Genomic DNA, 55,642 nt, shown 5'->3' on the forward strand with positions numbered 1-55,642 from the left:
GGCCCTGACCATGCAGCAATTTCACTTCCTGGCCTTTGTCACGCTCCTGCTGGCAAAAGGCGTTTTCCGGGCCACCAGTCCATAACAGGCTCTAGCATGGCCCAGAAAAATACGCGTCCCCAGAGCCGATGCGCCGCCCCACCCTTACGCACAAGTAGCGCCACCGGGGCCACGAAAAAGCCGGTAAAGCCCGCCGCAATATGCAGCCAGCGGTTGAGGTGCAGAAAGGTTTCCATGGGCGAACGAGCTTAGGCAGATGAGGCGCTAAAGCACAGCATTCGGCCGCTTAATTGCACGTATCTGTCACCGAAGCAGCAGATAGGCAGCTTCAACCGGCAGCTGCAGGGGCCGAGCCGGTTTGTGGCATGTGCTGGCTCCTTCGCCAACCGCTACAGCTTCACGCCGAGTCGCCACTCAATCACATCGGCTGCTCCGCGATGCACTTTTAGGTCGATGCCGCCGAAGACACGGGGCGTGAAGTGGTATTTGAGGCCCAGGCGCTCGTAATAGAACTTGTTGGATTTGTAGGGATTGTACACGTAAAAACCCAGGTGCGACACGAAGGCCAACCGGCCAAAAAGCAGCTCGTGGCCCACGTAGGCCCCCGCCTTCTTTACGTCGGTGAGGGGCGCGGAGGTGCGGGCTGAGTCGCGCTGCTGGGCGTTCAGGCTGCGGTCATAAAAGCCTTCGAGACCGACTACGAGGTTGGATTTGCGGTTGACGCGCCGGCCCGCCGCCAGCGTGATGGAGTTCACGAGGTAGCGCCGCGAGTCCGACTGGCTCCACTGCTTCCCCCCAACCGAAGTGCTTATGTTGAAGAAATTCTGGCCCAGGTCGGCGGGTGCCGGCGCCGGGGCCTGATCGAGGGGGCGGAAGGGGCGCTGCTGGTGGTAGTTGAGGCCCACGAGCACGGTGGGCAGGTTGATGCCGAAATTGGGCTTGGTGGTTGCCCCGTTGGAATAGTGGTTCAGGCCCAGGCCCAGCAGCAGTCCCAGGTGCTCGGTCAGGGCCACATCGTACTCCAGCCGGGTTTGGATGGTGGCGTTGAAGCGGGAGCTGACAATGTTGTTCTTTTTATTGGTTTCCGGATCGAACGGCACCGGGAAATAACCCACGCCCGTGCCGATGCGGAAGTTAAGCTCGGTGTGCCGGCTGTGCCAGAACGACTTGTTGAGGTAAAACCCGGCGGCGTAGGAGCGGCCCAGCCGGGGGTTGTGGTAGTCGTAGTAGGTGAGGGCCAGGCCTATTTTGGGGTAGCGGTACCAGGCGTGCCAGGGTTGCTGGCCGTTGGTTTGGCGCTGCACGTTTATTTCGACGCCCGTGGGGTGCGACACGGCCAGATGACGGATAGAGGGCGTGTGCGGGATGATGAAGCTGCCCAGCCCGTAGGCCCCTACTACCAGCGGCCCGGCCGGTTGGCTGGCTGGCTGCTGAGCCCGGGCCGCCGCCGAAGCCAGCGCCGCCAGCCCGCCGGCCAGCCCCAAAACGTACCAATTCATCATAAAAAGCGCACGGGCAGAAAGGGCAAAAGTAATGAAACTGCCCTGAAGCGCGGGCCGGAAACCTGCGCTATTTTTTCTTTCTGCAACCTGCTAACAACGTGTTAATTAGACGGAAACGATTGATTGCCAACGACGTCAGCGGCCCGCTAGGCAACAACCCTGGCTTCCGTTTCTACGATATGAGGCCCTGAAAACCATGAGGGACGTGGCTATGATGGTCGGTGAAGTGGTTTATAACCCGCGTTTTCAATTCCTCACTCGTATGAAAAAAATTGCAGCACTCACGCTGGCGCTTGCTTCGGCAGCCACCGTGGCCCACGCGCAGAGCGCCACCCGTTTCGGCGTGCGTTTCGGTGGTACTTACTCGACCATCGGCGGTAAAAACGCCGATCAGGTGCAGGGCTTCACCGGCTCCAACGATTATAAACTGGGCTATAACGCTGGCATTTCGGCGCAGTTCCCACTCAGCAGCGACGGTTTCTGGACCATTGCTCCCGAACTGATTTACAACCGCAAAGGCTTCGAACGCAGCTACAAACTGTCGGACCGCAACACGCTTACAACCAATGGCTACGCGGCTAATGTAGACAAGGTGAGCTTCGAGAACAAGCGCGTGCTGAGCTACATCGACCTGCCGATTCCGGTGCGGGTAAATACGGCTCCGGGCGGCTCCGGGCTGTACTTCGAACTTGGCCCGCAGGTTGGCTACATGGTTGCCTCCAAGCAGGAAACCACGCTTACCGTAAAGTACAGCGGCAATCAGTCGGATATGGTAACCAAGTCGCCCGAGAACAAAGCCAAAGAAGATCTGGCTAGCTTCGATATAGGTGGCGTGGCCGGTCTGGGCTATCAGACCGAAAGCGGCATTAGCATTGGGGTGCGTTACAACCAAGGCCTCAAAACGCTGTTCGATACCAAGAATGTGTCGGCCAAAAACGAGCCTAAGGCTTTCAACCGTGCCTTCATGGTGCAGGTTGGCTACTTGCTGCCAACCCGCTAAGCCAGCAGTCTGCGTTTTAGCTAAAAGAGCGGCTCCTCTTCGGAAGGGCCGCTCTTTTTTTGCGGCCTTTTAGCCAAATAAAGCCAGCCGGAACAGGAGCCGTAAACTCGTGGCGTTCAGTCTGTGAAAAAGATAGCCGCTAGGTTCGCGATAATATTGCACACTTCTGTTTTTACCATACCTTCGCGGCCTCATATTCACTTCATTTCTTTATGAAAAAACTATTTCTCGTTCTGCTGGCCTCGGCTGGCATCACCTCGGCCGCTCATGCCCAAGGTGCTCGTTTGGGAGTAAAGGCCGGCGCCAGCCTCACCAACTTCGTTGGAGAAGATGCTGATGGCGTAACCAACAAGATTGGGGTACACGGCGGCTTCGTGGCGGAGTTGGGCATTACCGACAATTTTGCCATTCAGCCAGAAGTGCTGTTCTCAATGAAAGGCGCCAAAGTTGAAGATCTCGACAATGTGCGCATCAATCAAAGCTACATTGATGTGCCGGTGTTGCTGAAGGTAAAAGCTGATGGATTGTTCTTCGAAGCCGGGCCGCAGGTAGGCTTGCTTATCGGCTCCAAAACAAAGGATGACGATATATCCTTCAACTCGAAAGACGGCTTTAAAACAGTAGACTTTGGCTACGTAGCTGGTTTGGGCTACGAGTTCAGCAGTGGCCCAATGATTGGCTTGCGCTATAATGGTGGCATTACCAAAGTAGCGAAGGAGGAAGACGGCGCCAATTCCAGCGATATGCCTAACGTTCGCAATAGCGCGTTCCAGCTCTACGTTGGCTTCATGTTCGGCGGCAAGTAGAAGCCAGGTATTACCGGTTAGCTCTACATGAAATGCCTTCCCCACACGGGGAAGGCATTTTTATTGGCTGAAAAATAATCGGATAAGTTGCCGGGTGGGCCTCTGCAAAAGCTTCGGCCAGTTCCGGGCTGCCAACTTTTCGCATAGCTTCGCGCTTGGTTTTACTCTCTTCCTCCCGCAGCCGAAGCGCACGAGCTTCCTGTCTCTCTGCTGACGGCTGGGGCCGCTGCAGGCTACGCTACAACCAGGGCCTCTAACCGCCGATTGATATCAGGATTATAACGGCCAAGGATGAGCCCGAGGCTCTCAGACGTGCTTCCACAGTGTAGGTTGGTTGCGTGCTGCCAATCCGTTAGGGCAGCAGTGTTGAGCAAAACGGATCAGAAAGGTTGTCTTGCTACAGAAAGCCGACCTTTCTGATTGGCGATTAACAAAGAATATAGGCCAAGCGCCGGTTGTTCAGAAGTGAAAGAAAAGCAGGGTGTAAGCACATAGTTTTCAACGCTAAAAAAACAGGCATTGGTACTTTTGCGGTATTGCGCAAGTTGGTTTTTACCATACCTTCGCGCCCTCATATTCACTTCATTTTTCTATGAAAAAACTATTTTTTGTTCTGTTGGCTTCGGCTGGCATCAGTTCGGCGGCCCACGCGCAAGGTGCCCGCTTAGGCCTGAAAATTGGTACTAGTCTCAGCAATTTTGTTGGAGAAGATGCTGATGGCGCGTCTAATAAATTCGGAATAAATGGCGGCTTCGTGGCTGAGCTAGGTATCACTGATAATTTTGCCATTCAGCCGGAAGTTATTTTCTCGATGAAAGGGGCCAAAATCGATGAATTCGATGCGCGCTACAACCAAAACTACGTGGATGTGCCGGTGCTGCTAAAGATAAAAGCCAACGGGCTGTTCTTTCAGGCCGGTCCGCAGGTCGGCCTGCTTATCGATTCCAAAGTAAAAAACGATGCAGTTACTGTCAATTCGGCTGGTGTTTTCAAAACGATAGATTTTGGGTACGTGGCCGGTTTGGGGTATGAACTCAGCAGTGGTCCGATGATTGGCCTGCGCTACAACGGCGGCATCAGCAAAGTGTATAAGAAAGAAGACCAGATGAGGGCCAGCGATTTGCCGGAGGTACGCAACAGCGCCTTCCAGCTCTACGTCGGCTTTATGTTCGGCGGTAAGTAAAAGCCTAGCGGTTTGTTTTATTGCAAAGAGGCCTTTCCCGCGCGGGAAAGGCCTCTTTATTGCTTGAAAACCAGCTGGCTGAGCTGCCACAGGGGCCTCGGCATGGGCCCGCAGCCGTCGGGGCAAGGGCTTCGGCCGGTTCCGGGCTGCCAACTTTCCGCGTAGCTTCGCGCCTGATTTTACTTTCCTGTTTCCGAAGCCAACACGCATGAACAAGCTTTTTATTTCTCTGCTGATGACCGGGGCCACTGCGGGTCTGTCGGGTACAGCCGTTGCCCAGCGTAATGTGTCGCTGGGCCTGAAGGCGGGGGCTTCGCTCTCCAATCTGGTGGGCAAAGATGCCAAGCCCTACCAGGATATTGTGGGTTTTCAGGCCGGTGGCTTTGCCAATATTGGCTTTACCCGTCTGTTCGCCTTCCAGCCCGAAATCATCTACTCGCGCAAAGGTGCCAAGCTCGAAACGCCCGACCTAACCACGCGGCTCGACTACGTGGACGTGCCAATGGCCTTCCATGCCAATGCCGGCGGGCTGTTCTTTGAGGCGGGTCCGCAGGTCGGCTTCCTTATATCGGCCAAAGACAAGCTTGGAAGTGCCACCACCGATGTCAAGGACTTCTATAACACGGTTGATTTCGGCTACCTGTTTGGCCTGGGCTACCAGCGCAAAGCCGGCCCCGGCATTGGGCTGCGCTACAACGGCGGCTTCACCAACGTGCGCGAGGCCCTGACGGTTGGCAGCACCAAGTTTCAGGAGCAGCGCCGCAACAGCGTGTTCCAGCTCTACGCCACGTTCTCGTTTCAGGGCCGGTAAGCCGCCTCCTACGGCCGCTTCCCGAGCGGCCCGACCCTGCGTTTAGGGGCCTGATTGCCAGCTGGCCTGGCGGCACCATTGCCGGGCCGGGTCAAATAAACCGTCCGGATGAGCCGTTATGGCACACTTTTTCGTTAGTTGGTCGTTATACCCTTGCAATTTTCACCAACCAGATTCCCCTTCCTATGAAAAAGTCTCTGCTGGCTGCGGCCGCTCTGCTCGCTACTTTTGCCGTCTCCGAAACCAAGGCCCAGGGCATTCGCCTCGGCCTGAAAGGCGGCGCCAACCTCTCGAACTTGGCCGGTGACTTGGCCAATAAGGACGGTTACGACTACAAAGTCGGCTTCCACGGCGGCCTGATGCTCAACGTTGGCCTGATTGACGACGGCTTCCTCTCGCTGCAGCCCGAAGTGCTGTACTCACAGAAGGGCTACAAGTACGATACCAACCAGGCATTCGGACTTTACAAGCGCGAGGGCGATGTAACCTACAATTACATTGATGTGCCGGTGCTGCTCAAAGTGAAGGCTGGCAACCTGTTCTTCGAGGCCGGCCCCCAGTACAGTTACCTGCTGAAGGTAAAGGACGAGTCGACCCGCTCGCTCAATGGCACCGCAGTTGCCCGCACGGCCGCCGAAAAGGACCTCAGCAACGTCAACCGCAATGAGTTCGGCTACGTGGCCGGCCTGGGCGTGCAAACCGATATGGGCCTGATGCTAGGCGTGCGCTACAACGGCGCCCTCACCGATTTCGCCAAAAACAACAGCTATAACAACGGTGAGCTGACCAACGCCCGCAACCAGGTGTTCCAGGTTTCGCTGGGCTACCTGCTGCCAAACCGGTAAGCACCCACCAGTACGGGGCCACCAGTACGGGGCGCAACTCGATAGCGCTCCATTAATAGAGAAGCCCGCCCAGCAATGTTGCTGGGCGGGCTTCTCTATTAATGGCTCTAATGTCCATTGGCTTACTTCATGGCCGCGGCGTAGTTGCGGTAGAAGTGCGGGATGGTTTCGATGCCTTTCAGGAAGTTGAAAACGCCGTAGTGCTCGTTGGGCGAGTGGATGGCGTCGGAGTCGAGGCCGAAGCCGAGCAGGACGGTATCCAGGCCCAGCTCGCTTTTGAACATGGCCACGATGGGGATGGAGCCGCCGCCACGGGTGGGCACGGGACGCTTGCCGAAGGTCGTTTCCATGGCGTCGGCGGCGGCCTGATAGGCCACCGAGTCGGTGGGCGTTACCACGGGCTCGCCGCCATGGTGGGGCTTCACTTTCACGGTTACGCCGCTGGGGGCGATGCTGGTGAAGTGCTTTTGGAACAGGGCCGTAATTTCTTCGGAGGTCTGGTTGGGCACCAGGCGCATCGAGATTTTGGCGTAGGCCTTGGAGGCAATAACGGTTTTGGCACCCTCGCCGGTGTAGCCGCCCCAGATGCCGTTCACATCCAGCGTGGGCCGGATGCCCACGCGCTCGACGGTGGTGTAGCCCTTTTCGCCGTACACGTCGGGCAGGCCGATGCTCTGCTTGAACTCGTCGTCGGAGTGGGGCACGCGGTTGAGCTCGGCGCGCTCCTCGCTCGTCAGCTCGGTCACGTTCTGGTAGAACTCGGGGATGGTGATGTGGTTGTTTTCGTCGTGCAGCGAGGCAATCATCTTGCAGAGCACGTTGATGGGGTTGGCCACCGCGCCGCCGTAGAGGCCCGAGTGCAGGTCGCGGTTGGGGCCGGTTACCTCCACCTCGTGGTAGCTCAGGCCGCGCAGGCCCACCTCAATGCTGGGCTGGTCGTTGGAGAGCATGCCGGTATCCGACACCAGAATAACGTCGGCCTTGAGCTTCTCCTTATTAGCCCGCACGAAGATGCCCAGGTTGTTAGAGCCGACTTCCTCTTCGCCCTCAATCATGATTTTGATGTTGCAGGGGAATTCGCCCGCCTGCTTCATCACCTCCAGCGCCTTTACGTGCATGTACACCTGGCCCTTGTCGTCGCAGGCCCCGCGGGCGTAAATCTTACCGTCTTTAATCACGGGCTCGAAGGGCGGCGAATCCCACAGTTCGTAGGGGTCGGCGGGCTGCACGTCGTAGTGGCCGTACACGAGCACGGTGGGCAGGTTGGGGTCCACCATTTTCTCGCCGTACACGATGGGGTTGCCGGCCGTGGGGCACAGCTCCACGTTGTCGAGGCCTACTTCTTCGAAGCGAATTTTCAGGTATTCGGCGGCTTTGGTAATGTCGCCCGCAAATTTGGGGTCGGCCGAAACCGATGGAATACGGAGCCAATCAATCAGCTCGGTGAGGAAGCGGTCCTGGTTGTTTTGCAGATAGTTGGTATCCATAAAGGTCGGTTTAAGTGTGAAGGGAAAGACAAGGAGTAGTCCGGGCCGCTGATATGGGGCCTAGCGGGCTGGCCCGCTGTGCTCGCGTAGCCACTCCATAGCCGATTGCTCGTCGCTGAACATACGTACCTCGAAGGCCTTTAGCTGGGCATAAAAGCTTTGGGCCGACTCGTCGGCCAGCGAATCGGGCGTGGTAATCATGGCAAAGTAGCGCAGGCCAGCGGCGGCGGCATTGGGGGCCCACTCGTTGAGCACCCACTCCAGCGAGTGGTCCCAGGGCCCGATAACTTTGCGCGTGTCGTTGAGTACGCACCGGTAGCCCGACTCGGCCAGGGCGGTGGTGTAGGCATGGGCGCCGGCCTTGATGCTATCGGCCGTGAGGTAGCCCACCCAGTCCACCGCAATCCAGCGGTCAACCCCGTTGTCCTCAACCGTAATGTAGGGTCGGCCCAGGGAGCTTTTAAGTTCTTGTTTCATGACGACGACGGCGAAGAGAAGCAGCGGATAGGAAAAAGAGAGAGAATCAGCCGGCAGCGGGCCCGTGCAGGGCCTGGCGCAGCCACTGCTTGGCTTCGGGCAGGGTGCGATGATGCAGTACTTCGATGGCATAAGCATCGGCCGCCTCGGTGTTGGCCGTGTAGTTCTGCACGGCCATCTGCCCAAATACCGTTTCGGGCGATACGAAACCCACGTGCCGGATGCCGGCGGCGTAGGCCCGCGGGTTCCAGTCGGTACGGAGCCAGTGCTGGTCGTCGGTGGTTACGGCGCTTACCTGGCGGGTATCGGCCAGCCAGCCCAGGGGCTGCGTGCGGTGGCTTTCCTGGATGTAAAGGGCCAGGCCCCGATCCATGAGCGAGCGAAACTGCTGGCGGTTGGCAAAAGTATGCCACTGCACAATCAGGCAGGGTACCTCCGGAGCCAGCAGCATACTCCCGTAAGACTCGGTAATAAGGGTACTGTCGGGCACGAGCGAGGGAATGAGTACAATGACCATAACTTACCGGACTCCCGGCCAAGCGGGCCGGCGGCAGTTCACGCGCAAACATACCGAAAGCAGCCCGCATGCCCAAGCTGGGCCTGAACCTGTTGTTGGCAGACGGAGTATGTCGGCGGCTTCGGAAACGATTGGCTACCGCTTATCCCAGGGCATGGGTACACGGCTTTCGGTACCGGCACGCAGGCGTCCGATGTTGGCGCGGTGGGTGTAAACGAGCAGGGCCGCCAGCACGAAACCGAACCAGAGCAGCAGCTGGTTATCGGGCCGGAAGGCGGGCAGCAGCTGTAGCAGCGCGAACGTAGCGCCGGCGCTCATGCTGCTGAGCGACACGTAACGCGAAATCAGCAGCACCGTAATGAACACCAGAATGCAGACGCCCACCGTGGCCGGCGCAATGGCCAGCATCATACCCAGCACCGTGGCCACGCCCTTGCCGCCCCGAAAGCCCGCCCAGATGGGGTAAATGTGCCCCACTACCGCCAGCACCCCGCAGGCCAGCTGAAAGTACAGCAGCTGCTGGGGCAAAATGGCACCCTGGCCCAACATTACGGTAGCCAGCGAGGTAGCGGCCCAGCCCTTGAGCACGTCCACGGCCATCACGAACGAGCCCGGCTTCTTGCCCAGCACCCGAAACGTGTTGGTAGCACCCGAGTTGCCCGAGCCATGCTCGCGAATGTCGAGCCCGAAAAAGGCCCGCCCCACCCACAGGGCCGTCGGGATGGAGCCGACAAGGTAAGCGGCCACCAGCAGGCCCAGCACTAACGGTAGATTCATGCGGAAAGGGGAGAAGAAGGGTAAAGATAAGCCGTAGCGCGAAGCTTATGCTTCGCTGAGCATCGAACGAAACCAGACCAGCGGCTGGAACGCTACGCGAAGTGGAAGATTCGTCGTGCTGCTCTTCGGTGTGCGCTACAGGCAAAAAGACCCGGCAACCAGGCTACCGGGTCTTCCAACACTATTCGGCGAAGGGGTCGTCGCCGGCTTTCTTCTTACGCTTCTTCTCTTTCTTCGAGTCCTCTACCGGCGGCTCATCGGCGGGCGGCGCGGCCTCTACGGCCTCTTTCTTCTTTCTCTTGCCCGAGTCGTCGGTGGGGGCGGTAGTTGGGGCGGCAGCGGGGGCAGGCACATCGGCGGCGGGCTCGTTCTTCTGCTTGCGGCCTTTGCGGCCGGTTTCCTCGGCTGGGGGCGTGTCCTGCATCACGTCGTCAACGGGGTCGTTTTTCTTGCGCTTTTTCTTCTTGCCCGTATCCTCCATGAAGTCGAAATTGCCGGTGCTCTCGGGCTGGGTTACGTCGATCCGGCGCTTGGTGGTTTCGTTGAGGTAGTCTTTGCGGAAGTGGTTGAGGAAGAGCTGCACCTCCTGCTCGTCGCCGAGGTAGAAACCATATTGGGTGGCCGTATTGTAGTCGCCCTTGGCCTTGAGGCCGATGATTTCGTCGAAGGCGCCGTGCTGGGCCTTGGCCAGCAGCACGTTGTTGCTGTACTTGAGGTAGTACCAGGTGCGCGGCTCGGCTTCCAAGTAAATGTCCACGGCGTCGCCGGTGCTTTCCTTCTTGATTTCGATGTAGCCGTCAACCAGGGAGTTGATGTCCTTCTTGCCCACGCTCACGAGTCCGATTTTACCCACCGAGTACCAGGCCCGGCGCTTCTCATCCCAGCGCATATTTACCTGGTTGAGCACCAGCGTGTGCAGGAATTTGGCCGAGAGCTTCTGCAACGACAGCGCCCCGCTCTTGCGGGTGGCGTAGTCGGTGGCCGCCGCGTTGCCGCCTATTTCGCCCACTTTATACAGCTGGCTCCGGCTGGTGTTCAGGGCCTCGGCGTTGCCGCGGGCGCCGGTGGCCAAATCCTGGCCCATGGCCTCCACCGCCTTTTCGGGCAGCACAATATCGAAGGCCATGAACGTGTCGATGTCGTAAATGGCGCTGTCGGGTTTGGCGTAGCCCAGGCCGGCGGCCGTCAGGGTGTAGTCTTTGTTGGAGGTGATGAGGTTAAGCTTACCGCGGAAGTTGAGCGCCCCGGTCGAGTCCTGCAGCGTGAGCACCGCACCCTCGTAGATGTCGGGGTCGGCGTAGTTGTGGCGGCTGATGGCGTACTGGCGGCGGCGCTGGTCGTAGCTGAGTGTGCCGTCCACGGTAAACAGGTTGGCGTCCGTCACGCTGGGCTTGGCGGCCACAAACAGCGGGTACACCTTGCCGGTGCTCTCCGACATAAACAGGCCAGAGAGCATGGGCGTGCCGCTTTCATCCTTGGGCCCGTTGAGCTTGATGCGGATACGCTTCGGGTCGATGGTATCCTGCACGGCAAACCAGTCGGAGGCCGAAGTGGCCTTCACGAAGTTGAGCTTGGCCTGGCCATCGAACGAGAAGCCTTTTTTCTGCGAGTTCATCTTCACCCCGCCCCGGAAACCAATGCGCGGGGCCAGGTTGAACTTGTCGGCCGCCGCAATGGTGGCCACAGCCAGCGTGGGCGGCGAAACCGGCGCATCGCTGGCGTCGGGGCCGCGCTTCAATAGCCCACTGCCCTTTTTGCCGACAGTGTTCATGGCCACGGCCGTTGCCATAGAGTCGACCCGGAAATTGGCAAACTTGATGGCGAATGAGTCGGCCGAGGTTTTGTAGTTGTAGAGGGCGTTACCGCTGAAGGCCGTGCGCGAAAGCACCCGAATCTGCCCCTGGTACAGCTGGTGGTATTTCTGGAGCGTGTCCATGATGATGCTGGCGTTCTTGAACTCGCGCATGCGGGCGTTGGGCAGCACATACACCCGGTTCGAGTCGGGCACAATCCAAGCGTCGGCCGAGGAAATGCGCGGCACGCCGCCGGCCACCAGCTGGTAGCGGCTTAGGTCGTACTGGCCGCTCGAAGCCTGGAACTTAAGGCCCTGCTGCTCGGGCAAAGTGCTGTAGAAGTAGGAGCGCGACGAGTCGGCTCCGGGGGCCAGGCGCAGCTGCACAAGCTTCTTTTTAAAGTCCCACTTGCCACCCGATAGCGTGGTGCGGTAGTCGGAGTAGGGCAGGTCGATGCTCGACTTGTTATCCGACGATTCGCGGGCAAACTCCGTGGTGCCGCCCTTTAAATCGTAGGTGAAGCTGACGTTGTTGGCCGTCAGGGCCGGCTTGTTTACCTCGGCCGATTTGATGTTGAACGTGGCCCGCTGGCCGGTGTATTGCGTGGGCTTGAACTGAAAGGCCGTGGAACGCACGAACGACTGCGGCCCGTCCATCACCCCGTCGCCGCGCAGGCCGCCGGGCGAGTACGTGAGCGTGCCCTTAAAGCCGTAGGCCACGTCGTAGATGCGGAAGGCCTCGCCCTTGGGCTGGCTCGTCAGGTACATCGAATCCTGGCGCACGGCCCACTTCATCTGGTAGCCGGGCAGCAAATCCACCTTCGCAAACTCGGTACCGTTGAGTGGGCCGGGCAGAATGCTGGCCGTCTTGCCCACCGTCACCACCGAGTCTTTATAGAAGATGAACTGGTCGCTGCTGAAGTCGCCGGTCAGGTACTTGATGTTGCCGATGCCCTGCAGGCCCCGGTTGCTCATGCTGACTTTGTTATAAAGCGTACCCTTGGTGCCATAGAGCGGGAAACCGGCCTTGGGCACGTCGTACACGAAGCCCAGCGAACCGTCGTCCTGCATGCTGAGCTTGGTTTTGAATTCGGGCATAATGCCGCCCGACACGAAGGTGCCCTTGAAGCCCACCGCCGCCCGGTTCTTGTTGTTGAGCGAGTCAAGCTTAAAGGGCGGGATGTCGAAGTAAAGCGTGGTATCGTAGGCGCCGCCGAGCACTTCGGGCTTGTTGAAAAACACGTAGGCGCCGGTGCTTGCATCGAACGAGGGGTAGGCCCCCAGCTTTTTGCGGCCCGATTTGTTGTTGGGCGCATTGATGTACAGCCGGCCGGCGGAAGTCTTGCTCTTGTTGGTCAGGGCCCAGTCGAGCTCCTTGCGGGCCTTCATCACCGAGCCCTTCGAGCCCTTGCCCTTCACAATGATGGAGTCAATCTTCACCAGATCGATGTAGAAGCCGTCGTAATCGAACTTGAACTCCTTGCCCTTGAAGATGAAGGCCGAGGCCACCACCGTACCGTTGAACTGGACACCCCGGTTTTTCTGAATCCGCACGATACTCGAATCGGGCTTCACAAACACGGTCACCGAGTCGTCGGAGAAGTTGAAGCGGTCCACGCCCCGCACAATCAAATCGTTGGTGTTCAGATCGAGCGTGGCGTTTTTGCCCGAGGGCGAAAGGCTTTTGAGCGAGAGGTGGTCGTAGTCTTTTTTGCCGCGCGAGGAGTTTACGTAGTGCATCGCCTTGGGCAGCAGCACCACCTGGTCGGTTTGCGGGTACCAGCCCACGTAGCCGTCGCGGGCCAGGCCGGCGGCCACCGAGCGCACATTGTCCACCTTCAGCTTGCGGAATGCGGCCACATCCTGCACCGTAAACAGCCGCTTATTGCCGTTTTCGAGGCTGTAGCCCACCATCATTTGCAGCGGGTGCAGCTTGTTAATGGTCTTGATTTGCTGGTAGCGGGTGTTGGTGTAGAACTCCTTCGACTCGAAGCCGGCGGCTACCTGGTTTTTAGCCGTCAGGATGGAGAAATCGATGTAGGGTGTGCGTACCGGCCAACTCAGCAGCTCGGTCGTAATCTCCATCTGGTGGTAGGAGTCGTAGTAGGCCGTGTTCTTGTAGAGGCCCTGCTCGCGGCTGAGCTGCAGCAGCTGGGTGGATTTGTTGTACTTGAGCTTCACACCCGGGTGCGTGACCGAGTCGTTTTTGCCCTGAAAAATAGTAATGGCCGCGTGCTGCGCCGTCAGCAACGAGTCGCCCAGCAGGTAGGAGCGCGAGGCGGCCCGGAATTTGGGCTGGCCGGCCACATCTACGATAATGCTCGACAGCGAGCCATCGAGCGAGGCCGACAGGGCCTGGGTGCCCGCCAGCGAGAAGCCCCCGAAGTAGCGGATGTTCTGGCCGATGTTCTTGACGCGGGCGTCGTTGGTGGTCGAGATGAAGCGCGGGTAGCCGGTGTCTTTCTGGTCGCCAGCCTTGCGCAGCACGCTTTTAAAGGCCAACCAGCCCTGCACCGGGTTTTCGAGCACGGCCGGATAGGTCAGGGTTACGGGGTTGGCCATGAACTCGGCCTTGCTGATGTCGAAATCGTAGCTGCCGAGCGCGGCTGAGGCGGGGTTGCCGTTCACTACCCAGGCAAACGTGCCCCCGTAGCCCACAAAGCGGTTCTGGCCCGGCACCACCACGCCGCTGGTTTTGGCAATGTACACCGAGTCGGAGGCCGTGGTCAGCAGCAGGTCGGCGTTGTCCACCATGATTACCGCGCCGCGGGTAGTGGGCGTAACGTAGCCGGTGGCGTAGGCTGCGCTGGCGTCGCCCCAGCCCGAATCGGCGGGCTTGGCGCCCTTCTTGGCGGGCGCGTCGTCGGTGGCCCAGGGGTCATCGTCGCCCCAGCCGCTGCTTTTCTTGGCCGATTTGGGGGCCGAACCCGCGGGAGCAGCTGGCGCGGCGGCCACTGGCGGGGCCAGGGGTGGCAGGTCGGCGGCGTTGTAGGCGAAACGGAACTGCCCGCCCACTACGCGCAACGAGCTGTAGCGTGAGCGGTGCAGAAAGCGGGTATCGAGGAAGCGGGCGGCCGTATTGAGAAACTTTTCGGCATCGACGGGCGGCTCTTTTTCCAACACCTTACCCACCGTGTTGAGCAACTGGGTCATCTGGTCGTCACTCAGGTTTTGCACCAGTGCGCCGGCGGCAATGGCCGTAAAAAAGTCCTCGAAATGGGGCCGTGCCCGCAGCTTGCGCGCCAGCATATACTGGCTCAGCGACACAATATAGCGCTGCTGGGTGGCCGTGAGGCGGTTGCTGGCCCACACCTGCTGCAGGCGGGTGCCGGCGGCTTTGGCAGCGGCGTTGTTGGTGGTGGCCATCAGGGCCTGCACATCCACCATAAACTGCTCGGGCTCCGAGCTGAACTTGCCCGCAAATTTGACTGGGGCCGGAGCCGCTACCGGGGCGCCGGGCTTGGCGGCCGGGGCCGGCTTCTGCTGGGCTACTGCCGGAGCCGCTAAGCCCAGGCTAAGCAGCAACATCCCAAGCCATGTGAAAGCAACCTGCTTCATAGTGTGTAGCGTGTTCATCAAATCAACCATACATAAGCCGGGCCGGCCGGCAACCGGCATGGCCTGCTGAAAATTGCACTCTTGCCAGCCAGCTCTGCGCGCGGGCCCAGGCAGGCTTTTGCGCATTAAGTCAGCTAACCGCCTACAATTTCGGCAAAAGCCGGCACTTTCCGAGGGCTTTGGCAGGCTGCCTAGCTACATTCCTACTCTACCCGTTTTTACTTATATTCTGATAGTCACTGGCTTCTCGTCAAAAAAAACGGCCCCGACCAGTTGGTCGGGGCCGCGAGGCGGGCGGGTTAGGCCGGCTGCCGGAAAATGGCCGACACCCAGTGGTTCTGGGTACGGTGGCTTTCGTAGCGGAAGCCGGCCTGCTCGGCGGCGCCCCGGATCTGGGCCAGGTCTTCCTCGTAGAAGCCCGAAAACAGAATGGGGCCGCCGGGTTTCAGGTAGCGGGCGTAGGCCGGCATGTCGTCGAGCAACACGTTGCGGTTGATGTTGGCCAGGATGATATCGAAGGGCTCCTCGCCTTCCAGGGCCGAAATATCACCGAGGCGGGCCTCCACGGTGTGCTGCACGTTGTTTTCAAGGGCGTTGTCGGCGGCGTTTTCGGCCGTCCAGGGCTCCACATCCACGGCTAGTACCTTGGTGGCCCCCAATTGGGCAGCCATTACGGCCAGAATGCCGGTGCCGCAGCCCATGTCGAGCACGCGCTGGCCCTGGTGGTTTACGTCGAGCTGGTTGGTCAGCATCAGGGCCGTGGTGTCGTGGTGGCCGGTGCCGAACGACATGCGGGGCATAATCACGATGTCGTGGGCCAACTCGGGCCGGGCCGGGTGAAAGGGCGCCCGCACCGACACACGGTCGGCAATTACCAGGGGTTCAAAGTTCTTCTCCCACTCGGCGTTCCAGTTCTGGCGGGTAATAATGCGGTGGTCGAACTCAACTTCGCCCTGGCCCTGGTAGCGGGCCATAATTTCGGCCACGGCGTCGGGCGCAAACTGGTCTTCGTCGATGTAGGCGCAGAAGCCCTCGTCGTTATCTTCGAAGGTATTATATCCTACTTCGGCCAGCTCGGCTACCAGTATGTCGGCCAACTCTTGCGGCGCCTGCACGCGCAGTTCAACGTAATCCATGTTCAGGTTGAGAAATTTATGAGTCGGAATATTCCCTGGATGGGATGGCAAAGGTCGGGCAAAAAGGGCGTTTTCCCACGGCTACCAACCGGTAGTCAGCCGCTTGGCATATACATCAATTCAAATATTGCTTTATTTGAGCGCCTAACCATACGTACTCTCCTCATGAAGAACGCCCTGCGCTACCTGCTTTCCGCCGCCCTGCTGGCCCCGCTGCTCACCGGGTGCGGCAGTAAGAACGAGGCCGATGAAACGGCCGCCGACGCAACCACGACCACCGAAACGACGACCGCCGAAGTGCCGGCTGAAACCATGCCTACCGAAACCACCCCGGCTGAAACGGCCACCCCGTCGTCCGACGCAACGTTCGACCTTACTAAAGTGCCGGTTTCCACGGCCAACCTGGGTCGGTTTCCGTACGTGAGCGGGCCCAAAGGCTACAAATTTCCGAACCCCAGCGACAGCGCTTACTATGAGTTCGACCGCTCCTACGTGTACGACGGCAAGCAGCTGGTTCCGGTGGAGGGCAAAGTGCTGCGCCGGCAGTACCGGGTGATTGATGACAACAAGAAAACCTCGGAGCTGATGCAGCAGCGCAACTACGAGAACCTGATCAAGAGCCTGGGCGGCGTGCAGGTCTCATCGGCCGAGCTGCCGCGTGAGGCCATTGAAAAGGTGGGTAACGACACGTATAAAAAGTACGCCGGTAATATTTCCAGCGGGGAGCAGGTGGATACTTACCTCATCCGGCAGAAGGACAAGGAAGTCTGGATCCAGATTCAGCCCGGCGACACCTACATGGACGTGGTCGTAACCGAGCGGGCCGCTATGCCCCAGCAGGTATCCACCATTCCGGCCGACGAGCTAAAAAAAAACTAGATACCGACGGCCGGGTGGCGCTCTACGTGAACTTCGACACGGATGAAGCCACCATCCGGCCCGAGTCGGGGGCCACGGTGGCCGAGGTGGTCACGCTGCTGCGCCAGAACCCCACGTTGCGCCTGGCCGTGCAGGGCCACACCGACAACGCGGGCCCGGCGGCTCACAACCAACAGTTGTCCGAGGCCCGTGCTAAATCGGTCGTGGCCGCCCTCACCGCCGCCAGCATCAGTGCCGACCGCCTGCAGGCCGCCGGCTTCGGCCAGACCCATCCCCTGGCCAGTAATGCCACCGAAGCCGGCCGGGCCCAAAACCGCCGGGTAGAGCTGGTGAAACGCTGATTTGGTGAACGAGTGGAGCGGGCCATAAGTGCGAAGCCAGTTAGGGGCAACCCAGCTTGGCAAAACGACAGTCCCAACGAAGCAAAAAGCCCCTGACAGCCGTGCTGGCGTCAGGGGCTTTTTGCTTGCGACTCGGGGCTATGAGAAGTTTCGGGTACTTCTGCAGTGCCTGAAATTACGCAGTGATGTTGTGAAGTGCTTTCGCTTAAGCGCTACTGCGGCTGCGTAGTAGCAGTTACCCATTTATCGGCTTACCGCTGCCGGCAGCCGGCGTAGTTGCGCACTTTGGTGTACTGAAACGAGAAATCGGCCAGGTTGCGGTTGTCGGTCACGAACAGGGCGTAATCGGCAAAGTCGCGGGCCTCGGTGGAATACCAGAGGCCGGCGCGATCAGCAAACAGCTTATTGGTTTCCGGGTACACCAGCAAATCGGCAAAGGCCTCCTCGGGCTCCAGGTATACCGTAGCGAAGCAGAAGCCACGCCGCCGCGGGTCGCGCTCCAGGTACACCGAGCCATAAATACGGCAAGGGTCGATGGAGCCCACTACGGTCGCCGGACTCATCAGTGGGACCCGCGGCGGCGCGGCAAATGGGTTCAGCGCTAGTAGCCCAGAAAGGAGGAAGGGGAGAAGCATGGTGGTTAGGGCTTAGTTGGTAGCGCTTCGTGCTTGGGCAGGATACAAAAGTGCAGCTTCATAAATGATACCGAATTCGTCCAAACCAAGCACGAAGCTCAATCAACCAGGCACTAAAAACTAAAACGACTTGATAATGTCGGTGAAGTCGCGCGACTTGAGGGCCGCGCCGCCGATGAGGCCGCCGTCCACGTCGGGCTGGCTGAACAACTCGCGGGCGTTCTGGGCGTTGCAGGAGCCGCCGTAGAGGATGCTCGTGGCCATGGCGGCCTTGGCGTCGTAGGCGCGGGCCAGCTGCTCGCGGATGAAAGCGTGTACCTCCTGAGCCTGCTCGCTGGTGGCGGTTTTGCCAGTGCCAATCGCCCAGATGGGCTCGTAGGCCACGGTTACCTTATCGAACTCCTCGTTGGAGAGGTGGAACAGGCCGTCCTGGAGCTGCTTTTCGAGGTGCTTGAACGTGTCGCCTTGCTCGCGGGTCTCCAGGGTTTCGCCCACGCAGAAGATGGGCTTGAGGCCGGCGGCCAGCGCCGCTTTCAGCTTCTGGCTTAGCAGCTCGTCGTCCTCGCGGAAATACTGCCGCCGCTCCGAGTGGCCCAGAATAACGTACTCGCAACCCACCGACTGCAGCATAGCGGCCGACACCTCGCCGGTAAACGCGCCGCTGGCTTTCTGGTGGCAGTTCTGGGCACCCAAATGGAAGGCTCCGCCCTCGGGCAGCAGCTTGCCCACCGGCAGCAGAAATGGAAACGGCGGACACACCACTACCTCCACTTCGGAGCCAGTCGTTTCATCCTGTACCATGTGTACAATCTCGGAAATCAGGGCCTGGGCCTCGGGCAACGTGGTGTTCATCTTCCAGTTGCCGGCCACCATATTCTTGCGCATCGCGGGAGTTTTTAAGGGTGAGAGTTGGAGGTGCAAGTTAGGGCTTGCCTGCTTACCCCACTGTTGGCCCACGCCGGGCCGCCCACACCAGCCCCAGCGCCCCAACGGCCACTACGGCCGCGGCCAGCAGCGCCGCGCCGGCTAGAAACTGGGTGTCGGGCACCCCGTTGCGGGCCACCCAGATGCCCACCAGGCCCCAGGTAACGGCAGCCGGATAAGCCAGCTCCCGGAACCGCTTGGTTACGTTCAGGGCCAGGCCGGCCACAATACCCATCAGGATGATGCCCCACTCGATGCCCTTGGCCGGCCCCGGCTGCCAGTACTGGCCCAGCGCCACCGTGGTATTCACCACCAAGGCCACCGAAATCCAACCCAGATACAGCCCGAACGGCAGGTTCACCCACAGCGGCACGGTAGCCGGCTCGTGCCGGGCCTGCCGCCGCAGCCGCCCGTAGGCCAGGGCCAGCGCCGCCAGAATGCCCACCATTACCAGCGCGCTCAGCGGCAGCAACTCGTAGGCGAATATCACCAGCCAGCCGCCCGTCAGTACGTTCACCAGCACCAGCGGCCGGGCCAGCAAATCGGGCAGCGGGTTGCGGCGCTGACCCGGCAGCAGCTGCCACACCGCGTAGGCCAGCAGACTCAGGAAAATCAGGCCCCAGATGCTGAACGCGTAGCCGGCCGGCGTAACCGGCGTGGGGTATTTGCCCGACACCGCGGCGTTGGTCTGCCCATTGAACGGGTAGGCCTGCGACACGTAGTTGAGCGCAATATTGCCCACCGTGGCGGCGGCAGCCGCCCAGCGCCAGGCGCGGCCGGCCGGGGCAGGAGTATCAAACGAGGTAGTTGTGTTCATGGGGTGAAGAACCGCAAAATCAGCCACTCTTCCCGAAAGTAGCTTCTACACGCGCCAAGGCGGGTTTTTGCGGTTATCGCCGCCATAAAACAGAACGAGCTGGTTGCCGGCCGGGTCGCGCAACCGGGCTTCGCGCCACAGCCAGCTTTGGTCCACAGGCAGTTCATCAAACACGATGCCGCGCGCTTGCAACTCAGCTACCCATTCATCTAGTTGCTCCTCCTCAAAGTAAACCGTTATGCCCGGCCCCTCGGGCAACTCCGGCACGGCATGAATTGAAAACGTGGCTTCTCCATCGGGGCACTCCAGCCGGGCGTAGCGGGGGCAGGCATCCACTAGCAGCCGCAGCCCCAGTTGCTGGTAAAATGCCACCGATTTGGCCACGTCCAGCGCGGGCACAGTTACCTGGTTAAGATTCATGTAATCACAGATATTACAGCTTCTCGGCCAGAAACTTCGCCGTGGAGTTCGAGTCCTTTAGCTTGATGAACTGCTCGGGCGTGCCCTCGAACAGCAGGTGGCCGCCGTTGAGGCCGCCTTCGGGGCCGAGGTCGATGAGCCAGTCGGCGCACTTAATGATGTCCATGTTGTGCTCGATGATGAGCACCGAGTTGCCCTGCTCGACCAGCGCGTTGAGGGCCAGCATGAGCTTGTTGATGTCGTGGAAGTGCAGGCCGGTGCTGGGCTCATCGAAGATGAACAGGATTTTATCGTTCTGCAGGGTGTTGCCCTTGGTCAGGAACGAGGCCAGCTTCACGCGCTGGGCCTCGCCGCCGCTCAGCGTGTTGGCCGACTGCCCCAGCCGGATGTAGCCCAGGCCCACGTCGTCCAGCGGCTTGAGGCGCTCAATGATTTTGTTCTGCTCTTTGAAGAAATCCAGGCTGTCCTCAATGGTCATTTCGAGCACGTCGTTGATGCTCTGGCCCTGGAACTGCACGTCGAGCACGTCCTGCTTGAACTTGCGGCCCTCGCAGGCCTCGCAGGTCAGGAAGATGTCGGCCATAAACTGCATCTCGATTTTCACCTGGCCCTCGCCCTGGCACACCTCGCAGCGCCCGCCTTCCACATTGAAGCTGAAGTGCGAGGGCTTGAACCCGCGGGCCTTGGCCAGCGGCTGGTCGGCAAACAGGCTCCGGATGGCATCGTAGGCCTTTACGTAGGTCACGGGGTTCGAGCGGCTGCTCTTGCCGATGGGATTCTGGTCGACGAACTCGACGTGCGTTACCTGGCCGGCGGCGCCGGTGAGACGGTCGAACTTGCCGGTGCTTTCGCCCGCGCCGCCGCCGAGCTGCTTGAGCAGGGCCGGGGCCAGAATGCGCTTGACCAGGGTGCTTTTGCCCGAACCCGACACGCCCGTGACCACCGTCATCACGTTGAGCGGGAACTTCACGCTCACGTTCTTGAGGTTGTTCTCGCGGGCGCCCGTCAGCTCCAGGGCGTTGCGCCAGGGGCGGCGCGTTTTGGGCACCGCCACTTCGCGGCGGCCGCTCAAGTACTCGCCGGTGTAGGTGTCGGAAGTCAGAACTTCGGCGTAGGTGCCCTGGAATTGCAGGATGCCGCCACCCGAACCGGCCTCGGGGCCGATGTCGATAATCTGATCGGCCTGCTGCATCATCTTGTCTTCGTGCTCCACCACAATCACGGTGTTGCCCAGCTGCTGCAACGAGCGTAGCACGCCAATCAGCTGCTCGGCGTCCTGGGGGTGCAGGCCGATGGAGGGCTCATCCAAAATGTACATTGAGCCCACCAGGGCCGAGCCGAGGGAGGTAGCCAGCGAAATCCGCTGGCTCTCGCCGCCGCTCAGGGTGCTGCTGAGGCGGTTGAGCGTGAGGTAGCCCAGGCCCACCCGGTTGAGGTAGCCCAGCCGGTTCGTGATTTCGGTTACCAGCCGCTCGGCCACCTTGGCCTCATGCGCGGGCAGGTCGAGCTCGGCGAAGAAGGTCAGTGCCTCGCTCACCGGCAGCAGCACCAGATCAGTAATGCTCTGGCCCTCGATTTTTACGTACTGGGCGTCTTTGCGCAGGCGGCTGCCGCGGCAGTCGGGGCAGGTGGTGCGGCCCCGGTAGCGGCTTTGCAGCACCCGGTACTGGATTTTGTGGCTCTGGGTCGACACCCACTTAAAGTAGTCGTCCAGCCCGTCGAAGTACTTGTTGCCCGTCCAGAGCAGGGCGCGCTCGGCCTCGCTCAGCTCGTTGTAGGCCCGGTGAATCGGGAAATCGAAGCGGATGCCGTTTTTGATGAGCGGCTTGAGCCACTCGCTCTGCTTGTCGGTGCGCCAGGGCGCAATGGCCCCCTCGTACACCGTCAGGCTCTTGTCCGGTATCACCAAATCCTCGTCAATGCCCAGCACCGACCCAAACCCCTCGCAGGTCTGGCAGGCGCCGTAGGGGTTGTTGAAGGAGAAGAAGTTCACGCTCGGCTCCTCAAACGCCAGCCCATCCAGCTCGAATTTATCCGAGAAGGTCTTTTCAAGGAGCTGCGGCTGGTCGCCTTCCTTCGCGGCTGGCAGCTGGCAACTGGCAATCAGGCTGCCGTGGCCCTCAAAAAAGGCCGTCTGCACCGAGTCGGCCAGGCGGAAAGCCAGGTCCTCATCACCCGGGATGATGACGGTGCGGTCAATCATGATGAGGACGGTACCCTTGACTTCGGGCTGGCCCTCGGCTACCAGGTCTTCAATGAAGGCCGTGTCGCCGTTCACTACCACCCGGCTATAGCCCTTCTGGAGCAGCAAATCCAGCTCCTTGCTCATAGGGCGCCCATCTTCCGAGCGCAGCAGCGGGGCCAGCAGCATCACCCGCGTATCGGCGGGCAGGCGCATGAGGTCGTCCACTACGTCGGCCACGTTGTCCTTCTTCACCAGCGCCCCGCTAACGGGCGAGTAGGTGCGGCCCACCCGCGCAAACAGCAGCTTCAGGTAGTCGTAAATTTCGGTGCTGGTACCAACGGTCGAGCGGTTGTTCTTGATGCTCACCTTCTGCTCGATGGCAATGGCCGGCGAAATGCCCCGGATGTAGTCCACGTCGGGCTTGTCCATGCGGCCCAGAAACTGGCGGGCGTAGCTGCTCAGGCTCTCCACGTACATGCGCTGGCCCTCGGCATACAGCGTATCAAAGGCCAGGCTCGACTTGCCCGAGCCCGACAGGCCCGTGACCACGATGAACTTGTTGCGCGGCAGCGCTACGCTGAGGTTTTTGAGGTTGTGCACCCGCGCGTTTTTAATCAGGATGAACTCGCGCGGGTCGAGCTGGTCAATCGGGTCGGCCGCGGGGGCGGTCAGTTGCAAAGCAGAATTTTCGGCCATAGAAGCAGTAACAACGAGCCGCCCGGATTTGGTTTCGGCCCGGCGCGGTTTGGGGTAGGCGAAGATACGGCGGGGGTGGTAGTGAACTTATATAAAGAGTGGAGCGCACAAATTCTTAACATTGCAGTTCGCTTATTTACACTCCTATTGATGTCCGCTCTCAGTCCGCTAGCTGCTCTCTACGCCGTTTTACAAGCTGTTCGCACCAGCGCCGAGATGAATTCGCAACTCCTGCGCAAAAACGAAGCAGCTACCCGCGCAGCGCTGATTGACCCGGTATTGCGGGCGCTGGGCTGGGATACGACCGATGTGCGGATGGTAGAGCCGGAAAAAACCATTGGCGGCGAGTTACGGGTCGATTACTTGTTGCACGATAGTAAGGGCAACCCCCGCTTGGTAGTGGAAGCAAAAAGCCTGGGGGCCAGCCTTGACAAGCATGGGTATGTGAGCAAGGTGCTGGGCTATGCGCTGGGCTTCAAAGTACAGACCGTCTTCATCACCGACGGTTTGCAGTGGCACTGCTACGCTAATTTGCACAAAGGCAATACCGAGGTCGTTGCGTTTTCCTTACTGGAAGACGACTTGCTAACGGCTGCCTTGCAGCTTATTCAATGGCTGGATGCTGGCCGAAGTGGGCACGGAATTACAATAAACCAGCTTACTGAAATATCAGTACCCGTAGCTCTCCATAAACCGGAACCGAAAACTCAGCGGGCCGCCAAGACTCATACGCCAGCTTCTGCCGGTAGCAAATCGGGCTTTATAAGCTTAGATGATATAAAGCCACGTCAACTAACTCCGGGGCAAAAACCCAAGCAACTACAGCTACCTGATAGCACTGTGGTTGCGTTAAAATCATGGAAAGACATACTGGTACAGGTCAGTATGTATGTGCTTCAACACTGCCCGTCAACCCCCATTCCATTTCCTGATAAGGCGGGTAAAAAGACGTTCTTATTCAGCTGGAACAAGCCGAAAGACGGTATCGGATACAAAGAAACTACTCTGCAAGGGCGCCAACTCTTCATTCATACCAACTACAGCGCACCCGACTGCGTGGCTAATGCCTTGCATGCGCTAAAGCTATTATCGGAGGCAACCACAGTAGCCGTTGCTTTCTAAACCTATCGGCTCCTCCTCCCTCCCCCCACTACCTAAATAGCTACAGCCCTCCCCACCACCCCACCCCAAGCCCCAGCCCGGGCGGCGGAAGCAGCGGCAGTAGCTTGAGAATCTTCTTCGGGAGCTTGCGGATTGTCTTTGGTTGCCTGCGGAAGGGCTTCAGTTGCCTGCGTAGGCCTATCGGTTGCCTGCGCGGGGGCTTTGGTTGCTTGCGGGCAGTGTTGGGTTTGTTGCGCCGGGGCTTCGGTTGCTTGTGCAGGGGCTTCGGGTCGGGTAGTGGGCGTTTCGGCGGGGGCGGGGCGGATGGCGGGTGCCGGCGAAAGATTTACCGTTGAGGTGGTTGGTGAAACGACTGGACTTTAGTAGCTTATCGCCCGGCCGGGGCCGGGCTGGCGTCGGCGCATTTCGTTTTCACCCTAACCGTTTAGTGCGCATGCTTGCCAAAGACCCCATTGCCGAGTACCCCTTCGCGCAGGCCGCCCTCTGGCAGCGCTGCCTCGACCTGCTGCCGGCCCTCGACCGCGACGCGGCCCTGCTGGCCCCACGCGGCGTAACGGCCGCCCGCATTGCCCAATTCAAACACGACACCGAGGAGTTTGGCGACATGGACCCCGACACGGTGATGGTGCAGCAGGGCGTAACGGTAACCGAAGGCAAAGACGCCGTGCGCATCGCGCTGGAAACGGCCATGCAGCAGGTGCTGGGTATTATTGCCAGCCAGGACGACCCGCGCTCGGCCCGCTACAAGCGGTTTGGGGCCAGCAGCATTACCGCCATGTCGGATGCCAAGCTGCACCTGGGGGCCACCATGCTCACCAAGCAGGGCCGGCGCTACCTGGCCGAGTACGCGGGGGTGGGCCTCACCGAGGCCATGCTGGCCGACATCGACACCCAGAACGCGGCCTTTGTCGATTTTCTGGCCGACCGCCGCGAGGCCGAGAGCAGCCGGGCCGGGGCCACGCAGGGCCGCGTCCGGTTTGCCAACGGGCTGTACCGGCAGCTGGTGCAGCTGTGCGCCGTCGGCGAGGCCTACTGGCGCCTCACCGATGCTGCCAAAGCCGCCGAGTACGTTGTAAATCCGGGTGTGCCGACTGCCGCCGCGCCGCGCCCGGTAGTGGGGTAGCGGCGGCAGCCATCGGTGTCGGCTACGGCCACCCAAAACTGCCCCCCGGCCCGGCTTGCTGCCCGCGAGCCGGGCCGGCGTGAGTAGGGGGCGCCGGGGCTGACTGTGGCAGCGGCGGGCGGGGTGAAAAAACAGGGGCTTTTTGACCCGCAAACTGTCTTTTTACGCGTTCCGAGGAGGACCGCGCAACATGAGAGAATGAATTTCCGTCAAATTTGATAATTTCAATTCGCTACTGCCCCAGTAGCGGAAGAAAACCGTTATCAAATTTGACTTTATGAAGAAACTGTTCCTCTTCTTTCTGCTGTTTAGCTTTGTTTTTAGCCCGGTTTGGGCCGCTGAGCCACCCAAACTCAACGGCCAATGGGCCGGCCCGCTGAAAGTGCCCGGCGGCGAGCTTAAACTCATCCTCACCATTGTGCCGCTAACAAACGGCAGCTACTACGCGGCCCTCGACTTGCCCCAGCAGCGCATCAGCCGCATGCCGGCCACGGCCACCGTAAAGGGCACCGATATTACGGTGAGCATTGAACAGGCGGGCAGCCGCTTCGAGGGCAAAATCCTGAAAAACGGCACCACCCTGCAGGGCACCTGGAGCCAGCCGGGGCTTAAGGGTCCCCTCACGCTCACCCGCCTCAAAGCCACTAAGCCCGCCGCAGTGGCCGGCAAACCCCGCCTCACACCGCCCTATCGCGAAGAAGAGGTGAGCTTCTATAATAAGGATGCCCAGATCCGGCTGGCCGGCACGCTCACCACGCCTGCCGGGCCGGGGCCGTTTCCGGCCGTGGTGCTGCTCTCCGACTCGGGCCCGCACGACCGCGACGTGGCCGAGCAGGACTACCGCCTGTTCGGCTCGCTGGCCGACCACCTCACCCGTCGCGGCATTGCCGTGCTGCGCTTTGATGACCGGGGCGTGGGCCAGTCGCAGGGCAGCCACTTTAATACTACTACCGCCGATGTAGTGAGCGACGCGCAGGCGGCGCTGGTGTTTCTGCGCAGCCGCCGCTTGTTTGATGCGCGCTACCTGGGGCTGCTGGGGCACGGCGAGGGCGCCAATGTGGCGCTGCTGGCCGCGGCTGAGTCCGGCCCGGCGGCTCCGGCCTTTGTGGTGGCGCTGGCGCCCTACGGGGTGCCGGGCCGTTCCATCATTCAGCGGCAGCAGCTGGAGATTCTGCGTCTCATCGGTTCGAATCCGGCGCAGGTGAAGGCAGCGCTGGCGCTCAACCAGGAGATGATCAGTATCATCCGCCAGACGCCCAACGACAACCAGGCCCGCGGCAAGGTGGCCGGGCTGCTCCGCTTCAACAACACCGACCTCGACCCGCACATGGCCCGCGCCCGCGCCGTGCAGCTAACCTCGCCCTGGTCGCGCTACTTCCTCGATTTTGATCCTACCCGAACGCTCGGGCAGGTAGCGTGCCCGGTGCTGCTGCTCAGCGGCGCCGACGATTTGCAGGTGGCGGCTAACCAAAACCAGACGCCGCTGCGCAAGGGCCTGAAGAGTACGCTGGTTACCAGCCGGCGGCTGGCGGGCGTCAATCATTGGTTTCAGCCCGAAATGAAGGACTGGCCGGTGGTAAACGGGGAGCAGCAACCGGTCTTCTCCCCCAAAGCACTGACCGAAATCCGGGAGTGGATTTTCAAGCATACGGAGCGCCCCAAGCCTGCTCCTACCACCGACGATCCGCCCAAAAAACAGCTGGTAAAAGGCAGCAGCAGCGGTAAAATGAGTCGGTGAGACTTGCTCTAAGCAGCTTCTTGCTCCTTCACCGGGGTCATGTCCAGTCGGCGGAGTTTGTCGGCTTTCAGGGCCGTCAGGCCTACGACTACCAGGGTCATCGTGCCACCGAACACCACTGAGGCCACCGTGCCCATCAGCTTGGCCACCGCCCCCGACTCGAAGGAGCCGATTTCGTTGGATGAGCCGATGAAGATGTTGTTGACGGCCGACACACGGCCCTTAATGTGCTCGGGCGTGAAGGTGTGCAGCAGCGTGGAACGCACAATGACGGATACTGAATCGAAAACGCCGGTGAAGAACAGCAGCAGCAGCGAGAGCCAGATGTTGGTGGACAGCGCGAAGCCAATGGTAGCCACCCCAAACCCGGCCACGGCCCACAGCAGCTTGCGGCCGGCGTGGCGGCGTAGCGGAAAGTAGGTGAGCAGCGTGGCCATGAGCACCGAGCCCACGGCCGGGGCGGCCTCCAGATGGCCCAGCCCGTCGGCCCCCACTTTCAGAATATCGACCGCAAACACCGGCAGCAGCGCTACTGCGCCCCCAAAGAGCACGGCAAACAGATCGAGCGAAATAGCGGCCAGAATGAGCTGGTTGCTCCAGATGAAGCGAATGCCGCTGAGCACGCTGGTTTTCAGGTCTTCCTTGGCGCCCACCAGTGCGGGCAGCGGCCGGGGTGCAATGCTGGCAAACAGCCCCAGCGCCACCACCAGCAGTACCGTAGCCGTCAGGTAGGCGTTGGCAATGCCCAGGTGGGCAATCAGGTAGCCCCCAATGGCGGGGCCGACCACCGAGGCAGCCTGCCAGGTGGTGCTGTTCCAGGTGATGGCGTTGGCCAGGTGCTGGCGGCCGGGGGGCAGCAGCTGGGGCATGAACGAAAACGCCGCCGGCCCCATAAAGCCGCGGGCAATGCCGCTGATGAAGATAACGGCGTAGAGCGGCAGCGTGTAGAACGCATTGCGGGCCAGCAGTAGTAGCCCGGCTGGCGAGGCCAGCACCCACAGTGTGGCCGCGCACAGCAGCAGGCCCGCTACGGTGGCCACGATGATATTTTTGCGGTTCACCGAGTCGGCCACGTGGCCGGCATAGAGCGACACGCCGATGCTGGGCACCGCCTCGGCCAGCCCAATCAGGCCCAGGGCCAGCGGGTCGTTGGTGAGCTTGAAAATCTGCCAGCCGATAACCAAACCCATAATGCGGGTGGCCAGCGTGAGACTGATGCGGGCCAGCAGGTAGCGGCGAAAATCCGGCAGCCGTAGCGCGGCGTAGGGGTCGTGCCAGGGGGCAGCGGAAGCAGGGGAGGGCATAAGGTGAAGGACCGGAAAAGTGGCCGCCCGGCAAAGGTAAGCGCGTGGTTTGGTTGCGCAGGAACTACGGGGTAGCAGTCGGCGCGGCCCACCGGGTTACCGCACTGGCTGGAGTGGCAAGCTGAAATCGGCCGGGAGCCGTATATCTTGGCTACTTAAATCCGTTTACGGGCTTTACCTCTTCCCTCCAATGCGTAACTATCCCCTTATCCCTGGCCTGCTGCTGGCGGCGGGCTTGCTGCTGGCCCCCGGCCTTGCTGCCCATGCCCAAACCACCCCCGAGGCCTACCCAGCCGCTACCCAACTTAAAGATGGAGCCTTTCGGCGCGGCAGCCAGACTTACCGGCTGCTCGGGGGCCAGGAAACCCGGCTCACCGAAACCCTGCCGCTCAGCAACGGCTTCGAACTGCGCCCCGATGGCCGCCTGATCCGCAACGGCGTTACCCGCCAGCTGCTCCAGAACGGGCAGGCCGTAACCATGGAAGGCAACGTGGTGCTGCTGCGCGACGATATGCTCACGCCCGCCGCCATTGCCCGCGCCGACAAGGTGGCTACGGGCGGCAGCACTACTACCGTCACGATTCCAACTACGGCCAACCTGGCGGCGCTGGTACCGCAGCTCGAGCGCGCTGCCAGCCGTTTTGCGCAGCTGCAGCAGCTCACGGCGCTATTGGAGCAGCGCACTGCCGCCCTGGCGGGAGGCACCACTCCCGCCCCCGGCCTGGAGAAGGAAATTCAGGCGCTCAGCACCCAGCTAAGCCGCTAACAGTACCGCTGAGCATTCAAATTCGTGGGCTTCCGGGCTTTGCCTCCTGCCAGGGAGAGTGAGGTCGGGAAGCCCTGCTGGTGTTGGATTTAGCGGGAAACCGGAAGCGCGGACAGCGTTGGTGGCAGCCGGTGGAGCACCAGAATATGGCCGCCGGACAATACGGTAGTATGAGTGGAGTAGAAAATATTTTGGCATTTTCGGCAGTGGGCCGTTGTGAATGGCGGAGCGGTTCTTTACATTTGGTTTCTGCCGGTTCTTCATCCGTCCTTCACCGGCCCCTTTTTCTCCCCCAGCTGCGGTCTATGGTGTAAAGCTCTACGTTTTAAGTTTTTTCGTAGTCTTTATCAATCCCATGGCCTTTATGGACACCCCGCAGCCGAGCGATTCCGCGCTCATTTCCCTCTACATTGCTGGTCAGGAAGGTGCTTTCGCCCAACTGCTGGAGCGGCATAAAGGCCGTGTATTCACCACTATCCAACTGATAGTGCGCGACCCCGACACGGCCGAAGACCTGTTGCAGGATACTTTCATCAAAGCCATTCATACCCTCAAAAGCGGGCGCTATAACGAGGAGGGAAAGTTTTCTTCCTGGATCTGCCGTATCGCCCACAATATGGCTATCGACAGCTTCCGGCGCGAAAAACGTAGCCCTTTGGTGGCGCTCGACACAACAAGTCACCACTTCAATTCGTTGTCGTTGGCAGAAGAAGGTACCGACTCCATGCTCACCCGGGAAGAAACCCACGAGCGGCTGCGGGGCCTGATTCAGGAGCTGCCCGCCGCGCAAAAGGAGGTGTTGCTCATGCGCCATTACGGCGATATGAGCTTCCAGGAAATTGCCGATGCAACGGGGGTCAGCATTAATACGGCGCTGGGGCGGATGCGCTATGCGCTGATCAACCTGCGGAAAAAAATGGCCGCGCAACCTGTTTTCTATGATCAAAATCTTTACCCAAGAGACCCTGCTCCGGTACGTGTACAACGAGTTACCGGCTGATGAGCAGCGCGACGTAGAGCAGGCCCTGCTCCACGACTCCGAACTGGCGGCGACCTGCGCCGACCTGCTGCTGGCCCAAAGCAGCCTCGACGGCCTACGCACCGCGCCTTCGGCCCGCACTACCGAAACGATTTTGCAGTACTCCCGCACGTTTCCGCAGCTAAAATAAGCTTCCGCATTCTGCCCCGCCGGTCCTTGCCGCGCTGCTGCCCTCACCGGCCGTGGCGCGGCTTTTTAGGTTTTGAGAGCTGCCGGAGCGGTAGTTTTCAGGTTTCTTCGTAATGTTGCCCCATGCGCAAAGCCGAGCGGTACCGCCATTTCACCGACTACTTCACCACGCACTTTCCGGAGCCGGAAACCGAGCTGTCTTTTGCCAACCCCTACGAGCTGTTAGTGGCCGTAGTGCTCAGCGCCCAATGCACCGATAAGCGCGTGAACTTGGTGACGCCCGCACTACTGGCGCAGTTCCCGACGCCCGCGCACCTGGCTGCCGCTACGCCCGACGATATTTTTCCGTTCATCCGTAGCATCTCCTACCCTAATAACAAGGCCAAGCACCTGGCGGGACTGGGGCGGATGCTGGCGCAGGAGTTCGAGGGGGAAGTGCCTGCAACCATTGAGGAGCTGCAGCGGCTGCCTGGCGTGGGCCGTAAAACGGCCAATGTCATCGTATCGGTAGTATATAACCAGCCGGCTATGGCCGTCGATACGCACGTTTTTCGGGTGTCGCACCGGCTGGGGCTGGTGCCCAAAACGGCTACTACGCCGCTGGCTGTAGAGAAAGAGCTAGTGCGGCACATCCCCGAAAGCCTGATTCCAAAGGCCCATCATTGGCTGATTCTGCACGGCCGCTACGTCTGCGTGGCCCGGCAGCCGAAATGCGCCCAATGCCCGCTTACTGGCTGGTGCAAGTACTACGACGAGGTGGTCAGCAAGCAGGAAGTAGTTCCCATAAAATCGGTCCTCAAATCGCCTAAAAGCAATATTGAGTAAGATTCAGGTATAACAAAGTAAATAACTAGTCCTAGAAAGTATATGGGTCAGGTTGTTCGTTCAGCAGCTTGCTCTAGAATATATTGCATCCCTTTTCCTATCTGCTGGCGGTCGAATTCGGCGGCAGCCAGCTTTTGGCCCCTGATCCCGGCCTCCCGTAGCTGCGCCGGCTGGGCCAGTAGTTCTGTAAGAAGTTGGGCCAGGGCCGGCGCATCGTTGGCAGGCGAGTACCAGCCGCAGCCGTGGCGCTCCACCCACTCCCGCGTCCAGCCCGAATTGGTCACGATAACCGGGGTGCCCACGGCGAGGCTATCGTAGAACTTGGCCGGCGAGTTGGAATCGAGCACCAGCAGGCCCAGGAAGGGTGCCACCGACACTTCGGCCAGCCGAAACCAGCTGAACACCGCATGGCGCGGCTGCGGCGCAACCACCCGGATAGCGGAGCAACGCCGGGCGGCGGCGGCCAGCTCATTGGCATAAAAACCCAGGCCCATAAACAGCCACACCACATCAGGCTGGGTGGCGGCCAGCGCCTCGGCCGCCGCCAGCAGCAGCGGAATGGCATTGGCCCGCCCAAACGTGCCGGCGTACAGAATTACCCGCTTGCCCTCCAGCTGCTGTTCGCGGCGTAGTGCCGCTACAGCCGCGTCGGTGGCGCGGGCGGCCAGCTCCAGGTCGGTGCCGTTGAGGCTGGTGTGCACTTTGGCCGGATCGAAGGGCCAGCGCGAGCCGGCGGCCTGGCCAATGTGGCGCACGTGGCGGCTCATATCGGGCGAGAGCGTAACGATGGCCCGGGCCTGCTGGTAGAGCCGGCCTTCGAGGCGGTAGAGGGCCCGGCGGGCCAGCGGGCTAGGTACGGCGCCCATGGCAATCGGGAATTCGGGCCACAAATCCTGCACCTCAAATACCCACGGCACCCGCCGCCACCGCGCCACCTGCGCCGCGGCCCAGGCGGCCGTAAGCGGCGTGCTGATGCCCCAGATAACGTCGGGCTTGTCTATGCGCAACCCCTCGCGCACAGCGTAGGCGGCGTACTGCGCGAAGGCCAGCCCGCGCCGGGCCACTCCCATATGGTTCTCGTAGGCAATGTCAGCGGCGTGTAACTCTACACCGGGCGGTACCCACGGAAACTCGTGCGTCAGGCGCTGGGGCTCCCAGGTGCGGGTGCTGATGAGCGTGATGCGGTGCGTTTGGGCCAGCTGGGCCAGCAACGAGTAGTGCCGGCTGGTAGCCGGACAGTCGGGGTTGGTGTGGTACTGGCTGAAAACGGCAATGTGCATGGGTTGAGCTGTTGGCCCGTAGCGACTAGCTGATAGCTTTTCTGCTGGCAAAAGAACGTCATTCAGCGCCAAGCGAAGAACCCCGCGGGTAATGGTAACCTGATGGGTAGATTACGATTGCCCGCGAGATTTTTCGCTTCGCGCTGAATGACGTTCTTTTTACCTTGTCCCCCCGTCGCCGGAGGCTGGCTCGGCGACCAACTGCTCAATCAGCAAAATCATGATGTGAATGGCCTTTATGTGGATTTCCTGAATCCGGTCGGCGTAGCCGGTGTGCGGGGGGCGGATTTCCACGTCGCTCAGGTTGGCCAGCAGGCCGCCATCTTTGCCCGTGAGGCTCACTACGCGCATCCCGGCGGCGCGGGCAGCTTCGGCGGCGCGCAGAATGTTGGGCGAGTTACCGCTGGTGCTGATGGCCAGCAGCACATCGCCCGGCCGGCCCAGAGCCTCTACGTAGCGGCTGAACACGTACTCGTAGCCGAAATCGTTGGCTACGCAGCTCATGTGCGAGGCTTCGGTGAGGGCAATAGCCGCCAGGGCAGGACGGTTCTGGCGGTAGCGGCCGGTCAGTTCTTCGGCAAAGTGCTGGGCGTCGCAGAGTGAGCCACCGTTGCCGCAGGTCAGGATTTTACCACCCTGCCGTAGCGAATCAGCCATGAGGCGGGCGGCCTGCTCGATGGCGGCTAGGTTGGCCGGGTTCTGTACGAACTGCGTCAGTACAGTCTGCGCCTCGGTTAGCTCGGCGCGAATTTGCTCGGTAAGCGAAAGGGGAGGAGTCACGAAAACGGGGCTTACAACGGCCGGGAGCTGCCATCGGCGGGCGGAATGATGGAATCGGGCTGCTGCAACGGGGCGTTGCTCAGGCCGGGGTCCGACTGCGGGTAGAGCGACTGATCGGGGTAGGTGGTAACGCCGGTGCGGGGCGAAACAGGTGGGCGCTCAGCGGCCCGCTGCTGCTCCATCTGCTGGTCGTAGAGGCGGGCCTTCAACTCATTGATTTTGCGCTCTGAGGCTGCCATTTCACGGCGTAGCAAGGTGCTATCGAGGTTTTCGGTGATTAAGTGCAGGCCCAGCAATACCACGGCTACTACCAGCAGCGTGTAGTAGAGGCTTTCTGCCGAGCCAGCCATGCCCACGAAGCTGGCCTGCACCGAGGGCAGTAGCAGCACCAGCAGCGCCAGCACCAGGAAAACCATGACCAGAATCGTAACCAGACGTTTAAGAGCAAGCATATCAGAAAGGTAAAGCAGGAGGGGAAAATAGCCTATTCATACGGTTAAACCGAATAGGCGGACTAAATATAGTACTTTACAAATAGGCAGCGTGAATCCATAGTTCAGCTTAAGCGCGTATTGCGGGCCCTCAGACCAGCCCGCCGTTGGCCGCCTGCATGGTGCTCAGGCGCTGGTAGAGGCCTCCGGCCTGCCGTAGCAACTGCTCGTGGGTGCCGCGCTCCACAATGCGGCCGTGCTGAAGCACAATAATTTCATCGGCGTGCTGCACGGTGCTCAGGCGGTGGGCAATTACGAGGCTGGTGCGATTCTGCATGAGGCGCGTGAGGGCCTGCTGCACCAGCTGCTCGCTCTCGGTGTCGAGGGCCGAAGTAGCTTCATCTAAAATAAGAATGGGCGGGTTGCGCAGAATAGCCCGCGCAATGCTCAGGCGTTGGCGCTGGCCACCCGAGAGACGCGAGCCCCGGTCGCCGATAATGGTCTGGTAGCCCTCGGGCGTGGCCACGATAAATTCGTGGGCGTTGGCAATGCGGGCCGCCTCCATCACCTCCGCCTCGGTGGCCTCGGTGTTGAAGCGGATGTTGTTGAAAATGGTGTCGTTGAACAGGATGCTCTCCTGCGTGACGATGCCCATCTGGTCGCGTACCGAGTGCAGGGTGCAGTCGCGCACGTCGTGGCCGTCGATGAGCAGCTGGCCGCCGGTGGGGTCGTAGAAGCGGGGCAGCAGGTCGGCCAGGGTGCTTTTGCCACCGCCACTGGGGCCTACCAGCGCTACCGTTTTGCCTTTCCCAATCGTTAGGTTAATGTCGTCGAGCACTGTGGCTTCGCCGTAGCCGAAGCGTAAGTTGCGCAGCTCAATGCGGTCCTGGAAGGGTGGGAGCACCTGCGCGTCGGGCTTGTCGCGAATCAGGGGCTCGGTATCGATGATGCTCAGTACCCGCTCGCCGGCCACCAGCCCGCGCTGGATGTTGCCAAACGACGACGACAGGGCCTTAGCCGGCGTGAGCACCTGCGAAAACAGAATCACATAGCCGATAAACGTTTCGCCATCCAGCGTCGACTGCCCGCCCAGAATCAGGGAGCCGCCGAAGTACAGCAGCCCGGCCACAACCGAAACGCCCGCAAATTCGGAGAAGGGCGAGGCCAAGTCGCGGGTGTTGTCGATGCGGCGCGAGGTGCGGGCGTACTGGTCGTTCTGCTCCTCAAACTTGCCCTTGATGTAATTCTGGGCGTTAAAGGCCTTGATAACCCGGATGCCGCCCAGCGTTTCGTCAATCACCGACAGCATGGAGCCAAGCGTACTCTGGCTCTGCTTGGCCTGGGTACGCAGACGCTTGGCCACGGTGGCAATAATGCCCCCCGATATGGGCAGTAGCACCAGCGTAAACAGCGTGAGGGGCACCGAGAGGTGAAACAGCACTACGAAGTAGGCAATGATGGTGAGCGGCTCCTTGATAATGGCCGTCATGGTATTTACCACCGACGTTTCCACTTCCTGCACATCGGCCGTGAAGCGCGACATCAAATCGCCCTTTCGCTCGCCCCCAAAAAAGCCCAACTGCAGCCCGATGATGCGGTAGTAAAGGTCGCGGCGCAGGTTACGGATGACGCGGGCCCGCACCGTGGCCAGCAGGCGCAAACTCAGGTAGCGGAACACATTGCTCAGCAGCACCGATACCACCACCACCCCGCACACGAAGGCCAGCGCCCCCAACTTGCCCCGATCTTCCAGTACACCGGCAAAAAAGTACTGGAACGTATCGGTAACCCAACTGATGGTGGGTTTGAAATCGGGCAGCACTGTAGGCGCGGCCACCTGCACCTTGTCCGTTTTGTCGAAGAGTACGCTCAGCAGCGGAATGATGAGCGTGAAGTTGCCGATGCTGAAAAAGATAGTCAGCACGGTGTACAGCAGGTACTGGGGCAGGAAAGCCGCCCAAGGCCGGGCGTACTGCAGAATGCGGAGGTAGGTTTTCATGGGCAGCCGCAAAGGTAGAGCATCGGGCGGGCTATGCGCGCCACACTACTGCCCAAGCCGCAAAAAGCCCTCCGCACCAAAGGCACGGAGGGCTTTTACAAAGCTGATAAAGGGCCGAAAAGGCCACTGACTTACTTGGCCGTTACGTTGCCGCGGATTTCACCACCCGGGTAGGCCGTGCTGTGCAGGTTCACATAAATCTGGCCGGCCATCAGGCTGTCGGCGGTGGAAGGCTGCAGGGTAACCGTGCCCGTAATGGGCGACTTGCTCACGTCGTTGAAGCCCACGGCTATGTTGCCTTTCTTGCCGGGCTTGCCGAAGTGCAGGTGGCCCATTGTGGGGCTCAGGCCCTGGTAGGTCACGTTGTACTGGAGCACTTTCGTAGTCTTGTCGAAAGTGCCGGTCATCATGCCGGTGGCAGTCGAAACGGTAGTCGGTACGGCTTGCTTGTTGTCGAGAGTGGCCGAAACGGTCATCATCGTGTTAGCCGGCGTCACGTTGTCGTCGTCGTCGTTGTTGCAGGCGCCGAGGGCCACTACGCCCAGGGCAAAGAACAGAGAGGTGAGCTTATTCATGAAAAGAGGAAAAAAGAGAAATAAGTAAAAGTTGAATCAGGAAGCTACTTGGCCGACAGCTGGGACACCGGCTCGCAGATCAGGCTGACTTTGATGCCCACAATTTTGGCAATGTTCTCGCGTACCAGCCGCGGAATTTCAATGCCATAGTCGGCCGGCGAAATGCTGAAGTAGGCGTTGACGAGCAGGCTACCCTGGCTAAAGGCCAGCGCCCCCGGCACCGTGAGCCGCCGCGTAACGCCATGAATAGTGATGTCGCCTTCCACCGATACCCGCTGGCCGTCCTTGAGCAGCTTGCCCATATCCAGATCGACGATGCGCCCGCGGAAAGTGGCCTTCGGATACTTGTCCGACTCCAGGTAGTTCTCGTTGAAGTGCTCCTGCATGAGGGTGCGTTTGAACGCGAACGACTTTACCGGAATGCTGAACGCCAGCTGCCCGCTATGCAGGTCGAAAACGGCCGCTACCTGCTTGGTAGTGGCCTCGATGTCTTCGATGATGCTGGTGGAGAAGAAACTGGCAGCACCTTCCTGGGTCAGGTATTTGCCCTGGGCTCGCGCCGGCGTTGCCAGTGCCCCGCTCAGGAGCAACACGGCCAGCCCCCAGCGCGCGGCAGTGCGGGTGCCTGGCACCTTCAATAGTAATGGTTTGGTCATGCGTAGAGCTGAACCGCTACCACTTCCCTTCCAGCTGAACCAACTGGCTCTTATTCGCGCCGGCAGCCCGTTTTGCTACCATGGCAGATAGTATGGGTTGGCGTGCAGGAAGGTGTGATAACGAAACTACAATACGGGCGGCGGCCGCCAGGTTTCGGAAATAATTATACTATTAGATGAAAATTATATACAGTCCGATAAACGGGTGAAAATGCCGGATAAAAAGGCCACGCCTACTCAACTACCCTGGCGGCAGTAGCCCCACTACCTCAATGCGGCCCACAAGCTGGTGGTTGAACCCGGCAAGTTCGGCGGCGGGTACGCGCAGCTGCTCCGGTTGCCGGTCAGTCGCCACCACCTCGAAATGAGCGGCGTAATCAGCATCCACGGTAAGGCGCAGCAGGTAGTCGGCACCGCTGCCCATTGGTTCGGCAGTCGGTTGGGTCAGGTAAAAAACCCGCGGCTCCAACCCCTGCAACGGAAGCTCTAACCAGTCGGAGGCGGCAATCCAATCCAGTTCTGCCTGCCCCACGGGCCGGTAAAGTAGCACCGTAGCAGAGTCGTGGCGCATGTTGGAGTGACTGAGTGACTGAGTGACTGAGTGACTGAGTAACAGAACTTGCGCTCAGTCACTCAGTCACCGGTTAAAACTCGTGCAGGCGCTGGGCAATGTTCCAGCGCAGGGCGATGGAAGCCAGGGCCCCGCCGTCGGCGGTGTAATAGGCGGGTACGGGCTCGTTGCCCGAGAACGTGCGGTGGCGGTAAACAAGCTTGCCGTCGATGAACAGGTTATGGGCCGCCTGGTAGGAGGCCGTCAGGTCGGTGTGCAGCAGGTAGGAGGTGATGCCGCTGCCCACGAAAAAGCCCTCCTCGGCGGGGCGGGTGGTGTAGGGCAGCAGCACGTTGGAGCCGTAGTTCTGGCCCACCGGGTCGAGGCCCTGCTTCACAAAAAAGCCTTTGCCTACCACGTGCAGGCGGGGCAGAGGCTGGTAACTGGCAATGCCGATCAGCTCCCAGAGGTTGGCGCCCATGGGGTGGGCCAGCGGCTGGGCGGCGTGTTGGTAGTCGGCATACTTATCCCGGGCCTGGTAGGTGAAGGGCCGGATGAAGTTGAACTCGCCCTGCAAATCGAAGTTCCGGATGCCGGCCACGTTGAGGTACTTGGCCCCAAGCTGCACGGCCTGCTTGTTGGTCCACGACCCATTGCCGGCCCGAATATCATTCAGTCTAAACTCATCGAGCACAAGCTGACCGTAGAGCTGCACCTGCTTTTTGATGTTCCATTTAAAGTCGATGCCAAACAACGCGTTGCCATCGGCCGAACCCACATTCTGCTCGATGGAGCGGTAAAAAATAACCGGGTTAAGGTACTGCAGCTCGAGCGTGTTGCGGTGCTTGTACTGCGGAACGCCCCTCACCAGCACCGTATCGCGGCTCCGCGAGCCTGATATGACGCTCTCGAACACGCCGATGTTGAGGTTGGGCAGTACATCGAGGCTCAGGTGGTGCAGAGCCAGAAACTTGCGGTCATACACGTCGTCCCGGTCCGAGGGGTCGGTGATGAGCTGGGCGAACAGGTTCTGGTACTTGAACTTCCAGACCCGGGTCTGAATCTTGAAGAACAGGTAGGGCGAGGAGTAGTCCGACAGAATGAGGCTGCGGTAGCCGTTGCCAATCTGGTTGCGGTCGTGGCCCAGTTGCAGGCTTACGTGGCGGCCGGCGGCGTAGCTTACGTAGCCGCGGGCCGAGAGGAAGTCGTACTGGCCGGGCGTGGTTTTGAACGGCTTCCAGAAGCCCTCGTGCGGTACAGCCCGGTCGCGCTCAATTCGCTCCTGCACATAAAACGGCACGGCCATCTGGTTGTCGGCCAGGAAGGCGTAGAAACCCAGGCGCTGGTCCACGGTGCCCTCAATCTGCACGCCGCGGGTATTGAGGAAGGCGTAGTTTTTGGCTCCGTCGTTGTTGCCCAGGCTCAGGCCCGCCACCGGGTTCACGCGCAACGAGAAGTCGGGCGTTTCCACGCTGTACAGGTCGGAGTGGCGCTGGTAGAGAAAGCCCAGGTAGGGGTTGGAGCGGGCATTGGTGGCCGAATCGAGCCGGGTGTCGTGCCAGTTGTCGCGCAGCAGGTAGCGCACGTTAAAGCGGTCCTGGGCCGAGAGGCCGGCGCTGGAGTCGGCCAGCATACGCTCGGCCAGTTGGGCCACCGCGGCCCGGGTGTAGGGCCGCACCGAGGTATGAATATCGCCCAGCGAATCGGAGCCCTGCAGAATGGCGTAACGGTCGATGAGCCGGTAGATGTCGTTGTCGAGCGGCACGTAAGTGGTGCCCATCGTGGTTTTGGTGCCCCGGCCCACCTGGGGCTCATCCAGCGCCGGGTTGTAGGGCCGGGCGGGCTTGGGCGGCTGGTCGTACATGAGCCAGTTGCCCTTGCCGTCGGTGGGGCGGGTGGGGGGCGTATCCTGGGCGGCGGCCGGCGCGGCCAGCAGTGCCAGCACAGCCAGCAGCAGGGTAGGTTTTTTCATAGGTTGAAGCCCGCCGCGCCGGAACGGGCTGACGGAGACACAAAACTACGGAGTTTCGGTGGGTGAAAGATTGAGGCACTGGCCGAACTGTCATTCACCCGTTCACCGAGCCACTCATTCACCCACCGCCTACCTTTACCCCATGCCCCCGCTTCGCCTGCTGCGCTTTTCCCAACTCGACCTACCTGCCTGGGATGCCTGCGTGGCCCGGGCGCGGCAGCCGGTGCCGTACGCGCACAGCTGGTGGCTGCAGGCCACGGCCGGCCGCTGGGATGCGCTGGTGCAAGTGGCGTCCGATGGCCGCTACCTCAGCGTCTGGCCGCTACCCGCCAAGTGGCGGCCGGGCGGGCGGCAGGTGTACCAGCCGCCCTTCACCCAGCAGTTGGGCCTGCTTTCCTGCGTTGAAAGCGCCCCCGCCATTGGCCCCGAACTGCCGCAGCTGGCCCGGCGCTACGCTCGCTTCTACACCCAGCTCAACGAGGCCAACGGCCTGCCCGACGTAGCCAAAGATTTCGCCGTTGAAGCCCGGCAGACCTACCAACTCGACCTCAGTTCCGACTACCAAACCATGCGGGCCGGCTACTGCGCCGACTACCGCCGCCGGCTGCTGCGCCACGAAGCCGCCGCCGCCCCGCTGGCCGTAACCAATCTGCCCGACGCCGCGCCGTTGCTGGCCCTGTTTCAGCAAACCAAAGGCCCCGCCGCCGGCCTGCGCCCGCGCCACTACGCCCGCCTGCGCCGGCTGCTGGCCGAGCTGCACAGCCGGCAGCTGCTCGAAGCCCGGGCCGTGCGCCAGCCCGAAACCGGCGCCCTGCTGGCCGGCGCCCTGTTTGTGCGCTACCGCAGCCGCCTGATTTACCTGTTCGCCGCCGCCTCTGATGAGGGCAAAAAGGCCGCCGCGCCGGTGCTACTGCTTGATGATGCCATCCGCCGCCACGCCGGTACGCCGGGGCTGGTGCTCGATTTTGAGGGCGGGATGCTGCCCGCCATTGCCCGTTTTTTCGCCAACTTCGGGGCCGCGTCCGTCCCGTACGCGGCCTTATCGTTCACCTCCCAACGCCCCTGGTACCTGAAATGGATGCGCTAACGCCCAATTCTGCCGACTCTACTGCCGCCGCCCACGCCAATGCCCGCGTGCGGATTCTGTGCGCCCAACCTTCCATCGCCAACCACTTCCTGGCCGAGCTGCGCGACGTAGATGTGCAAAAAGATTCGCTGCGCTTTCGCCGCAACCTGCAGCGGCTGGGCGAAATCATGGCCTACAACATCAGCGCCGGCCTCGATTTCACCAACAAAACCGTGCGCACCCCGCTGGGCGAATCCAGCAGCATGCACCTGTCCGATTTCCCGGTGCTGGCCACCGTGCTGCGCGCCGGCCTGCCGTTTCACCAAGGCTTTCTCAATTACTTCGATCAGTCGCCCTCGGCGTTTGCGGCCGCTTACCGCATCGAGGGCACAGCCCAGGTGCAGGTGCAGGTCGATTACCTCTCGGCCCCCAGCCTCGACGGCCGGGTGCTGATTCTGGTGGACCCCATGCTGGCCTCGGGCAAAAGCCTGGTGCAGACTTACCGGGCCATGCTGCGCTTCGGCACGCCCCGGCAGGTGTACATTGCGGCCGTTATTGCCTCGCCCCAGGGCGTCGAGTACGTCACGCGCGAAGTGCCCGAAGCCACGCTCTGGCTGGCCGCCCTCGACGACGACCTCAACGAGCAGGCCTACATCGTGCCCGGCCTCGGCGACGCCGGCGACCTGTCATATGGCAGCAAACTGTAGGTTTTTTGAGCTATTAGCTGACAGCTGCTAGCGAATAGCTTTTGTTCTATTGAACAGTTCTTCACGCCAAGCGCGTTGGGCAACTACCGAACATCGAAGAAAGGCGGATTATCATGGAATAAGGTGATTCTCCGCGAAACCCAATTCTACTACACCTAAGCTAACAGCTAGCAGCTAATAGCTAACAGCTCAAAATATTGCTTCCAGCCCTGCTGAAATACGCCGCCGTTTTTGCCTTTGGCATGTTCAAGTTCGTTGGCGCGCCCATTACGGGCGTGGCGGCGGGCCTGCCGGTGGCCGTTACCTGGGCCCTCACGGTGGCCGGCATGATGACCACGGTTATCCTGATTTCGGGCGTGGGCAAGGCCTGGGCGCTGCATATGCGGCGGCGGCGGCTGGAGAAGGGCAAGCCGCTGTTCAGCCGCCGCACCCGCACCATCGTGCGCATCTACCGCCGCTTTGGCATGATTGGCATTGCCTTCCTGACGCCCATCCTGTTCAGTCCCATCGGCGGCACCGTCATTGCCACCCAGCTGCACGTACCGCGCTGGCGCATTCTGCTGCACATGAGCTGGAGCGCCGTATTCTGGGGTTTTGCCCTCACCATGCTGGTCGTGCGCTTCAGCCACCTGCCTATCTTTCACTAGCAGAACCTGAAAGGAACGTCATTCAGAGGGCAGCGAAGAATCTCGCGTGCTGATGTTGCAATAGTAGCGCAACATCAGCACGCGAGATTCTTCGCTGCCCTCTGAATGACGTTCCTTATTAGCAATAGCCCGAATTACCGGCGCTTGCGCTTGTTTTCGACGCGGCCCTTGGCGGCGCTGAGGGCTTTGGCGCCGGGAGAGGACCCGCGGCCCTTGCCGGGGCTGACCTTGCTGCCCTTCTGGCTGCGGGTGGGCTGGGCCACATACTCGCGGCCGGTGCGCTTGTCGATGGTTACGCCGGGCTTGAGCCACTCCTGCCGCTCGTGGAAGGCCCCCTGGAACGTGGGGTCTTCGCGCTTGCGGCGCTCGTCTTTTTCGCGGTCCATTTCCTGCTGCTCCTCAAACGAGGTCGGCACCACCTTCACCTCGGGCGGCAGCGGCAGCAGCGGAATCGGCTGCCGAATCAGCTCTTCGATGCGCTGCATGTGGTGCATTTCGGCCTCGTTGGCGAACGTGATGGCCGCACCGGTGTGCTGGGCCCGGCCCGTGCGCCCGATGCGGTGTACGTAGTCGTCGTACACCAGCGGCACATCGAAGTTGATGACGTGGCTGACCTCGGGCACATCGATGCCGCGCGAGGCTACATCGGTAGCCACCAGGAAGCGCACCTCGCCGGCTTTAAAGCCCTCCATGGCGTTGATGCGCGTGTTCTGGCCCTTGTTGCCGTGGATGGCCCGCACCTCGCCGTGGCCCTTGCGCGCCAGAAAGCTGGCCACGTTCTCGGCATTGGCCTTCGAGCGGGTAAAAATCATCACCCGGTGGAAGGTGTCCCAGTCGAGAAACAGGTACTCCAGCAGGTTGATTTTGGTGATGAGGTTGGGCACCTCGTATAGGCTCTGCGTCACGTTCTGGGCCGAGGTGGCGGCCGGCGTCACCTCCACCCGCACCGGAAACTCCAGGAATTCCTCGCTCAGCGTGGTCACCTTATCGGGCATGGTGGCCGAGAACAGCACGTTCTGGCGCTTGCGCGGAATAACTTCCAGCAGCCGCCGAATCTGGGGCATGAAGCCCATGTCCATCATCTTGTCGGCCTCATCGAGCACCAGCGTTTTCAGTTCCTTGAGCACCAGCGCGCCCTTTAGGTACAGCTCCATCAGGCGGCCGGGTGTGGCAATGAGGATATCGACGCCTTTGGCAATGGTTTCAATCTGGGTTTTAGGGCCCAGGCCGCCGTAAATGGCGAAAATGCGCAGGTCGGTGTGGGTGGCCAGGCGCTGCAGGTGGGTTTCGAGCTGCATGGCCAGCTCGCGGGTGGGGGCCAGCACCAGGGCCCGCGGGTGGTCGCCCTGGGCGTATTTTACCTTCATGAGCAGCGGCAAGCCGAAGGCGGCCGTTTTGCCGGTGCCCGTCTGGGCGATGCCCAGCACATCGTGGCCGGCCAGCAGCAGCGGAATCGTCTGCACCTGCACGGGTGTGGGCTCGGTGAAGCCGGCCTCGGCCACGGCCGTCAGCAGCTGCTTGTTGAGCTTGAAATCGGCAAAGGAAACGGGCGCGGGCGAATCAGACATGGTTAAGCGGGTTGTAAGCTGCAAAGATACGGCGAATACAAGCGGCGCTACTTGTCCTCTTGAGTGAAGCCAAGGACCTGGCCAGAAGCCAGCTTTGAAAAAGGGAACAGCTTCTGGCCAGGTCTTTGGCTTCACTCAGGAGGACAGATGGCAGGAATGCACAAAAAAAGTGGGCGAAACTTTTGGCAATCCGGCGCAGTACGCTACTTTTGTGGCATCAACACCCAACACGGTAGATATAGCTCAGCTGGTTAGAGCGTCGGATTGTGATTCCGAAGGTCGTGGGTTCGAGCCCCATTATTTACCCATCCTGAAAAAAGGCCTCTCCGCTCTGGTAGAGGCCTTTTTTCTTTGCAGTTCCGGGCACCGACTGGCTTTTTTCGGCCCGTTTCGGAAGGATTTTGGCCCGCCGGCTGTTGGCCGGCCAGTGTAACTTCACCTACGAACCCTTTTTTCTCTTCTGCTCTATGAGTCTGGTAATTATCGGCACGGTGGCCTTCGACGCCCTAGAAACTCCCTTCGGCAAAACCGACAAAATTGTGGGCGGCGCGGCCACCTACATCGGCCTGTCGGCCTCGTACTCGGTAAAGCCGGTGAAAATCGTAGCCGTCGTCGGCGACGACTTCCCGCAGTCGGATATCCTGCTGCTCCAGGAGCACGGCGTCGATACCGAAGGCCTGCAGATCAAGGAGGGCGAGAAGTCGTTCTTCTGGTCGGGTAAGTACTCCAACGACCTGAATTCGCGCGAAACGCTGGTGACCGAGCTCAACGTGCTGGCCGATTTCGACCCCGTGCTGCCCGATTCTTACCAGGATTGCAAGTACCTGATGCTGGGCAACCTCTCGCCGCAGGTGCAGCGCCTCGTCATTCAGCGCCTCGTCAACCGTCCCAAGCTCATCGTGATGGACACGATGAATTTCTGGATGGATATTGCCCTGGAGGAGCTGAAAACGACCATTGAGATGGTCGACGTGCTCAGCATCAACGACGAAGAGGCCCGCCAGCTCTCGGGCGAGCACTCGCTGGTGAAGGCTGCCAACGTGATTATGGCGATGGGTCCGAAGTACCTCATCATTAAAAAAGGCGAGCACGGCGCGCTGCTGTTCCACCGCAAGGGCAACACCAACCACGTATTTTATGCGCCGGCTTTGCCGCTGGAAGAAGTGTTCGACCCGACCGGCGCCGGCGACACCTTCGCGGGTGGCTTCATCGGCCACCTGGCCGCCACCGACGACATCAGCTTCGAGAACATGAAGCGCGCCGTGGTGCACGGCTCGGCCATGGCCTCGTTCTGCGTCGAGAAGTTCGGCACCGAGCGCCTGCTCAACCTGAGCCAGGAGGAAATTGAGGCCCGCGAACAGCTGTTCGCCGACCTTGTAGCCGTGCAGCCCGCCATGGCCGTAGCCCAGGGCTAATTCTTTTCAGCTGTTAGCGGAAAGCTGTTAGCTGATAGCTTTCGGGCAGCGAATTGGCTAGAGCAATACCGGGTAGTAAAAAGCGCTGCCCCGGCCGACTGGCTGGGGCAGCGCTTCTTTATGGCCGCAATCTTGCGCCCTTCCGATACAACCTTTGATGGCGCGATGGGGTAAAATAGAAGAGTAATCTATTCTTCCATTTTTAAACTCCATCGTCATGAGCAAGGACACGCAATATAAAGAGAACCCCGAGGTACCGAACCTGCAAAACCCCGACGGCGGCGCCGAAAACACGCATCCGGCCAACACCGACAGCAACAACTCGGTCGTGCAGAACCCCAGCCGCAACTCCATCACCCAGGACGGCAACCCCACCAAGGGCAACACGGCCGGCGGCAACCTCAACGAAACCACCCAGGCGCCCTACAACAAGCCCCGCAGCAACCCCCAGAACAATAAGCCCGCCTCCGTCGACGGCAACGGCAAAGCCGGCCGCGGCAGCGACAACAGCAAGGATAATTAGGTTTTGAGCTGTTAGCTGAGAGCTATTAGCTGTTAGCTTTCGTTTGGGAAACCCAATTATTCCGCACAAAAAAGGGCGCCGCACTCAACCGAGTGCGGCGCCCTTTTCGTTTTTACAGCTAACAGCTAACAGCTAACAGCTAACAGCTAACAGCTAACAGCTAACAGCTTAAGGAACAATCTGCAGGCGGACTACCCGCGTATCCACGTCGCCTTTGTCGAAGAAATCCTGCTCGAACAGGATGGTGCGGTTGTCGAGCCAGCGCGGCTGGGTGCAGCCCCACTCGGTTTGCCGTTCCCAAAGCAGGCGCGGGGCGCCTTCGTCGAGGCTCCAGAGCTGCAGGCCACTAGGCTCGAAGCGGGCCAGTACGTCGGAGTTGCCGCACACGAAATGGCGGCCATCGGGAGCAATAACCGGCGCAGCCATCAGCTGCGTGCGGCGGCCGGTGCGCTGGTCGACGAGCATGTAATAGCCGCCTTCGTACAGGTGCACCGACAGCAGCCACTGCCGGATTTCAGGCAATGCCGCTACGTATTCGTAGGCAATGTTGCGCTCGTCGTCGACGGGGTTGTTGGTTAGGCGTAGCGCGGGCGCCTTGGTGGGGCGCAGGTGTAAGATGCGGCCGGTGCGGGTCACCTGCGGGCCGGCCTTAACCAGCCGTTGCCGCTCCTCCACCGTAAAATCAAGGAACGACTCCTCGTTTTGTTCTTCGTCTGAAGCGGGCTTGGCTACCACCCAGGTAGGGCTGCTCAGCTGCTCGTAAACGGGCCGGGCCGCCGGATAGATACCCAATACCCGCCCCGGAAGCTGCATCAGCGTATCGAGCCGCCCTAGCTTGTAGATGCGCGGTGGTACAGGCGGGGGCAGGGTCAATACCGGAATATTAGGCCGGGGCTTCTCGGCCGGCTGCATCCGCAACGAACAGGCCGGCAACGCCAGTGCCAGGGGCAAGGCAGCAGCGGCGTTGCGGAACCGGAACATGACGGGCAGAGTCGAGGTGAATCGGAAGGCGCGGAGTTGTCGGGCAGACAGGAAGCGGAGGGAAAGGAACAAGCTACTTAGTGCCTAAAGGCCGGCGGTGCATGGCCAAGGGCCACGCGACAAAACAGAATTTCACCAACCAGGCAGAATTCGTCCTGCAAAGGTACCAAAACCGCCCGCTCCTTATGCATGGTATGGCGGGAAATCATTCGGGTAAACCCAACATTTTCAGCGCCGCGCAGCCGTGACGCAGGTGGCCGGGCTGGATCGGAGCCTTGCTTGGTCATGGTCTCCGGTACGCGGGTTGCCAGAACGGGTTTGGCTTAGAAATCCTGCTTGAGCCACTGCCGGAAACTGGCCTGCTGCTCAGGTGTGGCCGTGGTCAGTTTTTCCACTGTGAACTTCTGCCAGAAGCGGTGAGTCGAGTCGGCCTGCAGCTCCACGGTGAGCAGCCGGTGCTGGCGGAACACGGTCAGTTCGTGATGGTCTGCGCCGTCGGCGAGCAAAATTTGCAGGTTCTGGGCCACGCGGCGGCCATTTACGGCCACTATTTCGTCGTCCACGGTCAGGGCCAGGGCGGCGGGGGCGTCGGGCAGAATGTTGGTTACCTCGGTACGGCCTTCACGCACCACCGTCCGGAAACCGTAGGTGCCCTCGGCGGCCGAAACGTTTTGCTCCGTCAGTAGCCGGCAACCCACGAAGCCCAGTACCCGGTTCAGCGGCTCTTCGAGCGGGGCCGTGCCGTAAATGAACTTGTCGAAATAGGCTTGCATGTCGCGTCCGGCTACTTCAGCTACTACCCGCTGGTAGTCTTCCTCGGTGTAGCCCGTACCAGTCTGCCCGAATTCGGTCCAGAGCTGGCGCATCACGTCGTCGAGGCTGCGCTGATGGGCCGAGAGCTGGCGCAGGGTCAGGTCGAGCAGCAGCGCAGCCAGCGCGCCTTTGTGGTAAACTGACACCTTGCGGTCAGGGGCGCCGGGCTTGTAGCCGTCGAGCCAGAGGTCCATGCTGGCATCTGCCACCGAGAGGTGGTAGCGGCCGTAGTCATCATAGTGCTTGCGCAGCACGCCGTTCAATTCCTGGAAGTACTGCGCGGCCGTAAACACGCCGGCGCGGGCCAGCAGGTAGTCGCCGTAGTACGTAGTGAGGCCCTCGGCCACGAAGCAGGTACGGAAATAGTTTTCGCGGCTGAAATCGTAGGGCTGCAGCTCGATGGGCCGGATGCTTTTAATGTTCCAGACGTGAAACAGCTCGTGGCAGCTCACGCCCAGCAGCTCCTTATACAGCCCCTCGCTCATCAGCAGCTCCCCCGGCCCCAGCGTAACAACAGTCGAGTTCAGGTGCTCGACGCCGTGGTAGTGGGGGTAGGGCAGAATCTCGTTCAGGAAATGGAAATCCTGGGCCGGGAAGCCGCCAAACAGCTGCAGTTGCTCCTCGCTGAAAGCCCGGAAGTCGCGCACCAGCCGGGCCCAGTCGGGCGCGCATTCGCCCTGAATCCAGAGGTAGAACGGGATGCCTTGCACCTCGTAGTTGCGGTACTGCAGCGTGGGGCTGGCAATCAGGGGCGAATCGGCGAGGTGGTCGAAGCTCTGGGCTTCCAGCAGCCGGGGGCCGCGCTGGGGCAGCCCGCAGGCAATCTGCCAGTCGTCGGGGATGTCGAGTAGCAGCTGGCAGGATTCGTTTTGGCGGCCCTCGATGTACATAAGCGCCTGCACGGGGTTGAGGTAGAGCTGGCTTTCATCGAGCCAGGAGCCGCCGGCATCCATCTGGTGGGCGTAAAAATTATAGCGCACCCGCACCATCCGGCCCGCCGCGCCGCTCAGCCGCCAGCGGTCCTTGGTGATTTTACGGGCTTCCAGTGCCTCGCCCGAAGCAGCATCTTCCAGTACCACGCGCTGCAGCTTCTGGGCAAAATTCTGCAACTCGTAGCGCCCCGGACGCCACGCCGGCAGCTGCAGTTCCAGTGGCTCGGTAGCCTCGGCGGGCACCTCAAACGTCATCTGAATCTGGAGGTAGAATGTCAGTGGGTTATCGAAGGAGACGTGGTAGTGGATCATGGATAAGGATTTGGAAAGGCTGAACGAAGGTAAGCGCTGGCAGTTGTTTGAATTGGTAGGGGCGGGGCTTGCCCCCGCCGTTGACATCGTTGCACGATTGTCGATGACACGGTGCGGACGGCGGGCGGGGGCAACCCTCGCCCCTACAGCGCTCTGCCATTGAGTTGCTAGCAGGTTTTGTGCTTGGCGCTTGTCTTTTTAAAATTGACAGCCTACCTTTGCCGGCCCTAGTTGTAACTGAGTCACTCACCAATACCATGAAACGTACTTTTCAGCCCTCGCAGCGCAAGCGCCGCAACAAGCACGGGTTCCGCTCGCGCATGGAAACTGTTAACGGCCGCAACGTAATTGCTCGTCGCCGCGCCAAAGGCCGCAAGCGCCTGACCGTATCTGACGAAGGCCGCCACAAGCGGTAATCTGCGCCTACGGGCTGCTATGCCGCTTTTTCCGCCGCTGAATCACCTCGTTTCAATGCCGGATTCGCGCTCCTATTCGTTTCCGAAAGAAGAACATCTGTGTCGCAAAAAGCTCATTGACGAGCTTTTCGGCCGGGGTTCTTCTTTTGGTTTATACCCCCTGCGGCTGGTGTGGCTGGCCGCATCTGCGCCCACCTCGGCCCCGCCGCAGGTGCTGGTGAGCGTGAGCAAGCGCAACTTCAAACGCGCCGTCGACCGCAATTATCTGAAGCGGCTGATGCGTGAGGCCTGGCGTCTCAATAAATACCGGCTTGTAGAAGCCGAAGGCGGCCATCGGGTGGCCCAGCTGGCCATCATTTATACGGGCAAGGAAAAAAAGCCCTTGGCGCTGCTCGAAAAAAAGCTAAATTCAGGGCTGGAGCGTTTACTCACCGAGGCTGGTGCAACCCCCACGGGCGGCAGCGGTTCCTAGAGTACAGACGCGCGCTGCGGCGGGCCGGAAATTCCGGCTGCTACTGCGCCGCTACGTTGCTTTTCAGCCCCTTTTATGCGCAAAAAGTCTATTCTGGCGGCCACCTTTTTGGGCGGGGCCGCCCTGCTTGTATCCTTCCGGCCCGCCGACAACGAGCGGTACTTCGAAATTGCCAAGAACCTCGATATTTTTGCCACCCTATTCAAGGAGGTGAATACCTACTACGTGGACGAGGTGCCACCGGCCAAGCTGGTGAAAACGGGCATCGACGCCATGCTCAGGTCGCTCGACCCGTACACCAACTATATCGCCGAAGACGACATCGAGGACTTCCGTACCATGACGACCGGCCAGTACGGCGGCATAGGGGCAGTGGTGAGCAAGCGCAACGGCAAAACCGTGGTGCAGGCCGCCTACGAAGGGTATCCGGCCCAAAAAGCTGGTTTGCTGCCCGGCGACGAAATCCTGAACATCAATGGTGTGGTAGTCGATAAGAAGTCGAACGCCGATGTGAGCAAGCTCCTTAAGGGCCAGGCCAACTCGGTGGTAAAGCTGCTCGTGACCCGCTATGGCCAGGAGGCGCCGGTGGAAATCAATATCACCCGCGACAAAATTCAGGTCGACAATGTGCCCTACTACGGCATGCTGACGCCTGAAATTGGCTACTTTCAGCTCAGCGGCTTTACGGTAGATGCGGGCAAGGAAGTGCGGCTGGCCGTAAGCAAGCTCAAGGAGCAGGGAGCCAAAAAGCTGATTTTCGATATCCGGGACAACCCCGGCGGCCTGCTCAACGAGGCGGTCAACATCTCCAATCTGTTCGTGGATAAGGGCCGCGACATTGTGAGCACAAAGGGTAAGGTGGCCGACTGGAATAAGACCTACAAGGCGCTGGATATGCCGCTCGACACCCAAATTCCGATGGTGGTTATTACGAGCAACCGTTCGGCTTCGGCCTCGGAAATCGTGTCGGGGGTGCTGCAGGACTACGACCGGGCCGTGCTGGTGGGGGAGCGCACGTTTGGTAAAGGACTGGTGCAGGCCACCCGGCCGCTGAGCTACAACTCGCAGCTGAAAGTAACGACCGCCAAATACTACATCCCGAGCGGGCGTTGCATTCAGGAAATCGACTACACGCACCGCGCCGATGATGGTACGTTGGGCAAAGTGCCCGATTCGTTGCGCACGGCTTTTAAAACCCAGGCCGGCCGCGCCGTGTACGATGGCGGCGGCGTGGCCCCCGATGTGGCAGTGCAGGAGCGCGAAATTGCTGATATCACCCGGGTGCTGCTCCAGAAAAGCTACCTTTTCGACTACGCCACCCGTTACCGCGCCCAGCACCCGAGCATTGCATCAGCCCGCCAGTTCAAGCTCACGGATACCGATTACCAGCAGTTCGTCGATTATCTGAAAGGGAAGGACATCAACTACGAAACCGAAACCGAAAAGGCCCTGACCAGCCTTACCAAGAAGCTGAAGGCCGAAAAGCATTACGACGACGTGAAAACGGAACTCGAAGCCACGCGCCGTAAAGTCACGACCAACAAGGCCAATGACCTGACGCGCTTCAAGCCCGAAATCCGGGAGCTGCTGGAGCAGGAAATCGTGTCGCGCTACTACTTCCAGAAGGGCAGTATCGAGGCCACCTTCGACGACGACCCCAACATCCTGACGGCCCTGGCCGTGCTGGGCGACCAGTCGCGCTACACTGCCCTGCTGCGAACCGGCACCGAAGAAGCGAAAACCCGCCCCGAAGCCAAGCGCAACGGCAACGGCAGTGGTAGCGGCGGGCGGTAAGTCAGCAGGTGTAATAAAGCAGAAAAGCAGCCCCATATTTGGGCTGCTTTTCTGTTTTACGTGGCATATATTCTATGATCCTGCGAGCCAAGCACTGGCAAACCTTCTTACTGCTGTTAGCGCCTCATTTCCTGTCATGGTACACCAGAGACGCTACTATCGATAGTCTTTTAGGCTACCTGTGTGTCTTCATGCTGGTAGCCTGGCTGGTGTTGCAATCAAACGAATTGCTGGCATTACGCCCCAAGCACGATGGGTATAACAGTACGTGGCTGCTGGTAGATAGCTTCCTGGTACTGGGCGCTTGGGGCTATAGCGTTATCAGTGAGGACCCGGACTTCCATATTACCACAACAGGCTGGCATGTGGAAGGAGTGAGCGGCTGGCTCTTTCTTTACGTGCTATTTGCGTACCTACACGTGCACTGGTTTCCGGCCTCGCTGATGAATGCTGTCAAAACTGGCCATCGGCCGGATGCTCTGAAGACTGTTAAGTGGTTTCTGCTGTATTTCTTCTGGCCAGTGGGCGTCTGGTTCATTCAACCCCGCCTGAACAAACTATTAGAAAAGGCTGAGCTGGACAGAAAGGCCAGCGAGGAGCCGGTGCCAAAACCTGCAGTGTAATCGCGCTGGCTTTGGGTGAATTGGGGAGACGAAAGTGGGGCTTTCCAGCTCAGCCGGTTTCCATAATCAACGTGTAGGTCCAGGTCACTAATATTTCGGCCCTCTCAAACCAGCGCCGGCCGGTAAGGAGTGGTTCGCCGGCTGCTTGGCGGCTGGCCGGTCATCCGCCAGTTGCCCTTAAAGCAGCCCGAACACGTCGGGGCGGGCGTAATGGCCGGTGACGTCGAGCGTGAGCTGCTCCTCGCGGATACGGTTGAGGTCGATTTCGGCGGTCAGGATGATTTCCTCGTCGAAAACGGGACCGGCTAGGATGGTGCCGTCGGGGCCGATGATGGCGCTGCCGCCGCGCAGCAGCAGCGCGTCGGGGTCGGTCTGCAGTTCCGGTAGGGGCGCCAGCTCGGCCGGCAGGTCGCGCACGGCCATCAGGGCCCCGGCCGCCACCACGAAGCAGCGGCCCTCGAAGGCGTAGTGGCGGCTGGCCAGCAGGTTCATTTCTTTTACGTGGGGCCAGGCGGCTATGTGCACGTCCTCGCCCGATTCGTGCAGGCGCTGGCGGGCCGGCGGCATCCAGTGTTCCCAGCAGATAAGCCCCCCAATGCGGCCCAATGGAGTGGCGGTAGCTTGCAGACTCTGGCCGTCGCCCTGACCCCAGATGAGGCGTTCGGTGTAGGTGGGCATCAGCTTGCGATGCACGTGCAAAAGGGTGCCATCATCGCCAAACAGCAACATGGTGTTGTAGAGCGTGCCGCGGCCCGGCCCTTCGGTCACCCGCTCATGCACACTCATATTCAGGGTTATGCCGTGGGTGCGGGCGGCAGCCCCCAGGGCCTCCGTAACGGGGCCGGGTACTACTACGCTGTTGTCGGCAAGACGGCGATACACCTGCTTCACGGCCAGCGAGTCCCAGCGGTTCACGTCGCGGCATGAGTCGAGCCAGGCCGGGTAGCCGGGCAGCCAGGTTTCAGGAAACACCACCAACCTAGCGCCCTTCGCGGCGGCCTGGGCAATCAAGGCTTCTGCCTTGGCTAGCGAGGCGGGTAAGTTGAGGTAAATGGGCGCGGCCTGCACGGCTGCTACGGTAAAAAGCATAGCGGAGGAGAGTTGAAAGTACGCCCTAAGGTACGGGCCGGTCCGGCACGCGGTACCGCCAGTTTGCCGGGCCGTACCTTTGGGCCATGTCTTCGTTGCTGCTGTCTTTAGAAACCTCGTCACCCGTCTGTTCGGTGGCCGTGCATCACCTTGAAACGGGCCGGCTGCTGGGCCAGACCGAGCTACGGCTCGAAAAGTCGCACTCCTCGCACCTCAGCGTACTCATTGGCCAGTTGCTGGGAAATACGCTGCACGCGCTGGCCGATGTGGCGGCCGTAGCCGTGTCCGACGGCCCCGGTTCTTATACCGGCCTGCGCATTGGCGCCGCCGCGGCCAAGGGCTTGTGCTATGCCCTGGATGTACCGTTGCTGGCCGTGGGCACGCTGCCCAGTCTGGCCCGGCAGGTGGCGGGCCGCACCGCGCGCCCCGAGCAGTACCACTACTGCCCGATGATTGATGCCCGCCGCCTCGAAGTATATGCCGCCCTCTACCGCGCCGACGGCACCGAAGTGCTGGCGCCCGCGCCCACGCTGCTCGACGAAACCACGCTGGCCGAACAAATGGCCGGCCAGCCGGTGTTGTTCTTTGGTAGCGGGGCCGCCAAGTTCCGGCCGCTGGTGGCCGGGCAGCCCCATGCCGTGTTTCTGGCCGGCATCGAGCCTTCGGCCGTGGCCGTGGGCGAGTTGGCACTCGTAGCCTACCAGCGCCAGGAGTTCCGCGACGTAGCGTACTACGAGCCGTTTTACTTAAAGGAAGTGTACACGACAACACCAAAAGCGAAGTGAGAAAGTAAGAAGCGAGTGCTGTTTAAAGGCCTCAATCATCGCACTGCTCATTTCGCACCGCTAACTATGGAAGACTTCATCAACCGGGTCGCACAAAGCGCCCTCGTTACGCTCAACCTCGAAGAGTTTATCCACCCCGGCGAGCGGGTGGTGTACGATATCAAGGACAACCTGTTTCAGGGCCTGATGCTACGCGAAAAGGATTTTCGCGCTTTTGTGAAAGACCACGACTGGAGCCAGTACGACGGCCAGAACGTTGCCATCATCTGCTCGGCCGATGCCATTGTGCCTACCTGGGCCTATATGGTACTGGCCGGCAAGCTTCAGGGCCACGCGCACCGCTACGTATTCGGCAACCTGGACGCGCTGGAGCAGGACCTGTTCCACGAAGCCATTGCCGCCATCGACGCCGAGCAGTACCGCGACGCCAAGCTGGTTATCAAAGGCTGCGGCGAAAAGCCCGTGCCCACCTACGCCTACGTGGCCATCATGCAGAAGCTGCTATCCGTAGCCAGCAGCATTATGTATGGCGAGCCGTGCAGCACCGTGCCGCTTTACAAGCGCCCTAAAGTGGCTTCCGTTTAGCTGATAGCTTTAAGCTGATAGCTGTCAACTGACGTTCTATACGGCCATTTCTCCAACAGTCAGTTGACCCAGAAAGGCCCCGCAACTCAGATTGCGGGGCCTTTCTGGGTCAACTGACTGTTGCTCTGGTCTCCTCTGCTATTCGTTGCAGCCTGCCGGTTTGGCATCGAGCATTGCTGGAACAGAAACCACTTCTATATCGGTGAAAGTGCGCAGGTAAGCTTCAATAAACGATTTATGCGCCGCGCCAACAATAAGGAGCGCCCGGCCACCGGCAATCGGGGCGGTTGCTTCGCGGATGGCTACGGCCATCCGCAGGTTCTGCGCTTCCCAGGCGGCCATGCGCTGTCGGCCCGCGCGGCCCATCTTCTCACTGCGGAGCATAGCCAGCCATTGGGCGTCGGCATCCAGTTCCGCAAAGCGCGACGAGTTCCGCCACTTCATCACCGGCATAATCTGGGCCGCCGTCCGCAGCTTCATGGTGTCCTCGGGGATTGCCTGGAAGGCGGGGGTTCTATGAGCAAACAAGTTCCTCATACCGGGCTCGGCGGCAAGGGCGGCATTCCAGATGGAATCGGCTGGCAGAGCCACGTCACTCAGATGGTCTCCGGCGCCATAAATCCGCTCCAGACCTAAGTCAACTGCCAACCGAACACCCATCCAGGCCAGCTCGCTTCGTATACCAGCAAAGCCGTTCAGCATTTTTACCAGTTTTGGCGAGATGCCGTCGGCAGCAATGCGTTCTGCCTTGGCCAGGCGCAGCCATTGAACGGTGGCGGAAAAAGGCTCTGCCGCCGCAACAAACAAGTTGGCCAGTTGCCGGCGTTGCGTGGAGGATAGGTTTGCCTGCTCGCTAAGGGCATTGGCCCGCACCAGCGCCTGGGCCGCCGTAAGTTTAAGGTCGGCCTGGGCGGCTTTCGCCATTTCCAGGGTTGGGCCGGCGTATCGGCCCGCATTGCCATGGTAGGCGGCGTAGGCATCGAGCCCCATCACCTGCTCGCCGGACATGGCTTCGGTCAGGATAATAGCAGGCCTATAGGCCCGCAAGCGGCACAAAACCGGTTCCAGCCACGCCACCTGAAAACCGGGGGCCACTCCATCGAGATGTTCGAGGCCGAACACCATGACCTGGGTGGGAGGGAGGGCAAAGTGCCGCCGGGCGGCGGCCGGGTCGGGACGGTACTCGCTCGTTGCGGAGGCGCGGTTAGTTGCATCAATCCCCGGTTTGCCGGCTTGGCAGGCGGGCAGGACGAGTAGTAAGCCGGCCAGCAGCGCGTGCATGGCGGGGGGCGCATAGTTGATAAGAGAAGGCATAGGGCGTAAAACCGGAAGTGGTGCTGGATAGACTGGCTGGATAGCAACAAAAACTAAAGATGCTCAGGAAACAGCGTAAAGCCACGCCGCCGGTTGGCCCGGCTTGCTGGGGCTGGTTGGGCTGGCTCAGCTTGAATTCCGCATCTTTGGCCTGCCAACCGCCCCCTCATGAGCCAACCGACTGCCCCCGCCTACAAAATCAGTGTCCTGACGGGAGTTTCCATTGTGGTGGCCAATATGGTGGGTACCGGTGTTTTTACCAGCCTTGGGTTCCAGGTGCTCGATATCCAGAGCGGTTTTGCACTGCTGATGTTATGGATAATAGGCGGCGTAATTGCCTTATGCGGTGCCCTAAGCTATGGCGAGCTGGCGGCGGCCCTGCCCCGCTCGGGCGGCGAGTACCATTATCTGTCGAAGATTTACCACCCGGCATTGGGGTTTCTGTCGGGCTGGGTGTCGGCTACTGTGGGCTTTGCGGCCCCAACGGCCGCCGCTGCGCTGGCCCTGGAGCAATATGCCAGCA

General features: G+C 60.6%; 54 protein-coding genes and 1 tRNA gene (1 of these 55 cut by a window edge). 27 read left to right on the top strand and 28 right to left on the bottom strand.

From position 1 onward, the window contains the following. Positions 1-38 precede the first annotated feature (38 nt). Both BLW21_RS21355 and BLW21_RS19235 read right to left on the bottom strand, forming a co-directional pair. Positions 39-236 carry a DUF2306 domain-containing protein gene (locus BLW21_RS21355; RefSeq protein WP_139255328.1) on the bottom strand — a complete coding sequence of 66 codons (198 nt, stop codon included), beginning with the start codon at positions 234-236 and terminating at the stop codon, positions 39-41. 153 nt (positions 237-389) lie between these two features. Next, complete coding sequence (locus BLW21_RS19235; protein WP_092743467.1) at positions 390-1,502, bottom strand: acyloxyacyl hydrolase; 1,113 nt, start codon at positions 1,500-1,502, stop codon at positions 390-392. A 262-nt stretch (positions 1,503-1,764) separates the two neighbouring features. Here BLW21_RS19235 and BLW21_RS19240 point away from each other — a divergent pair, with 262 nt between their 5' ends. The 5 genes from BLW21_RS19240 (at position 1,765) to BLW21_RS19260 (ending at position 6,147) form a co-directional block, all read left to right on the top strand. Beyond that, entirely contained in the window at positions 1,765-2,502 is a 738-nt protein-coding gene (locus BLW21_RS19240) for a porin family protein (protein WP_175471056.1), read from the top strand. A gap of 212 nt (positions 2,503-2,714) precedes the next feature. Next, a complete protein-coding gene (locus BLW21_RS19245) occupies positions 2,715-3,308 on the top strand; it encodes a porin family protein (protein ID WP_092743471.1) in 594 nt (197 codons plus the stop codon). Between the two features lie 592 nt (positions 3,309-3,900). Continuing rightward, positions 3,901-4,491: a porin family protein gene (locus tag BLW21_RS19250; RefSeq protein WP_092743473.1), complete on the top strand. Its 591-nt coding sequence runs from the start codon at positions 3,901-3,903 to the stop codon at positions 4,489-4,491. Between the two features lie 208 nt (positions 4,492-4,699). After that, on the top strand, positions 4,700-5,302 hold the full coding sequence (locus tag BLW21_RS19255) for a porin family protein (RefSeq protein WP_092743475.1): 603 nt from the start codon (positions 4,700-4,702) through the stop codon (positions 5,300-5,302). A 185-nt stretch (positions 5,303-5,487) separates the two neighbouring features. Continuing rightward, positions 5,488-6,147, top strand: coding sequence for a porin family protein (locus BLW21_RS19260; protein WP_092743477.1), 660 nt, complete (start codon positions 5,488-5,490; stop codon positions 6,145-6,147). Positions 6,148-6,269: 122 nt separating this feature from the next. On the opposite strand, the gene BLW21_RS19265 is transcribed toward BLW21_RS19260, so the two are convergent. From BLW21_RS19265 to prmA, 6 genes are all read right to left on the bottom strand, one after another. Then, the gene (locus BLW21_RS19265; RefSeq protein WP_092743479.1) at positions 6,270-7,634 is read right to left on the bottom strand and encodes a dipeptidase; all 1,365 of its coding nucleotides are present in this window, start codon (positions 7,632-7,634) and stop codon (positions 6,270-6,272) included. 60 nt (positions 7,635-7,694) lie between these two features. Then, positions 7,695-8,111 (bottom strand): STAS/SEC14 domain-containing protein, encoded by a 417-nt coding sequence (locus tag BLW21_RS19270; RefSeq protein ID WP_092743481.1) that lies wholly within the window; start codon positions 8,109-8,111, stop codon positions 7,695-7,697. A gap of 46 nt (positions 8,112-8,157) precedes the next feature. Next, positions 8,158-8,628 (bottom strand): hypothetical protein, encoded by a 471-nt coding sequence (locus tag BLW21_RS19275; RefSeq protein WP_092743482.1) that lies wholly within the window; start codon positions 8,626-8,628, stop codon positions 8,158-8,160. 135 nt (positions 8,629-8,763) lie between these two features. Continuing rightward, positions 8,764-9,405, bottom strand: coding sequence for a glycerol-3-phosphate 1-O-acyltransferase PlsY (plsY, locus tag BLW21_RS19280; RefSeq protein ID WP_092743484.1), 642 nt, complete (start codon positions 9,403-9,405; stop codon positions 8,764-8,766). 181 nt (positions 9,406-9,586) lie between these two features. Then, a complete protein-coding gene (locus BLW21_RS19285; protein ID WP_092743486.1) occupies positions 9,587-14,725 on the bottom strand; it encodes a hypothetical protein in 5,139 nt (1,712 codons plus the stop codon). Positions 14,726-15,054: 329 nt separating this feature from the next. Beyond that, complete coding sequence (gene prmA, locus BLW21_RS19290; RefSeq protein WP_092743488.1) at positions 15,055-15,891, bottom strand: 50S ribosomal protein L11 methyltransferase; 837 nt, start codon at positions 15,889-15,891, stop codon at positions 15,055-15,057. A 165-nt stretch (positions 15,892-16,056) separates the two neighbouring features. On the opposite strand from prmA, the gene BLW21_RS19295 reads away from it, so the two are divergent. Both BLW21_RS19295 and BLW21_RS19300 read left to right on the top strand, forming a co-directional pair. Continuing rightward, complete coding sequence (locus tag BLW21_RS19295) at positions 16,057-16,770, top strand: hypothetical protein (RefSeq protein WP_092743490.1); 714 nt, start codon at positions 16,057-16,059, stop codon at positions 16,768-16,770. Positions 16,771-16,784: 14 nt separating this feature from the next. Next, positions 16,785-17,111: an OmpA family protein gene (locus tag BLW21_RS19300; protein WP_175471057.1), complete on the top strand. Its 327-nt coding sequence runs from the start codon at positions 16,785-16,787 to the stop codon at positions 17,109-17,111. Positions 17,112-17,362: 251 nt separating this feature from the next. Here the strand turns inward: BLW21_RS19300 and BLW21_RS19305 are convergent, their stop codons facing one another. The 5 genes from BLW21_RS19305 to uvrA all read right to left on the bottom strand — a co-directional run bounded on the left by BLW21_RS19305 (position 17,363) and on the right by uvrA (position 22,788). Further along, a complete protein-coding gene (locus BLW21_RS19305; protein ID WP_175471058.1) occupies positions 17,363-17,674 on the bottom strand; it encodes a 7(1) septoil knot domain-containing protein in 312 nt (103 codons plus the stop codon). A 192-nt stretch (positions 17,675-17,866) separates the two neighbouring features. After that, positions 17,867-18,631, bottom strand: a complete 765-nt coding sequence (tpiA, locus tag BLW21_RS19310) for a triose-phosphate isomerase (RefSeq protein ID WP_092743495.1) — start codon at positions 18,629-18,631, stop codon at positions 17,867-17,869. Positions 18,632-18,683: 52 nt separating this feature from the next. Continuing rightward, positions 18,684-19,487, bottom strand: coding sequence for a tryptophan-rich sensory protein (locus BLW21_RS19315; RefSeq protein ID WP_092743497.1), 804 nt, complete (start codon positions 19,485-19,487; stop codon positions 18,684-18,686). A gap of 45 nt (positions 19,488-19,532) precedes the next feature. After that, positions 19,533-19,907, bottom strand: a complete 375-nt coding sequence (locus BLW21_RS19320) for a VOC family protein (RefSeq protein WP_092743498.1) — start codon at positions 19,905-19,907, stop codon at positions 19,533-19,535. Between the two features lie 13 nt (positions 19,908-19,920). Continuing rightward, positions 19,921-22,788 (bottom strand): excinuclease ABC subunit UvrA, encoded by a 2,868-nt coding sequence (gene uvrA, locus BLW21_RS19325; protein WP_092743500.1) that lies wholly within the window; start codon positions 22,786-22,788, stop codon positions 19,921-19,923. Positions 22,789-22,938: 150 nt separating this feature from the next. Here uvrA and BLW21_RS19330 point away from each other — a divergent pair, with 150 nt between their 5' ends. The 3 genes from BLW21_RS19330 to BLW21_RS19340 all read left to right on the top strand — a co-directional run bounded on the left by BLW21_RS19330 (position 22,939) and on the right by BLW21_RS19340 (position 26,771). After that, entirely contained in the window at positions 22,939-23,910 is a 972-nt protein-coding gene (locus BLW21_RS19330) for a type I restriction enzyme HsdR N-terminal domain-containing protein (protein WP_092743501.1), read from the top strand. A 433-nt stretch (positions 23,911-24,343) separates the two neighbouring features. Then, on the top strand, positions 24,344-25,033 hold the full coding sequence (locus BLW21_RS19335) for a hypothetical protein (RefSeq protein ID WP_092743503.1): 690 nt from the start codon (positions 24,344-24,346) through the stop codon (positions 25,031-25,033). 277 nt (positions 25,034-25,310) lie between these two features. Further along, positions 25,311-26,771, top strand: a complete 1,461-nt coding sequence (locus BLW21_RS19340; RefSeq protein WP_092743504.1) for an alpha/beta hydrolase family protein — start codon at positions 25,311-25,313, stop codon at positions 26,769-26,771. A gap of 8 nt (positions 26,772-26,779) precedes the next feature. On the opposite strand, the gene BLW21_RS19345 is transcribed toward BLW21_RS19340, so the two are convergent. Next, positions 26,780-28,075 (bottom strand): MFS transporter, encoded by a 1,296-nt coding sequence (locus tag BLW21_RS19345; protein WP_092743506.1) that lies wholly within the window; start codon positions 28,073-28,075, stop codon positions 26,780-26,782. Between the two features lie 190 nt (positions 28,076-28,265). On the opposite strand from BLW21_RS19345, the gene BLW21_RS19350 reads away from it, so the two are divergent. The 4 genes from BLW21_RS19350 to nth all read left to right on the top strand — a co-directional run bounded on the left by BLW21_RS19350 (position 28,266) and on the right by nth (position 30,834). Next, entirely contained in the window at positions 28,266-28,841 is a 576-nt protein-coding gene (locus BLW21_RS19350) for a DUF6799 domain-containing protein (RefSeq protein WP_092743508.1), read from the top strand. A 364-nt stretch (positions 28,842-29,205) separates the two neighbouring features. After that, positions 29,206-29,841, top strand: coding sequence for an RNA polymerase sigma factor (locus BLW21_RS19355; protein WP_092743562.1), 636 nt, complete (start codon positions 29,206-29,208; stop codon positions 29,839-29,841). Further along, positions 29,819-30,010, top strand: coding sequence for a hypothetical protein (locus tag BLW21_RS19360; protein ID WP_245711970.1), 192 nt, complete (start codon positions 29,819-29,821; stop codon positions 30,008-30,010). Before BLW21_RS19355 ends, BLW21_RS19360 begins: the two co-directional genes overlap by 23 nt. A gap of 122 nt (positions 30,011-30,132) precedes the next feature. After that, the gene (nth, locus tag BLW21_RS19365; protein ID WP_092743512.1) at positions 30,133-30,834 is read left to right on the top strand and encodes an endonuclease III; all 702 of its coding nucleotides are present in this window, start codon (positions 30,133-30,135) and stop codon (positions 30,832-30,834) included. 47 nt (positions 30,835-30,881) lie between these two features. On the opposite strand, the gene BLW21_RS19370 is transcribed toward nth, so the two are convergent. From BLW21_RS19370 to BLW21_RS19405, 8 genes are all read right to left on the bottom strand, one after another. Beyond that, positions 30,882-32,114 carry a glycosyltransferase family 4 protein gene (locus tag BLW21_RS19370; protein WP_092743514.1) on the bottom strand — a complete coding sequence of 411 codons (1,233 nt, stop codon included), beginning with the start codon at positions 32,112-32,114 and terminating at the stop codon, positions 30,882-30,884. Positions 32,115-32,273: 159 nt separating this feature from the next. Then, positions 32,274-32,894 carry a D-sedoheptulose 7-phosphate isomerase gene (gene lpcA, locus BLW21_RS19375; RefSeq protein WP_092743516.1) on the bottom strand — a complete coding sequence of 207 codons (621 nt, stop codon included), beginning with the start codon at positions 32,892-32,894 and terminating at the stop codon, positions 32,274-32,276. Between the two features lie 11 nt (positions 32,895-32,905). Then, on the bottom strand, positions 32,906-33,346 hold the full coding sequence (locus BLW21_RS19380) for a hypothetical protein (RefSeq protein WP_139255329.1): 441 nt from the start codon (positions 33,344-33,346) through the stop codon (positions 32,906-32,908). A 130-nt stretch (positions 33,347-33,476) separates the two neighbouring features. Further along, a complete protein-coding gene (locus BLW21_RS19385; RefSeq protein WP_092743520.1) occupies positions 33,477-35,324 on the bottom strand; it encodes an ABC transporter ATP-binding protein in 1,848 nt (615 codons plus the stop codon). Positions 35,325-35,455: 131 nt separating this feature from the next. After that, a complete protein-coding gene (locus BLW21_RS19390; protein ID WP_092743522.1) occupies positions 35,456-35,899 on the bottom strand; it encodes a CHRD domain-containing protein in 444 nt (147 codons plus the stop codon). A gap of 44 nt (positions 35,900-35,943) precedes the next feature. Then, entirely contained in the window at positions 35,944-36,555 is a 612-nt protein-coding gene (locus tag BLW21_RS19395; RefSeq protein ID WP_092743524.1) for a YceI family protein, read from the bottom strand. Between the two features lie 241 nt (positions 36,556-36,796). Then, positions 36,797-37,126 carry a hypothetical protein gene (locus BLW21_RS21360; RefSeq protein ID WP_139255330.1) on the bottom strand — a complete coding sequence of 110 codons (330 nt, stop codon included), beginning with the start codon at positions 37,124-37,126 and terminating at the stop codon, positions 36,797-36,799. Between the two features lie 73 nt (positions 37,127-37,199). Next, on the bottom strand, positions 37,200-39,077 hold the full coding sequence (locus BLW21_RS19405) for a hypothetical protein (protein WP_092743528.1): 1,878 nt from the start codon (positions 39,075-39,077) through the stop codon (positions 37,200-37,202). Positions 39,078-39,219: 142 nt separating this feature from the next. Here BLW21_RS19405 and BLW21_RS19410 point away from each other — a divergent pair, with 142 nt between their 5' ends. From BLW21_RS19410 to BLW21_RS19420, 3 genes are all read left to right on the top strand, one after another. Beyond that, positions 39,220-40,164, top strand: a complete 945-nt coding sequence (locus BLW21_RS19410; RefSeq protein ID WP_092743530.1) for a GNAT family N-acetyltransferase — start codon at positions 39,220-39,222, stop codon at positions 40,162-40,164. Beyond that, positions 40,152-40,850 (top strand): uracil phosphoribosyltransferase, encoded by a 699-nt coding sequence (gene upp, locus BLW21_RS19415; RefSeq protein ID WP_092743532.1) that lies wholly within the window; start codon positions 40,152-40,154, stop codon positions 40,848-40,850. The genes BLW21_RS19410 and upp overlap by 13 nt, the downstream gene beginning before the upstream one ends. Positions 40,851-41,047: 197 nt before the next feature. Then, a complete protein-coding gene (locus BLW21_RS19420; RefSeq protein ID WP_092743534.1) occupies positions 41,048-41,497 on the top strand; it encodes a hypothetical protein in 450 nt (149 codons plus the stop codon). Between the two features lie 134 nt (positions 41,498-41,631). Here the strand turns inward: BLW21_RS19420 and BLW21_RS19425 are convergent, their stop codons facing one another. Continuing rightward, entirely contained in the window at positions 41,632-43,065 is a 1,434-nt protein-coding gene (locus BLW21_RS19425) for a DEAD/DEAH box helicase (RefSeq protein WP_092743536.1), read from the bottom strand. A gap of 232 nt (positions 43,066-43,297) precedes the next feature. Between BLW21_RS19425 and BLW21_RS19430 the strand changes: the two genes are divergently transcribed. The 3 genes from BLW21_RS19430 to BLW21_RS19440 all read left to right on the top strand — a co-directional run bounded on the left by BLW21_RS19430 (position 43,298) and on the right by BLW21_RS19440 (position 45,003). After that, positions 43,298-43,371, top strand: a tRNA-His gene (locus BLW21_RS19430). Between the two features lie 161 nt (positions 43,372-43,532). Next, positions 43,533-44,480, top strand: coding sequence for a PfkB family carbohydrate kinase (locus tag BLW21_RS19435; protein ID WP_092743564.1), 948 nt, complete (start codon positions 43,533-43,535; stop codon positions 44,478-44,480). A gap of 217 nt (positions 44,481-44,697) precedes the next feature. Then, entirely contained in the window at positions 44,698-45,003 is a 306-nt protein-coding gene (locus BLW21_RS19440; protein ID WP_092743538.1) for a hypothetical protein, read from the top strand. 168 nt (positions 45,004-45,171) lie between these two features. Here BLW21_RS19440 and BLW21_RS19445 read toward each other — a convergent pair whose 3' ends face one another. Together BLW21_RS19445 and BLW21_RS19450 are read right to left on the bottom strand one after the other, a co-directional pair. After that, positions 45,172-46,056 (bottom strand): hypothetical protein, encoded by an 885-nt coding sequence (locus tag BLW21_RS19445; protein WP_139255332.1) that lies wholly within the window; start codon positions 46,054-46,056, stop codon positions 45,172-45,174. A gap of 251 nt (positions 46,057-46,307) precedes the next feature. Beyond that, positions 46,308-48,041: a M61 family metallopeptidase gene (locus BLW21_RS19450; protein ID WP_092743542.1), complete on the bottom strand. Its 1,734-nt coding sequence runs from the start codon at positions 48,039-48,041 to the stop codon at positions 46,308-46,310. 257 nt (positions 48,042-48,298) lie between these two features. Here BLW21_RS19450 and rpmH point away from each other — a divergent pair, with 257 nt between their 5' ends. The 4 genes from rpmH (at position 48,299) to BLW21_RS19470 (ending at position 51,346) form a co-directional block, all read left to right on the top strand. Then, entirely contained in the window at positions 48,299-48,457 is a 159-nt protein-coding gene (gene rpmH / locus BLW21_RS19455; protein ID WP_092743544.1) for a 50S ribosomal protein L34, read from the top strand. 19 nt (positions 48,458-48,476) lie between these two features. Then, positions 48,477-48,929, top strand: coding sequence for a ribonuclease P protein component (locus tag BLW21_RS19460; RefSeq protein ID WP_245711971.1), 453 nt, complete (start codon positions 48,477-48,479; stop codon positions 48,927-48,929). A gap of 75 nt (positions 48,930-49,004) precedes the next feature. Further along, positions 49,005-50,723 (top strand): S41 family peptidase, encoded by a 1,719-nt coding sequence (locus BLW21_RS19465; protein WP_175471059.1) that lies wholly within the window; start codon positions 49,005-49,007, stop codon positions 50,721-50,723. Between the two features lie 74 nt (positions 50,724-50,797). Next, complete coding sequence (locus tag BLW21_RS19470; RefSeq protein ID WP_092743547.1) at positions 50,798-51,346, top strand: hypothetical protein; 549 nt, start codon at positions 50,798-50,800, stop codon at positions 51,344-51,346. On the opposite strand, the gene BLW21_RS22170 is transcribed toward BLW21_RS19470, so the two are convergent. Together BLW21_RS22170 and BLW21_RS19475 are read right to left on the bottom strand one after the other, a co-directional pair. Beyond that, entirely contained in the window at positions 51,262-51,438 is a 177-nt protein-coding gene (locus BLW21_RS22170; protein WP_139255334.1) for a hypothetical protein, read from the bottom strand. The two genes, BLW21_RS19470 and BLW21_RS22170, sit on opposite strands and share 85 nt — an antisense overlap. Positions 51,439-51,523: 85 nt before the next feature. Then, positions 51,524-52,435, bottom strand: a complete 912-nt coding sequence (locus BLW21_RS19475; RefSeq protein WP_092743549.1) for a carbon-nitrogen hydrolase family protein — start codon at positions 52,433-52,435, stop codon at positions 51,524-51,526. Between the two features lie 86 nt (positions 52,436-52,521). On the opposite strand from BLW21_RS19475, the gene tsaB reads away from it, so the two are divergent. Both tsaB and BLW21_RS19485 read left to right on the top strand, forming a co-directional pair. Beyond that, positions 52,522-53,220, top strand: a complete 699-nt coding sequence (gene tsaB / locus BLW21_RS19480) for a tRNA (adenosine(37)-N6)-threonylcarbamoyltransferase complex dimerization subunit type 1 TsaB (RefSeq protein WP_092743551.1) — start codon at positions 52,522-52,524, stop codon at positions 53,218-53,220. Positions 53,221-53,286: 66 nt separating this feature from the next. Then, complete coding sequence (locus BLW21_RS19485; RefSeq protein ID WP_092743552.1) at positions 53,287-53,805, top strand: DUF2480 family protein; 519 nt, start codon at positions 53,287-53,289, stop codon at positions 53,803-53,805. Positions 53,806-53,943: 138 nt separating this feature from the next. On the opposite strand, the gene BLW21_RS19490 is transcribed toward BLW21_RS19485, so the two are convergent. Further along, a complete protein-coding gene (locus tag BLW21_RS19490) occupies positions 53,944-55,086 on the bottom strand; it encodes a DUF5694 domain-containing protein (RefSeq protein WP_139255333.1) in 1,143 nt (380 codons plus the stop codon). 201 nt (positions 55,087-55,287) lie between these two features. On the opposite strand from BLW21_RS19490, the gene BLW21_RS19495 reads away from it, so the two are divergent. Next, positions 55,288-55,642, top strand: the start of a protein-coding gene (locus BLW21_RS19495) for an APC family permease (protein ID WP_092743556.1). It continues 956 nt past the right edge of the window; the window shows 355 of its 1,311 coding nt (coding positions 1-355); it begins with the start codon at positions 55,288-55,290; the stop codon falls past the right edge of the window.

This window comes from Hymenobacter psychrophilus, from assembly GCF_900107135.1.
Lineage (GTDB): Bacteria > Bacteroidota > Bacteroidia > Cytophagales > Hymenobacteraceae > Hymenobacter > Hymenobacter psychrophilus.

What these genes read in the sequence shown, in the direction of transcription:
- BLW21_RS19255 (WP_092743475.1), top strand. Translation starts at nt 4,700, where the DNA reads ATGAACAAGCTTTTTATTTCTCTGCTGATGACCGGGGCCACTGCGGGT.
- BLW21_RS19425 (WP_092743536.1), bottom strand. Translation starts at nt 43,065, where the DNA reads ATGTCTGATTCGCCCGCGCCCGTTTCCTTTGCCGATTTCAAGCTCAAC.
- BLW21_RS19270 (WP_092743481.1), bottom strand. Translation starts at nt 8,111, where the DNA reads ATGAAACAAGAACTTAAAAGCTCCCTGGGCCGACCCTACATTACGGTT.
- BLW21_RS19485 (WP_092743552.1), top strand. Translation starts at nt 53,287, where the DNA reads ATGGAAGACTTCATCAACCGGGTCGCACAAAGCGCCCTCGTTACGCTC.
- BLW21_RS19490 (WP_139255333.1), bottom strand. Translation starts at nt 55,086, where the DNA reads ATGCACGCGCTGCTGGCCGGCTTACTACTCGTCCTGCCCGCCTGCCAA.
- BLW21_RS21360 (WP_139255330.1), bottom strand. Translation starts at nt 37,126, where the DNA reads ATGCGCCACGACTCTGCTACGGTGCTACTTTACCGGCCCGTGGGGCAG.
- BLW21_RS19285 (WP_092743486.1), bottom strand. Translation starts at nt 14,725, where the DNA reads ATGTTGCTGCTTAGCCTGGGCTTAGCGGCTCCGGCAGTAGCCCAGCAG.
- BLW21_RS19355 (WP_092743562.1), top strand. Translation starts at nt 29,206, where the DNA reads ATGGACACCCCGCAGCCGAGCGATTCCGCGCTCATTTCCCTCTACATT.
- BLW21_RS19475 (WP_092743549.1), bottom strand. Translation starts at nt 52,435, where the DNA reads ATGCTTTTTACCGTAGCAGCCGTGCAGGCCGCGCCCATTTACCTCAAC.
- BLW21_RS19370 (WP_092743514.1), bottom strand. Translation starts at nt 32,114, where the DNA reads ATGCACATTGCCGTTTTCAGCCAGTACCACACCAACCCCGACTGTCCG.
- BLW21_RS19250 (WP_092743473.1), top strand. Translation starts at nt 3,901, where the DNA reads ATGAAAAAACTATTTTTTGTTCTGTTGGCTTCGGCTGGCATCAGTTCG.
- BLW21_RS19260 (WP_092743477.1), top strand. Translation starts at nt 5,488, where the DNA reads ATGAAAAAGTCTCTGCTGGCTGCGGCCGCTCTGCTCGCTACTTTTGCC.
- BLW21_RS19395 (WP_092743524.1), bottom strand. Translation starts at nt 36,555, where the DNA reads ATGACCAAACCATTACTATTGAAGGTGCCAGGCACCCGCACTGCCGCG.
- BLW21_RS19450 (WP_092743542.1), bottom strand. Translation starts at nt 48,041, where the DNA reads ATGATCCACTACCACGTCTCCTTCGATAACCCACTGACATTCTACCTC.
- BLW21_RS19240 (WP_175471056.1), top strand. Translation starts at nt 1,765, where the DNA reads ATGAAAAAAATTGCAGCACTCACGCTGGCGCTTGCTTCGGCAGCCACC.
- BLW21_RS19465 (WP_175471059.1), top strand. Translation starts at nt 49,005, where the DNA reads ATGCGCAAAAAGTCTATTCTGGCGGCCACCTTTTTGGGCGGGGCCGCC.
- rpmH (WP_092743544.1), top strand. Translation starts at nt 48,299, where the DNA reads ATGAAACGTACTTTTCAGCCCTCGCAGCGCAAGCGCCGCAACAAGCAC.
- BLW21_RS19380 (WP_139255329.1), bottom strand. Translation starts at nt 33,346, where the DNA reads ATGCTTGCTCTTAAACGTCTGGTTACGATTCTGGTCATGGTTTTCCTG.
- BLW21_RS19295 (WP_092743490.1), top strand. Translation starts at nt 16,057, where the DNA reads ATGAAGAACGCCCTGCGCTACCTGCTTTCCGCCGCCCTGCTGGCCCCG.
- nth (WP_092743512.1), top strand. Translation starts at nt 30,133, where the DNA reads ATGCGCAAAGCCGAGCGGTACCGCCATTTCACCGACTACTTCACCACG.
- BLW21_RS19435 (WP_092743564.1), top strand. Translation starts at nt 43,533, where the DNA reads ATGAGTCTGGTAATTATCGGCACGGTGGCCTTCGACGCCCTAGAAACT.
- tsaB (WP_092743551.1), top strand. Translation starts at nt 52,522, where the DNA reads ATGTCTTCGTTGCTGCTGTCTTTAGAAACCTCGTCACCCGTCTGTTCG.
- plsY (WP_092743484.1), bottom strand. Translation starts at nt 9,405, where the DNA reads ATGAATCTACCGTTAGTGCTGGGCCTGCTGGTGGCCGCTTACCTTGTC.
- upp (WP_092743532.1), top strand. Translation starts at nt 40,152, where the DNA reads ATGGATGCGCTAACGCCCAATTCTGCCGACTCTACTGCCGCCGCCCAC.
- BLW21_RS19235 (WP_092743467.1), bottom strand. Translation starts at nt 1,502, where the DNA reads ATGATGAATTGGTACGTTTTGGGGCTGGCCGGCGGGCTGGCGGCGCTG.
- BLW21_RS19470 (WP_092743547.1), top strand. Translation starts at nt 50,798, where the DNA reads ATGATCCTGCGAGCCAAGCACTGGCAAACCTTCTTACTGCTGTTAGCG.
- BLW21_RS19350 (WP_092743508.1), top strand. Translation starts at nt 28,266, where the DNA reads ATGCGTAACTATCCCCTTATCCCTGGCCTGCTGCTGGCGGCGGGCTTG.
- BLW21_RS19390 (WP_092743522.1), bottom strand. Translation starts at nt 35,899, where the DNA reads ATGAATAAGCTCACCTCTCTGTTCTTTGCCCTGGGCGTAGTGGCCCTC.
- tpiA (WP_092743495.1), bottom strand. Translation starts at nt 18,631, where the DNA reads ATGCGCAAGAATATGGTGGCCGGCAACTGGAAGATGAACACCACGTTG.
- BLW21_RS19335 (WP_092743503.1), top strand. Translation starts at nt 24,344, where the DNA reads ATGCTTGCCAAAGACCCCATTGCCGAGTACCCCTTCGCGCAGGCCGCC.
- BLW21_RS19410 (WP_092743530.1), top strand. Translation starts at nt 39,220, where the DNA reads ATGCCCCCGCTTCGCCTGCTGCGCTTTTCCCAACTCGACCTACCTGCC.
- BLW21_RS19265 (WP_092743479.1), bottom strand. Translation starts at nt 7,634, where the DNA reads ATGGATACCAACTATCTGCAAAACAACCAGGACCGCTTCCTCACCGAG.
- BLW21_RS19275 (WP_092743482.1), bottom strand. Translation starts at nt 8,628, where the DNA reads ATGGTCATTGTACTCATTCCCTCGCTCGTGCCCGACAGTACCCTTATT.
- BLW21_RS19405 (WP_092743528.1), bottom strand. Translation starts at nt 39,077, where the DNA reads ATGAAAAAACCTACCCTGCTGCTGGCTGTGCTGGCACTGCTGGCCGCG.
- BLW21_RS19330 (WP_092743501.1), top strand. Translation starts at nt 22,939, where the DNA reads ATGTCCGCTCTCAGTCCGCTAGCTGCTCTCTACGCCGTTTTACAAGCT.
- BLW21_RS19245 (WP_092743471.1), top strand. Translation starts at nt 2,715, where the DNA reads ATGAAAAAACTATTTCTCGTTCTGCTGGCCTCGGCTGGCATCACCTCG.
- BLW21_RS19320 (WP_092743498.1), bottom strand. Translation starts at nt 19,907, where the DNA reads ATGAATCTTAACCAGGTAACTGTGCCCGCGCTGGACGTGGCCAAATCG.
- uvrA (WP_092743500.1), bottom strand. Translation starts at nt 22,788, where the DNA reads ATGGCCGAAAATTCTGCTTTGCAACTGACCGCCCCCGCGGCCGACCCG.
- BLW21_RS19440 (WP_092743538.1), top strand. Translation starts at nt 44,698, where the DNA reads ATGAGCAAGGACACGCAATATAAAGAGAACCCCGAGGTACCGAACCTG.
- BLW21_RS19315 (WP_092743497.1), bottom strand. Translation starts at nt 19,487, where the DNA reads ATGAACACAACTACCTCGTTTGATACTCCTGCCCCGGCCGGCCGCGCC.
- BLW21_RS19345 (WP_092743506.1), bottom strand. Translation starts at nt 28,075, where the DNA reads ATGCCCTCCCCTGCTTCCGCTGCCCCCTGGCACGACCCCTACGCCGCG.
- BLW21_RS19340 (WP_092743504.1), top strand. Translation starts at nt 25,311, where the DNA reads ATGAAGAAACTGTTCCTCTTCTTTCTGCTGTTTAGCTTTGTTTTTAGC.
- prmA (WP_092743488.1), bottom strand. Translation starts at nt 15,891, where the DNA reads ATGGATTACGTTGAACTGCGCGTGCAGGCGCCGCAAGAGTTGGCCGAC.
- BLW21_RS19305 (WP_175471058.1), bottom strand. Translation starts at nt 17,674, where the DNA reads ATGAGTCCGGCGACCGTAGTGGGCTCCATCGACCCTTGCCGTATTTAT.
- BLW21_RS19460 (WP_245711971.1), top strand. Translation starts at nt 48,477, where the DNA reads ATGCCGCTTTTTCCGCCGCTGAATCACCTCGTTTCAATGCCGGATTCG.
- BLW21_RS21355 (WP_139255328.1), bottom strand. Translation starts at nt 236, where the DNA reads ATGGAAACCTTTCTGCACCTCAACCGCTGGCTGCATATTGCGGCGGGC.
- BLW21_RS19385 (WP_092743520.1), bottom strand. Translation starts at nt 35,324, where the DNA reads ATGAAAACCTACCTCCGCATTCTGCAGTACGCCCGGCCTTGGGCGGCT.